The 45,750-nt window shown below is 69.4% G+C and carries 37 protein-coding genes; 17 read left to right on the forward strand and 20 right to left on the reverse strand.

Annotation, left to right across the window (positions count from 1 at the left end):
• Positions 1 to 152: 152 nt before the first annotated feature.
• Positions 153 to 710, reverse strand: coding sequence for a hypothetical protein (locus tag ACBJ59_RS60910; protein WP_375119056.1), 558 nt, complete (start codon positions 708 to 710; stop codon positions 153 to 155).
• A gap of 746 nt (positions 711 to 1,456) precedes the next feature.
• Between ACBJ59_RS60910 and ACBJ59_RS60915 the strand changes: the two genes are divergently transcribed.
• Positions 1,457 to 1,717 carry a hypothetical protein gene (locus tag ACBJ59_RS60915; RefSeq protein ID WP_375119057.1) on the forward strand — a complete coding sequence of 87 codons (261 nt, stop codon included), beginning with the start codon at positions 1,457 to 1,459 and terminating at the stop codon, positions 1,715 to 1,717.
• A 139-nt stretch (positions 1,718 to 1,856) separates the two neighbouring features.
• Positions 1,857 to 3,101: a PP2C family protein-serine/threonine phosphatase gene (locus ACBJ59_RS60920; protein ID WP_375119058.1), complete on the forward strand. Its 1,245-nt coding sequence runs from the start codon at positions 1,857 to 1,859 to the stop codon at positions 3,099 to 3,101.
• Between the two features lie 617 nt (positions 3,102 to 3,718).
• On the opposite strand, the gene ACBJ59_RS60925 is transcribed toward ACBJ59_RS60920, so the two are convergent.
• Together ACBJ59_RS60925 and ACBJ59_RS60930 are read right to left on the reverse strand one after the other, a co-directional pair.
• Entirely contained in the window at positions 3,719 to 4,936 is a 1,218-nt protein-coding gene (locus ACBJ59_RS60925) for a cytochrome d ubiquinol oxidase subunit II (RefSeq protein ID WP_375119059.1), read from the reverse strand.
• On the reverse strand, positions 4,929 to 6,284 hold the full coding sequence (locus ACBJ59_RS60930; protein WP_375119060.1) for a cytochrome ubiquinol oxidase subunit I: 1,356 nt from the start codon (positions 6,282 to 6,284) through the stop codon (positions 4,929 to 4,931). Before ACBJ59_RS60930 ends, ACBJ59_RS60925 begins: the two co-directional genes overlap by 8 nt.
• Before the next feature lie 768 nt (positions 6,285 to 7,052).
• Between ACBJ59_RS60930 and ACBJ59_RS60935 the strand changes: the two genes are divergently transcribed.
• Positions 7,053 to 8,618, forward strand: coding sequence for a carbohydrate-binding protein (locus tag ACBJ59_RS60935; RefSeq protein ID WP_375119061.1), 1,566 nt, complete (start codon positions 7,053 to 7,055; stop codon positions 8,616 to 8,618).
• 454 nt (positions 8,619 to 9,072) lie between these two features.
• On the opposite strand, the gene ACBJ59_RS60940 is transcribed toward ACBJ59_RS60935, so the two are convergent.
• Together ACBJ59_RS60940 and ACBJ59_RS60945 are read right to left on the reverse strand one after the other, a co-directional pair.
• Complete coding sequence (locus ACBJ59_RS60940; protein WP_375119062.1) at positions 9,073 to 9,594, reverse strand: GyrI-like domain-containing protein; 522 nt, start codon at positions 9,592 to 9,594, stop codon at positions 9,073 to 9,075.
• Positions 9,591 to 10,364 carry a MerR family transcriptional regulator gene (locus tag ACBJ59_RS60945; protein WP_375119063.1) on the reverse strand — a complete coding sequence of 258 codons (774 nt, stop codon included), beginning with the start codon at positions 10,362 to 10,364 and terminating at the stop codon, positions 9,591 to 9,593. Before ACBJ59_RS60945 ends, ACBJ59_RS60940 begins: the two co-directional genes overlap by 4 nt.
• Positions 10,365 to 10,386: 22 nt before the next feature.
• Between ACBJ59_RS60945 and ACBJ59_RS60950 the strand changes: the two genes are divergently transcribed.
• The gene (locus ACBJ59_RS60950; RefSeq protein WP_375119064.1) at positions 10,387 to 10,533 is read left to right on the forward strand and encodes a hypothetical protein; all 147 of its coding nucleotides are present in this window, start codon (positions 10,387 to 10,389) and stop codon (positions 10,531 to 10,533) included.
• A 111-nt stretch (positions 10,534 to 10,644) separates the two neighbouring features.
• Here the strand turns inward: ACBJ59_RS60950 and ACBJ59_RS60955 are convergent, their stop codons facing one another.
• The 7 genes from ACBJ59_RS60955 to ACBJ59_RS60985 all read right to left on the reverse strand — a co-directional run bounded on the left by ACBJ59_RS60955 (position 10,645) and on the right by ACBJ59_RS60985 (position 19,251).
• Positions 10,645 to 11,619 (reverse strand): helix-turn-helix domain-containing protein, encoded by a 975-nt coding sequence (locus ACBJ59_RS60955; RefSeq protein WP_375119065.1) that lies wholly within the window; start codon positions 11,617 to 11,619, stop codon positions 10,645 to 10,647.
• A 51-nt stretch (positions 11,620 to 11,670) separates the two neighbouring features.
• Positions 11,671 to 12,390: an SDR family NAD(P)-dependent oxidoreductase gene (locus ACBJ59_RS60960; RefSeq protein ID WP_375119066.1), complete on the reverse strand. Its 720-nt coding sequence runs from the start codon at positions 12,388 to 12,390 to the stop codon at positions 11,671 to 11,673.
• The gene (locus ACBJ59_RS60965) at positions 12,387 to 13,424 is read right to left on the reverse strand and encodes a 2,3-butanediol dehydrogenase (RefSeq protein ID WP_375119067.1); all 1,038 of its coding nucleotides are present in this window, start codon (positions 13,422 to 13,424) and stop codon (positions 12,387 to 12,389) included. Before ACBJ59_RS60965 ends, ACBJ59_RS60960 begins: the two co-directional genes overlap by 4 nt.
• Positions 13,421 to 14,668, reverse strand: coding sequence for an MFS transporter (locus tag ACBJ59_RS60970; RefSeq protein WP_375119068.1), 1,248 nt, complete (start codon positions 14,666 to 14,668; stop codon positions 13,421 to 13,423). Before ACBJ59_RS60970 ends, ACBJ59_RS60965 begins: the two co-directional genes overlap by 4 nt.
• Positions 14,669 to 14,700: 32 nt before the next feature.
• Entirely contained in the window at positions 14,701 to 15,234 is a 534-nt protein-coding gene (locus tag ACBJ59_RS60975) for a 2,4'-dihydroxyacetophenone dioxygenase family protein (RefSeq protein WP_375119069.1), read from the reverse strand.
• A gap of 1,126 nt (positions 15,235 to 16,360) precedes the next feature.
• On the reverse strand, positions 16,361 to 17,968 hold the full coding sequence (locus tag ACBJ59_RS60980) for an FAD-dependent monooxygenase (protein ID WP_375119070.1): 1,608 nt from the start codon (positions 17,966 to 17,968) through the stop codon (positions 16,361 to 16,363).
• A 17-nt stretch (positions 17,969 to 17,985) separates the two neighbouring features.
• Entirely contained in the window at positions 17,986 to 19,251 is a 1,266-nt protein-coding gene (locus tag ACBJ59_RS60985; protein WP_375119071.1) for an FAD-dependent oxidoreductase, read from the reverse strand.
• A gap of 100 nt (positions 19,252 to 19,351) precedes the next feature.
• On the opposite strand from ACBJ59_RS60985, the gene ACBJ59_RS60990 reads away from it, so the two are divergent.
• Entirely contained in the window at positions 19,352 to 19,978 is a 627-nt protein-coding gene (locus tag ACBJ59_RS60990) for a TetR/AcrR family transcriptional regulator (RefSeq protein ID WP_375119072.1), read from the forward strand.
• Between the two features lie 165 nt (positions 19,979 to 20,143).
• Positions 20,144 to 21,355, forward strand: a complete 1,212-nt coding sequence (locus ACBJ59_RS60995; RefSeq protein WP_375119073.1) for an MFS transporter — start codon at positions 20,144 to 20,146, stop codon at positions 21,353 to 21,355.
• A 144-nt stretch (positions 21,356 to 21,499) separates the two neighbouring features.
• On the opposite strand, the gene ACBJ59_RS61000 is transcribed toward ACBJ59_RS60995, so the two are convergent.
• Entirely contained in the window at positions 21,500 to 22,729 is a 1,230-nt protein-coding gene (locus tag ACBJ59_RS61000) for a sensor histidine kinase (RefSeq protein ID WP_375119074.1), read from the reverse strand.
• A gap of 628 nt (positions 22,730 to 23,357) precedes the next feature.
• Here ACBJ59_RS61000 and ACBJ59_RS61005 point away from each other — a divergent pair.
• From ACBJ59_RS61005 to ACBJ59_RS61015, 3 genes are all read left to right on the forward strand, one after another.
• On the forward strand, positions 23,358 to 23,744 hold the full coding sequence (locus ACBJ59_RS61005; RefSeq protein ID WP_375119075.1) for a PadR family transcriptional regulator: 387 nt from the start codon (positions 23,358 to 23,360) through the stop codon (positions 23,742 to 23,744).
• Positions 23,741 to 24,448 (forward strand): RDD family protein, encoded by a 708-nt coding sequence (locus ACBJ59_RS61010; RefSeq protein ID WP_375119076.1) that lies wholly within the window; start codon positions 23,741 to 23,743, stop codon positions 24,446 to 24,448. The genes ACBJ59_RS61005 and ACBJ59_RS61010 overlap by 4 nt, the downstream gene beginning before the upstream one ends.
• Positions 24,449 to 24,575: 127 nt before the next feature.
• Positions 24,576 to 25,517 (forward strand): hypothetical protein, encoded by a 942-nt coding sequence (locus tag ACBJ59_RS61015; RefSeq protein ID WP_375119077.1) that lies wholly within the window; start codon positions 24,576 to 24,578, stop codon positions 25,515 to 25,517.
• A gap of 61 nt (positions 25,518 to 25,578) precedes the next feature.
• On the opposite strand, the gene ACBJ59_RS61020 is transcribed toward ACBJ59_RS61015, so the two are convergent.
• From ACBJ59_RS61020 to ACBJ59_RS61035, 4 genes are all read right to left on the reverse strand, one after another.
• Positions 25,579 to 26,433, reverse strand: a complete 855-nt coding sequence (locus ACBJ59_RS61020) for a carbohydrate ABC transporter permease (RefSeq protein WP_375119078.1) — start codon at positions 26,431 to 26,433, stop codon at positions 25,579 to 25,581.
• A complete protein-coding gene (locus ACBJ59_RS61025) occupies positions 26,430 to 27,365 on the reverse strand; it encodes a carbohydrate ABC transporter permease (RefSeq protein ID WP_375119079.1) in 936 nt (311 codons plus the stop codon). The genes ACBJ59_RS61020 and ACBJ59_RS61025 overlap by 4 nt, the downstream gene beginning before the upstream one ends.
• Entirely contained in the window at positions 27,362 to 28,660 is a 1,299-nt protein-coding gene (locus tag ACBJ59_RS61030) for an ABC transporter substrate-binding protein (RefSeq protein WP_375119080.1), read from the reverse strand. The genes ACBJ59_RS61025 and ACBJ59_RS61030 overlap by 4 nt, the downstream gene beginning before the upstream one ends.
• Before the next feature lie 105 nt (positions 28,661 to 28,765).
• Positions 28,766 to 30,952, reverse strand: coding sequence for a hypothetical protein (locus tag ACBJ59_RS61035; RefSeq protein WP_375119081.1), 2,187 nt, complete (start codon positions 30,950 to 30,952; stop codon positions 28,766 to 28,768).
• A gap of 394 nt (positions 30,953 to 31,346) precedes the next feature.
• Here ACBJ59_RS61035 and ACBJ59_RS61040 point away from each other — a divergent pair, with 394 nt between their 5' ends.
• The 3 genes from ACBJ59_RS61040 (at position 31,347) to ACBJ59_RS61050 (ending at position 35,453) form a co-directional block, all read left to right on the forward strand.
• Positions 31,347 to 32,333 (forward strand): LacI family DNA-binding transcriptional regulator, encoded by a 987-nt coding sequence (locus tag ACBJ59_RS61040; protein WP_375119082.1) that lies wholly within the window; start codon positions 31,347 to 31,349, stop codon positions 32,331 to 32,333.
• Positions 32,334 to 32,396: 63 nt separating this feature from the next.
• Positions 32,397 to 34,817 (forward strand): glycoside hydrolase family 2 TIM barrel-domain containing protein, encoded by a 2,421-nt coding sequence (locus ACBJ59_RS61045; RefSeq protein ID WP_375119083.1) that lies wholly within the window; start codon positions 32,397 to 32,399, stop codon positions 34,815 to 34,817.
• 168 nt (positions 34,818 to 34,985) lie between these two features.
• Entirely contained in the window at positions 34,986 to 35,453 is a 468-nt protein-coding gene (locus tag ACBJ59_RS61050; RefSeq protein ID WP_375119084.1) for a hypothetical protein, read from the forward strand.
• On the opposite strand, the gene ACBJ59_RS61055 is transcribed toward ACBJ59_RS61050, so the two are convergent.
• On the reverse strand, positions 35,433 to 36,407 hold the full coding sequence (locus ACBJ59_RS61055) for a DUF5937 family protein (RefSeq protein WP_375119085.1): 975 nt from the start codon (positions 36,405 to 36,407) through the stop codon (positions 35,433 to 35,435). The two genes, ACBJ59_RS61050 and ACBJ59_RS61055, sit on opposite strands and share 21 nt — an antisense overlap.
• A gap of 68 nt (positions 36,408 to 36,475) precedes the next feature.
• On the opposite strand from ACBJ59_RS61055, the gene ACBJ59_RS61060 reads away from it, so the two are divergent.
• From ACBJ59_RS61060 to ACBJ59_RS61075, 4 genes are all read left to right on the forward strand, one after another.
• Complete coding sequence (locus tag ACBJ59_RS61060) at positions 36,476 to 37,309, forward strand: alpha/beta fold hydrolase (RefSeq protein ID WP_375119086.1); 834 nt, start codon at positions 36,476 to 36,478, stop codon at positions 37,307 to 37,309.
• 664 nt (positions 37,310 to 37,973) lie between these two features.
• A complete protein-coding gene (locus ACBJ59_RS61065; protein ID WP_375119087.1) occupies positions 37,974 to 39,248 on the forward strand; it encodes a dienelactone hydrolase family protein in 1,275 nt (424 codons plus the stop codon).
• A gap of 139 nt (positions 39,249 to 39,387) precedes the next feature.
• Positions 39,388 to 40,707 (forward strand): hypothetical protein, encoded by a 1,320-nt coding sequence (locus ACBJ59_RS61070; protein WP_375119088.1) that lies wholly within the window; start codon positions 39,388 to 39,390, stop codon positions 40,705 to 40,707.
• 334 nt (positions 40,708 to 41,041) lie between these two features.
• Positions 41,042 to 42,445, forward strand: a complete 1,404-nt coding sequence (locus tag ACBJ59_RS61075) for a sensor histidine kinase (protein WP_375119089.1) — start codon at positions 41,042 to 41,044, stop codon at positions 42,443 to 42,445.
• A gap of 204 nt (positions 42,446 to 42,649) precedes the next feature.
• Here the strand turns inward: ACBJ59_RS61075 and ACBJ59_RS61080 are convergent, their stop codons facing one another.
• A complete protein-coding gene (locus tag ACBJ59_RS61080) occupies positions 42,650 to 43,195 on the reverse strand; it encodes a DDE-type integrase/transposase/recombinase (protein WP_375119090.1) in 546 nt (181 codons plus the stop codon).
• Between the two features lie 206 nt (positions 43,196 to 43,401).
• Positions 43,402 to 43,836 carry a cupin domain-containing protein gene (locus ACBJ59_RS61085; protein WP_375119091.1) on the reverse strand — a complete coding sequence of 145 codons (435 nt, stop codon included), beginning with the start codon at positions 43,834 to 43,836 and terminating at the stop codon, positions 43,402 to 43,404.
• 547 nt (positions 43,837 to 44,383) lie between these two features.
• Here ACBJ59_RS61085 and ACBJ59_RS61090 point away from each other — a divergent pair.
• Positions 44,384 to 44,506: a hypothetical protein gene (locus ACBJ59_RS61090; RefSeq protein ID WP_375119092.1), complete on the forward strand. Its 123-nt coding sequence runs from the start codon at positions 44,384 to 44,386 to the stop codon at positions 44,504 to 44,506.
• Positions 44,507 to 45,750: the final 1,244 nt, after the last annotated feature.

The following is a 45,750-nucleotide window of genomic DNA, read 5'->3' on the forward strand; positions in this document are numbered from 1 at the left end:
TCTGATCAACAAGCTGAAGGCCTGGCGAGGCATCGCCACCCGCTACGACAAGACCCCTGAGAGCTACATCGCCGGCCTCCACCTTCGTGGCGCGATGATTTGGATCAAAGACCTCACACGACCCACCTTTTGATCACAACCCAATACACGCCCTAGTAGCGGTGTGGTCCCACGTGCCCCTCGAACAGCAGACACGGCGCCGGCTCATCCCCGTAGGGGGAGCGCGGATCGGGGTTGGGGTCGGCGCGCTCGGCCGGGCACGGCGGCAGCGTGACGAGTTCGCGGGCACGGATGTTCCAGCGGATCCAGATGAACCGGTCGGGGTCGGGCAGCAGCTGGACGTGAGCTGCGTGGGCGCCCGCGTGGCCGGGCTGCAGCTCACACCCGTAGACGGCCTTGCGCTCGTGCCGGCCGCCGTCGGCCAGCGGTGCCCACTCGGCGTCGGTGAGCACGTTGTAGTGCGGGCAGTCCTGTTCACCCGTGTGCCGTTGCAGGCCGGTGGCCAGCGCGGCGGCCAGCCCCGCTGCGGTGAAAACCTGATGGACGGCCTCGTGGACCAGCTCGACGTCGTCGTTGCTCAGCTCCGCCGCACCGAGTTGGTCGGCCAGCAGCCGCACGTGGGTGGCGAAGTGCCGGCATGCGTCGACCAGCGCGTTCACCGGGGCCACTGCGTTGTGCGGCGGGTCGGCCGGCGCGTCTTCGTGCGTCACAACGGACACGCTACGCCGCCCTCCGGTCATGCGCACGGCGGTGGGCGATGCTCCCAGAGCGTGTCGAGGCAGCACAGCGCGGGGTCGCCGATGGCAGGCAACGGGTGAGGACTGTAACCAACCTTCCGGAGCCGGGTTTCCGGGTTGGTGGGGACAGGTGGCCAGCGCTCTGGTCGGGGCGCATTCGGGGCTGCTCCGCCTCTGACGCCCGCGCTACCGCTACCGTCATCTTCCGGTGGGTTGCGTGATGACCAGGGGCATCGTCAGGCAGTCGAGCTGGGGCTTGGCGCTGTGCCCATTCTCGTCCCCGCCGATGGCGGCGGTCGCAGCGCTTGGGCGGGCGGCCGCCCCGTCGATCAGCCCCCCGCCAGCCGCCGGGATGCCGCTGAAGGGTCTGTGGTGGTGAGCGCCCACTACCGTTGCGATGGCCCCGTGACGCACGCCAGCGCTCGCGCACCGGACAGCTGGTGGTGATGTCCAACTCGCCGTGCAGGTGGACACGGTGGACACGGTGGACACGGTGGACACGGCCGAGCGGGTGCTCGTCAGGAGAGGTCAGGCCGTCGGACGAACTTCCGGCGCTCACCGCATGGGTCCTTGGATACCACCCCGCCGCTACGCTCTGCCCACCGAAGCCGACCAGGCCGCCGCTGCCGCAGCACCGGAGGCGGATGTGGAGGGCACTTGCCTACGGCGTTCGATCCTGGGCAGGTGACCCTTACGGATTCTGGCGAAAGGAGCCGGCCGTGCCTGAGAACGTCGCACTGAACATTCGATTCCGCCTGGTGGGCGGTGAAGACATCTCCGTGATGAGCGGGGATTTCGACGGGGAGCCGGAGGCGGTGGCGGCGATCGCTCATGCTGTGGACGAGCGGCGCAGCCTGGTGTTGATGCGGGCGAGATATGACCGTGAGGCCGACGTGAACGGCGTGGTCATCAACCTCGCCAACGTGGTGTCGGTGCGTGTGTCCAAGACAGACAGCGCCGAGGCGGGCCAGTACCTGTAGCGGGCGAGCCGCCCCGACATGCCCTGACATCGGCCGCCCGGACGGCGTCCTCAGGCAGCTGCACAAAAAGGAGGCTGGTGTTGGGTCAAGGCCGGATAGCGGCAGAGAGAGAAGCCGGTACGGGGGAACTGAATCAATCGTGACGGGACGTGTGCCGGAGAGCCACAACCTTGCGGTGGACCGGTCGGAAGGCTTCGGCGAGCGGCTGTTGGGGCAGTTGCTGGACCGGGCCCACACCATGCCGCCACAGCTCATCGCTCCGCTGGTGGCGGAGGAGGTGCGCAGGATCGGTGGCCGAGATGTGTCGATCCTGCTGCAGGACTATGACCAGGAGATGTTGGTGCCGCTGCCGGGGCGAGGGCTCACTGGCGGCGATCCGTTGCCCATTGACGGGTCATGGGCTGGTGAGGCCTTTGTCAGCGAGACGAGGGTGGAACATCCGGTGGACGACGGCATCCGGATGTTCCTGCCACTGCTCGACGGCAGTGACGAGGTCGGCGTGATGGCACTGACCCTCAGCAGGGTCGACGACAACGACCGCCGGTTGCTGCGACGGCTGGCCGGTCTGGTCGCCGATATGCTCGTCACCAAGAACAGCTATACAGACCAGTTCTTCCTGGCACGGCGTCGCAAGCCGATGAGCGTGTCGGCGGAGATTCAGTGGTCGCTGTTGCCCCCGTTGTCGATGGCCATCCCACAGGTCGCGGTTGCCGGAATCATGGAGCCCGCCTACGACGTCGCCGGGGACAGCTTGGACTACGCCCTCAACGAGGAAATCCTGCACATCGCCGTCATCGACGCGATGGGCCATGGCCTGAACGCTGCCGTACTGGCGACCGTGGCCATTGGCGCCTACCGGCACGCCCGGCGCGCCAACGTGGGGCTTGCCGAATTGTATGAATTCATGGACACCGCCATCAACGAACAGTTCGGCCCCGACCAGTTCGTCACGGCACAGATGGTGCGTCTGGACATCGGGTCGGGTCACTTGGAATGGGTCAACGCAGGGCACCCGGCGCCGTTGCTGATCCGCGGCAACCGGGTCATCGAGGCGTTGGAGGGCGCCGGCACCCTCCCGGTCGGCTTCGGCGGTGCCGCCCCGCAGATCAACACACGGCAGCTCGTGCGCCATGATCGAGTGCTGTTCTACACCGATGGTCTCGTCGAAGAGCACGAGACCGGCGGCGAGCAGTTCGGCGAAGAACGTCTGATCAACTCCATCGAGCACGTCGGGCCTATGACGAGAAGCGTGCAGGAGATGGTACGAAGCCTCTCTCACACACTGATGCGCCAGAGGAAGGGGACGACAAGTGATGACGCCAGCCTCTTCCTGGTCGAATGGTACGGCGGAACCGCCGACCATCTCGCGGAAGTCGACCTGTGACCGTTCCGAACGCGTTCCCGACCCGGTAGTGCCGGGCGGTCGGGAGGAGGCGATTCCCCCGGTTCCCGCAGATCCGTACGTGAAGTGGGCCTCTATCCAGCTGAGCTGCGTCGTCGAAAGGTTCGCATGGTCGCCGAGGTGCGGCCGGATTACCGACCGAGCTGAAGCGGCTGCGCCGGGAGAACGCCGAGCTCCGGCGTGCCAACGAGATCCTGAAGGCCGCGTCGGCTTCGTGCGCCCTGGACGCTGACGGTGGGTCGGTGTAAGTGCCGATCCGCTGGTTGGCGGTGCTGTGCCAGAGATGGAGGTGGGCCTCCGTGCCGCCGGAGGCTGCAAACCATCGCAAGCTGCGTCGGTCAAGAGCCGGGGCGATGAGCGTTGCGAAAAAGGATCCTGGCCAGCCGCGGATCGGCGGTCTTGCCCGCCATCGGCTCCAGGTGGAGCCACTTGGTGACCGGGTCGCCGAGGTTGAGCAGGCCCTCCTGGGCCAGTGGCAGGATCGCCGTCGCGGTGATGTGCTTGCCAGGCTCGCCAGGCGGAACTCGGAGGTCGCGTGACGGCGGGGCGCCCAGAACTATTGGTCTGGATCGGGCCGAGGGGGGATGTCGCACCGGCAGTCAGGTCTCGTGGTCCCCTTCTGCTGTCACGAGGGCGAAGGTCGCTATCGCGCAGGCGAACAGGCAGATGACGCCGAGGCCGAGGAGCCAGCCGGGATCGGCGAGGACGGTCAGGCCGGCGCCGATGAGCAGTGTGGCGCCGGCGAGGCCTTCGAGCAGGCGGCGTTGTTCTCGGCGGGCGATGGACGGTGGGGATGGGATGCCGACGTCGGTGGCGGCGCTGGGGTCCAGGTTTCCTCGGAGGAAGAGCCGAAACAGCAGAATGAGTGAGGGCAGCAGCACGATCGCTCCGCCCGCGACGGTGACGATGACAGCGAGCAGCGTCGATCGGCCGGCGGCGGCCTGCTCGATGGTGAGCCCGGGCAGAAAGTGCGGCCGCTGGGCCAGGGCCCAGCCGGCGACGATCGCCGCGACGGCGACCGCCGCGGAGGCGCGGGCCGGGCCGAAGCGGGAGCGCCAGACGAGCAGCAGGGTCGCAACGCCGGCCGTGCCGGAGATGCCGACCATCACCGCGCCGCCGTCGCTGGTCAAGCCGGCGAACAGGGGCGGGGCGTCGTAGCGGACGACGATGAGGCCGACCAGCGCGAGCGCTCCCGCGCATCCGCCCGACGCGAGGGCGCGGGCGCGAAAGTCGCGCTCCAGGCTCCTGGAACCGAATCGGCGCGCGTCGGCGGCAAGGTAGACGGCGGCAAGATATCCACCGGCGGCGACCGCGAGCCCGCCGATGAGCACCGAGGTGGGGTTCAGCCAGCTGGTGACGAGGTCACCGGCGGCGTTGCCCACCGGGACGCGCCCGGAGGCGATCCCGCCCGCGACCGTGCCCAGCGCGAACGGCGTGAAAACGGAGGACAGGGCGAACAGGTACTCGATCGGCCGCTCCCCGCGAGCACCGTCGAGCTGGCCGCGCAGCGCGTAGGAGGCGCCTCGGAGGATGATCCCGACCGCGGCGACGAACAGCGGCACCGCCAGGGTGGACGTGATCGAACCGAAGGCCACGGGGTATGCCGTCCAGCAGACGACCAGTACGAAGATCAGCCACACGTGATTGGCTTCCCATACCGGTCCCATCGCGTGGCGCGCATGGTGCCGGATGGCCTCATGGCCGGCTTCTCCGCGGCCGGCCAGCAGCGTCCACAGCCCCGCACCGAAGTCCGCGCCGGCCAGCACGGTGTAGGCGGCCAGACCGGCGAGGATGAACACCATCGGGATCTCAGTCATTGCGGTCCACCTCGATCGGCACGCGGCTGAAGCGGTGCAGCAGCCACGCGACGCCGCCGGCGAGTCCCAGGTAGACCACGATCAGGGTGCCGTAGCCGAGGGGTATCCCGGATGCGCCGGTGACCGCCTGGCCGGTTCGCATGATCCCGTACACGATCCAGGGCTGGCGCCCCACCTCGGTGGTGATCCAGCCGCAGATGAGCGCGACGACCGAGAGGGGTCCGGCCAGGACGACCGCGCGGAAGAACCAGCGCGATCGGGGCAGCCGTTTGTGCCGCAACCGGACATAGAGGTAGATGAGGCTGAGCAGCGCGAGCAGCATCCCGATGCCGATCATGCTCTGGAAGGCCAGGCGTACGACGTTGACCGGCGGCTGATCCTCCACCGGCACCGTGTTGAGGCCCAGAACCGTCGCGTTCGGATCGTGGAAGGCCAGCAGCGACAGCAGGTGCGGGATCTCGATGCCGTAAACCACCTCGTGGCCGTCGTACCAGCCCAGGAGATGCTCGGGCGCGCCACGGGTGGTCCGAGCCAGCCCTTCCATCGCGGCCAGTTTCACCGGCTGGTGTTGGGCGACTTCGCGCGCGGCCCAGTCACCGATGAGCACCTGCAGCGGCGCGGCGACCGCCGCGGCCGACAACGCGACCGTCAGGGCCGTGCGGCGGTAACGGTCCCGGCGGCCGCGCAGGAAGCCCCACGCATACGGCGCGGCGACCAGGAAGCCCGCGACGATGTAACCGGCGACATACATGTGCACGAATTCATGCCAGAAATAGCCGTTCCCGAACAACGCCGACCACGGCTGCGCCTCGGCGACGCGGCCATCCTGCATTCTGAACCCACCGGGATGGTTCATCCAGCCATTGACGGAGATCACGAACAGTGAGCCCATGACGCCCGCGATCGCCACGGGAATGCCCGCCAGGAAGTGCAGCCGTGGCCGCAACCGGTCCCACCCGTAAACGTAGATCGCAATGAAGATCGCCTCGATGAAGAACGAGAAGCCCTCCAACGTGAACCCCAGCCCGAATACGCTGCCGAAACCGGCCATGAAGCCCGGCCACAACAGCCCCAGTTCGAAGCTGAGAATCGTCCCGGTCACCACGCCGATGGCGAACAGCGCCAGCATCACCTTCGACCAGCGCCTGGCGAGCGTACGAAAGAGCGTGTCGCCGGTCCGCAAGTAACGCCACTCACAGAACAGGACCATCGCCGGGAAGGCGATCCCGAAGCACACCAGCGGGATGTGCACGGCCAGCGACAGCGCCTGCATCTGCCGCGCCTGAAACAGGTAATCCTGATCGATCGACGCGAACGCGCCGCCAAGGGCCGAGATCGCCACGCTCACGTTGTCTCTCACCTCGCTACCTCACCGAACCGGTGGCCCGCACGACACCCACTCAGTACGGCGGATGACGCGGGCGACCGGCGGCCACGTCATCCACCGGACTGAGCGGAATCGAGGAATAACCATTGGCCGTATTCGCCACGCCCCGGACGGCCGGGCCCGGGTCACTTGGCCGGCCCGAAGACCTCCGACATGGTGGAGGTATCTGAGATCGACACTATAAGGAGGCCTTCGTGCCCGACCGTAAGGCTCGCCGGACCGCCCACGGTAGACGTCCGCTTCTCGGCCACCTCACGGCCAGTGCGATCGTCGTGCCGCGCACAGGTGGAGTGGAGCAGGGCGGTTTACGGCGCATCGCCTGAGCTGCCGATGACGTAGCTGCCCAGGTCACAGCTTGTTCGCCGGGTACCGGCACATCAGCGGGTCGTGAGCGTGCGGCAACCTCGTCGATGCCCGCTGGCGGGCTCGGTGCACCCGCCGGCCTGCCCCACCACCGCCCGGATGGCGATGAGACCGCGGCGGATCCGATGAGACTCGCCACATGCGCCATGAAACTTTCATGGCGAATCCGGCAGCACGGCTGCACAGCATGATGGTGACGCTCTCGCCCCATTCCGTCCCCCCTGACCTCGGCGGACGCGCCGTCTGGCGGTGGGGCTGCCGTGCAGCGGGGGGTTTCGATTGCATGCCCGGCCTTTCCCTGCTCGGTGGTGCGTGCTTAGATTCGCTCGTCCTCGGAAAGCGCTTACCAGCCTATGGAGACCAAGGATGCGCCTGAAAGCCGTCACCACCTGCGCCGGCCTGCTGGCCGGCGTGCTCGTTGGACTGTCACCATCGGCCGCGCACGCCGCACCCACGCGGTACGAGGCCGAAACTTCTCCGGCGGTCTGCACCGGCACGATCGACTCCAACCACGCCGGGTTCTCCGGCAGCGGGTTCTGCAACGGCACCAACGCCGCAGGCGCCCACGCCCAGTTCACGGTGAACGCCTCGGCCGCGGGTACGGCGACGCTGGCAGTGCGGTTCGCCAGCGGCACCAGCAGCAGCCGTCCCGCCGGCCTGACCGTCAACGGTACGACCGTGCAGTCAGTGTCGTTCGAAGGCACAGGTGCATGGAACACCTGGGTCACCAAGACCATGACCGTGTCGGTGAACTCGGGCAGCAACACCATCCGGTTCAACCCCACCAGCAGCGCCGGCCTGCCGAATATCGACTACATCGACGTGGAGGCGGGCGGCACGACGCAGCCGCCGGGCGACACGCTGTACGTGGCTCCCGGCGGCAGGGACAGCGCGGCTGGGACGCAGGCGGACCCGACCACGCTCACCTCGGCGATCACCCGTATCGCCGCCGGCGGGACGATCTACATGCGCGGCGGGCGGTACGACTTCGCGCAGACGGTCACCATCGCGGCGGGCAACAACGGCACCTCCGGCGCCCGTAAGAAGCTGTCGGCCTACCCGGGTGAGACGCCGGTGCTGAACTTCTCGGCCCAGAGCGAGGATCCGGCGAACCGCGGGCTGGCCGTGGGCGGGTCGTTCTGGCACATCTACGGCATCGTCGTCGAGCGTGCCGGCGACAACGGGATCCTCCTCGCCGGTAACAACAACATCATCGAACGCACCGTAACGCGCTTCAACCGCGACACGGGCCTGCAGCTCTCGCGGCTGGAAGCCGGGGCGCCACGGGAGCAGTGGCCGTCCAACAACCTCGTCCTGAGCGCGGTGTCGCACGACAACGCCGACTCCGACGGCGAGGACGCCGACGGCTTCGCCCCCAAACTCACCGTGGGTCCCGGTAACGTCTTCCGCTACACCGTCTCGCACAACAACATCGACGACGGCTACGACCTGTTCACCAAGAGCGACACCGGCCCCATCGGCGCGGTGACCATCGAGGACTCCCTCGCCTACGACAACGGCACCCTCAGCAACGGCGGCCAGGCCGGCAACGGCGACCGCAACGGCTACAAGCTCGGCGGCGAGGACATCGGCGTCAACCACGTCATCCAGCGCAGCATCGCCTACGGCAACGGCAAACACGGCTTCACCTACAACCGCAACCTCGGCACGATGACGGTGTCGAACAACGTCAGCATCGGCAACGAGGAACGCAACTTCAACTTCGACGGCGGCTCCTCGGTGTTCCGCAACAACACCTCCTGCGACAGCGGGTCGAACGACAGGATCATCGGCAACGCCGACAGCTCCAACCAGTTCTGGTCCGGCTCGAACGGCTCCCGCTGCTCCTCCTACACCGGCGCCCTGGCCTGGTCCTTCGCCGCGGACGGCCGACTGATCGTGACCTTCGGCGGCACACCGGTCACGCCGTAACAGCCACCGCCGCCCGACCACCGCAGCACGCCAACAGTCGGAGCCTTCCACCAGCGCGACGGCCGCCACCACCACGGCGGCCGTCGCGCCAACCCGGCGCCCGAAGCTCTGACCCCGCTGACGAGGCAGAGGAGAGGTGGCGGTGTGGAGGCCAAGGAACGCCAACGCCTGAGGATCGCACGCGCTGTGCTTCGCCTGGTCAGGGCCCGACACTACCGCGCAGCTCTCCCTGCCTCAGGCTGACGGCATCTCCGACATCGCACTGCAGCGGTTGCGCCGGCCTGTGCACTCTCCCTGCTGCCCTGGGCCACGCCGACACCGGTTGTGCCAACGATCGGTTGTCGCGACTCGCGGGATAGGACACGTGTTCCCGCCGGTGGTCATCCACTGGTGATGAACAGGAGCAGGCCGGGGCGTTTCGCCCAGCCCTGCCCCCATGGGACCGACGGGTCAATCATCCGGCGGCGCGCGCCACCGGCTGTCTGAGCATCGTCTTGGGCTCAGGATCGGTGAAATCGGTCAGGTAGATCTCGTGGTGCAGCCCGTTGCGCACCAGACCGTGCTCGGCCATGAAGGCCTCCATCACGTCGAGCGACACCTTCTCCTCGCTGTAGGGCCCCTCGTGGAGCAACTCCACGCACTCGCCCTCGGTGAAGATGACCACCTGGACGCGGTCGACGGACGCGCCGGACGCGCGCGCCTGCTCACGCGCCGCCTCGACCACCCCCGGCGCGGGTACGTCAGGCAGCGGTAGCAGCAGGTGCCACCGCCACTGATCGCGCGGCACCTCCAGCGGCGGCCGAGAGGTGTCCTCCACCCACCAACGGCCCTCCAGCGGGCCGGCCGGGCCGCCCATGACGGACGCCACGGCGTACAAGGCGCCGATGGCCGAGACGTGCTCGGTGCCGCCGGGCTCGCCCATGCCGGTGACGTTGAGGCAGGTGACGGGGTCGCAGTGGACCAATTGCGGTGTCATAGCTCCTCCAAAGGAATCATCAAATGGGTGATCAGCCGATCGGGCGGGGTGGTTGCCGGGTCGGACACGTACACCTCGCGGATCGGACCGTGGACGGGATGGCGACGCTCAGCGCACCAGGACAGCAGCGCATGCGCGGTCAGCCCGATCTGGCCGTACGGGCCGACGTGCGTGGCGCTGGCGAACCGGCCGCCTGGCAGCACGTCGAGTTCGGCCCCCGCTACCGGCTCCTCGCTGACCAGAGCGACGGTGACGGTGACGGGCTCGCCGAGGTCGAGCGGGAACAGGCCGATGAGCTCGGCAGCGGCGGCCGACGATGCAGCCCGCAGCCTGGCGATGGCAGCCGAGGTGGCCCGGCCGACGTCTGACGGGTCCGCCGCCGTCGCTGTGGCCACCGCCACGTGCCGCACTGGTTCCGTGACCACCGTAACGGGCGTGGACGGCAGGCCCTCCGTCATGACGCGCTCGAGTGCGGCCAGCGTCGATCGGCGCCTGGCCAGCTCGGCTTCCAGCCACTCGTGCACTTGCTCCAGCACACCGGGCCTGTCGGAAAGCACCTGCGCGATGACGGCGAGCGGGACGTCGAGCGAGCGCAGCAGCCCGATCGACAGCGCCTCGCGCGCCTGCTCGTGCCGGTAGTAGCGATATCCGGTGTGCTCGTCCACGTACGCGGGCGCCAGCAGGCCGAGCTCGGCGTAGTGCCGCAGCTGTTTGATGCTCAGCCGACCGAGCCGGGCGAACTGCCCGATCGGCATCAGCTCCTCGTCCATGCCCTCATCATGGGGTCTCCCCATGTGGGAGAGTCCAGCTGGAGATCTTCCACACCCTGCGGACGACGGGGGAGGGGCCGAATGCGGGCACCACCTGATCACCGGCATCACCGGCGTCTCGCTCGCCGTCTTCCTGGCCGGCGCCGGCCGCACCGATTGCCTGACCTGAGAGGGGCGGGCGGGGCGTTCGGATTCGCGACCGGATGCCGGAAACGCCCCAGGCTCATGTGGGTGAACCTTGCCCGCGCAGCTCGCGCTGGGTGAGGCGTGTCTCTTCCGTTTACGCGATCGGCTTCGTCGTCTCCCCGCGGGCCTCGCTCGGGGTGAGGCCGAACCTGGCGCGGAAGAGGCGGGCGAAGTGGGCCTGGCTGGAGAACCCCCACCGGTGCGCGACGTCGGCGATCGTGGTCTGCCGCGCCCCGGGCCCGGTGAGCTCCTGATGCGCCCGGACCAGGCGCCGCTCCATGATGTACCGCGCCGGCGACCTGCCGGCCGACTCGAAGATCCGCGCCAGATGCCGTACGGAGATGCCCATGACCCCGGCCACCTGAGAGGCTCCGAGACAGGGGTCGTGCAGGTGGCGCTCGATGTAGTCCTCGGCCACGATGAGCTGCGACCGGTAGGCGTCGGGCCCCGTCCGCCCGCCCGTACGCTCCTCGGCGAGCTGCCCGAGCAGGTCGAGCACGGCACGCTCGGCGTCACCGGGATCGTGCCTGTCACGCAAGGCGGCCAGCCCGCCGAGCAGGGAGCTCAGCGCCGCCACGAGCGCGCCCTCCCGCGCCGTGCCTCGCCCGAACAGCATCGGCCCGGGCAACCCGCCTCCCACGCACGCCTGCGCGAACAGGTCACGTGGCACGTCCACCAGGATCTGCCGCATGGAGGAGGAGAACCCGAACAGATACGGCCTGCGCGTGTCGTAGACGACCAGCTCGCCGGCTGTGGCCGCGAGGCAGCCGTTCTCGTGCAGGAACACCGCCTCGCCCTTGACCAGCAGGGTCGCGAACACCGAGTCCTTGGGCGTCGACCTGACCGTCTGCGGGCTGCGCTCGATGGCGTGGGCGTTGCCGGCGATCTCGGCCAGGCGCAGCCCGCCCAGCTCGATGTTGGTCTGACTCGCCAGCAGACCATGCTCGGAGTAGGAGGTGCAGGACAGGCCCACCAGCGCCCTGCGGTTGTAGTCCTCCCAGTAATGGATGCGCTCGGCAGGTTCGACGTGCTCGGTGGTGGCTCGGGAGATCACGGAGAGGGCGGACATGCGACCTCCTGATGTGCGTGCATGTCAGGGGAACTCAGCTTAGGTGACAGGTCACACCGCCAGGTAGCCTCCGTCCACGGGGACGACCGCGCCGGTGACGTACGAGGCCGCCGCCGAGCACAGGAACGCCACCACCGAGGCGACCTCGTGAGGCTGCCCGAGGCGCCCGGCCGGGATGCGGGCCAGGACCTGGGCCGTGGCCCGGGGGTCGTCGAGCACGCCCCGGGCCAGCGGAGTGAGCACGAAGCCGGGCGCGACGGCGTTGACCCTGATGCCGTCGGCGGCGTACTCGGCCGCCAGCGACTTGGTGAGCTGGGAGACGCCGCCCTTGCTGGCGCTGTAGGCGGGCCGGTCCCGGCTGCCGGAGAAGGCGAACATGGACGAGACGTTCACGATGGCGCCGCCGTTCTCGGCCAGGGACGGGCGGGCGGCCTGGCAGGCGACCATGACGGCGGTGAGGTTGATCTCGATGACCCGCTGCCAGCGGGCCAGGTCGTACTCCTCGCGGTCGTGGCTGACGCCCGCACAGTTCACCAGGACATCCAGCGGCTCGCCCGCGGACAGCAGGCCGGTCAGCCCGGCGCGGTCCAGCACGTCGTGTTCCACCACGCGGACGCGCGGGTGGCCGGGCAGGTCGGCGGGGTCGGCGGGCGGCAGGCCGAGCGCGGTCACGTCGGCGCCCAACTCGGCGAGGAGCACGGCCGTGGCCGCGCCGATCCCCGAGGTGCCCCCGGTCACGAACGCCCGCCGCCCCGCGAACTCCCCGCTCACCGGCGCTGCTCCCCAGGTCGTACCAGCACTTTGACCTGCTCCCGTCCGCGCAACAGCGCCTCGAATCCGTCACGTACGACGTGCTCCAGCGGGATGGTGGAGGTGACGATCCCGGCCAGGTCCACGCCCTCCTCCGCCACCATGCGGATCAGCTCCGGATAGACGTCGCGGTATCCCACGCTGGTCATGATCGTCTGTTCGTTGTTCACCAGGGCGAAGGCGTCCACGCTGACCGTGCCGGTGAGACCGAGGAACATCACCCGCCCGCCCCGCCTGGTGGCGGCCAGGCAGGCACGCAGGGTGTCGTCCGAGCCGACCACCTCGAACGCGACGTCCGCCCCCTCGCCGCCGGCCAGATCGGCGAGGTCCGCGCCGGTCTCGGTGGCTCCCAGGCGCCGGGCCATCTCGCGGCGAGCCGCAGAGCGGTCGGCGGCGACGATGCGCCCGGCGCCGTACCGTGCGGCGAACTGGGTCACGAGCAGCCCGATCGGGCCCAGGCCGAGGACGGCGACGCTCTCGCCGGGGCGGATCCCGGCCCGCCGCACCGCGTGCAGGGCGACGGCGGCCGGCTCGAACACCGCCGCCTGCTCCAGGGAGACCGGCTCGGGCAGCCGGTGCAGCATGTACGCGGGCACGGTGGCGTGCTCGGCCAGCCCGCCGTGTCCCATGAGCCCGGCGAACCCGAAGTGCCGGCAGATGTTGTACTCCCCGGCCAGGCACCGCGAGCAGCGACCGCACCGGTAGTGCGGCTCCACCGCCACCCGGTCCCCTGGGATGAGACCGGTGACACCGCTGCCGATTTCGGTCACGGTGCCGCAGAACTCGTGCCCCAGGATGATCGGCGCGGCCACGCCGGATTCCGGGTGCGCCTCGCCCACGGGGACGGCGTGCGGCCCGTCGGCGTATTCATGCAGGTCGCTGCCGCAGATTCCGCAGTAGGCCACCTCGATCGTCGCCTCGCCCGGCCCAGGAGGCGTCACGGGCACGTCCTCGACGCGGACGTCCTTGGCCCCGTACCAGATCGCCGCTCTCATGCGGCCGCCCGGCGGCGCAGCACGGCGGGAGCCGTCTCCTTCAGCGCGAAGCACAGAGCCACCACCACCAGCGCGCCACCCGCGGCGATGAACATCGCGGACTGCAGCCCCCACTGGTCGGCCGCCCAGCCCGCGACCATCGGCCCGAGAAAGCCGCCGGCCAGCTCGCCCACACCCATGATCACGCCGAGCGCCGTGGCCAGCGCTCCGCGCGGCACCGTCTCGGCCGGGATCGTGGCCATGAACAGCGTGAAGCAGCCGAGCCCGGTGTAGGTGACCACCATGATCGCGCCGAGCAGCACGGGACTCTCGACGTAGACCACGGCGAGCGGGCAGCACACCGCCAGCGCCGTGAACCCGATCAGAGCCGCTTTGCGTCCGATCCGGTCGGAGATGGCCGGAGTCACGAATCCCCACAACACCCACGCCACTCCCAAACAGGTCATGACGCCGCTCATCGTGCCGGGACTGAAGCCCTTGACCTCGGTGAGGTAGGTCGGAGTGAAGGTGATGATGGTGACGAACCAGGTGAGGTAGCAGCAGGCGATGAGCATGCAGACGACGATGTTGCGCAGCTTGAGCACCTCGCCCAGCGGCACCCTGACCGCCGCCGCGTGGGGCGCGTCGGCCTGCGTTCGCGGAGACCGCTCGCGCACGAACTTCCAGATGAGCGCGGCCATGACCAGCCCAGGGATGATCGTGACGTAGAACGCGACGCGCCAGTCGTAGGTCTCCGCGATCCACACCACGACCAGCGGCGCCAGGATGCCGCCGAGCAGTCCCGCCGACGAGCCCTGCAGCAGGCCCATGTTGAGGCCCCGGCGGCTCTCCCTGGACGCCTCCACCATCAGCGACTGCGCCATCGGCAGCACCGCGCCCTCGGCCGTGCCCATCAGCGCCCGCGCCACGAGCAGCCCGGCGAATCCGCCCATGAGCCCGGACGAGGCGGAGAACAGCGAGAACAGCACCACGGCCACGATCAGAATCGGCTTGCGCCGGCCGAGCGCGTCGGACAGGCGGCCGGCGAACATGCCGGCCAGTGCCCAGGTGAGCGCGAGCACGCCGGACAGGGTGCCGAGTTCGGCGTTGGACAGGCCGAAGTCCTTGTCCATGTACGGCGCCAGGAACGACAGCGCCTGGCGGTCGAAGAAGACGAAACCGAAGGACAGGAAGAGGATGACGAGCAGGCGGATCTCGTACCGGTCGGCCGCGCGGGCGTCCGGCGCCGCGGTGGTGTCAGTCATGACGTTCTCACTTCGAGGGGGTGCGCCGGGGTTCAGCGGAACAGGGAGTTGACGTAGTCGGCGCCGATCCCGACCTTCTCGTAGTGCTCGCGGCACATCTTGATGTAGTCGTGCACGTCGAAGAAGCCGTCGGGGTCGCCGTGCTCGTCCAGCCAGATGAGCGGGCCCTTGACGATGAAGAACGTCTTCATCGGCTCGTCGCTGTCGTAGGCGACCAGCGTGTGACCCTCGCCCGGGGCCTCGTAGACGAAGTCGCCCGCGGTCGCCGTCCAGGGCCGCTCCAGGTAGCCCCACTTGCCGGAGATCGTGTACGCGAACACCTCGTGCGGGTGGTAGTGCCGGTTGACCAGCCCCGCCTCCTTGGCCCGCAGGATGTCGGCCCAGCTGTTGTCCTTGACGTTGATCCACAACGGCCGGGAGCCGACGGTCTCGGTGAACGGCACGTAGTAGCGGTCGTCGTCCGTGGCGACATTGGACAGGTAGACCTCGGGGAGGGCGTCGGGGCGGAAGGAGTTCTCGATCGGCTTGAGGTCCTTCCAGAACTCTCCGGTAGGCATGTCGGGCATGTGAACGGCCCCTTTCGTCGCTTGTTTCCCGGAAGTGAATCCTGGAGGGGCCGGTGCCGTCTTTCCCGTGGAAGACCTGGCCGCTTGCATATTCCGGACATCCACCGGCGGCCGGCACAACCAGGCTCGGCCCCGCCCGGCACGGTCCCGAGCCGCAGACCAAGAGCCGCCACCAGCACCTGGGCAGCCTCGGCCGCAGGAGCCATCCACCCTCCACGGGATCGACGATCACCGTGGTTCCGTCGGGCAGAGCCGAATCCTCGGCGGAGGCGTCGAGTCTCGCCTTGGCGGGACCGCTCCGGGGCGGCCGAACCTGGCACCGGCGCGAGCGACAGCCGCCGCAGCCGATCGGCGAGGATCTCGTCGTCCCGGGTGTCTCCCGGGTGGTCCACGCTGGGCAGCAGGCACTCCCAACTGGCGTCGAGCACGTCCTGGGCCTGCCCCTGGGCGACCACGAGATCGTGCGACGGGACCACCACGCACTGCTGGCCGAAGGCACCGTGACCGTGGTAACCGTGACGCGACATCCAGAACTGGTAGCCGTAGCCGCAGCTGAAGTCGACGTCGTCCGACCCGTCCTCGAACGGCAGGCTGTCGATGTGCCGTCTGGTCGCGAGCTCCACCCGTTCGCGCGGGACGAGCCGCCGGTCGCCCCAAAGGCCTCCGCGCAGCAGCAGTTCACCGAAAGCGGCGACAGCCTCGGTCGTGAGGTGCAGCCCGTGGAATCCGAAGGCGGCACCGCCCAGAGGCGTGCCAGTCGAGGTCTTCGCCTCCTCGATCACCACGCTGGTGACCGGCAGTCGGCAGATCACGGTGAGGGGCTGGGTGTGGAGCCCGGCGAACCGGTCTTCGATGACGATGGCGTCGTCATGTATGAGGGGCGGCTGAGTGCCCAGCGGTCGTCCTCGTCGGTCGGCCGGGCAGGGCTCAGCTTCTGGCGGGACGGGATCGGCTCCCGCGTTCAGTCGTCCCCCGGGCCCTGCCGGTCAGATCGCGATCTGCTGGTCGTGGTCGCGCAGCATGCGCAGGGGCAGAGCCATGGACGCCGGCGCCGCCGATGGTCTTGCCGCGGGCGCGGGCGGATTCGTGGCCCTCCAGGGTGCGGTCGCGGATGTACGGCCGACGCTCAGAGGCAGTCCAGGTAGGCGGCGAAGCGGCGGGTCTCGTCGGGGGACCCGGCGTACGCGATGTGGCCGTCGGGCCGGATCAGGAACAGGCGAGGCCGGCGGGCGCCGTAGAGCGCGTGCAGCGCCGTCTCCGCCGCGGGCACGGCGTGGACGCGTACGTCGATCGGGTGGCGGCGGAGCATGTCCTCGACCCGCTTCCAGTGTGCGGCCGCCGGGCCGGGTTGGGGACCCTCGAACAGCAGCACGTGGTGCCGGGTGCCGCCGATGACGTCGAACAGGCTGCCGCCCGTGGAGCCGACGCGGCCGTACGGCGCCCGGTCGCCGGGCCGCGGCCCCCTGCCCGAGGTTCCGGCGACGGCAGGGCTGCCCCGGTAGCCGATCCAGGTCTGCGAGAACAGCCGGAAGACGGCGGACCGGGCCGCGGGCAGCCGCGTCAGCGGTCCGATGAGACGACCGGCGAGGTGGGACCTGATCCAGCGGGCGGCCGGGTGCCGCAGGGTCTCGAGCGCGAAGCCGCGGTCGGAGCCGCGCAGCACCGCCACCGCGACCGGACGGCGCTCGGCCTCGTAGGAGTCGAGCAGCCGCTCGTGCGCCTGCCCGCGCGCCACCAGCGCGAGCTTCCAGCCGAGGTTGAACGCGTCGCCGACGGCCAGGTTCATGCCCTGCCCGCCGGCCGGGCTGTGGATGTGCGCGGCGTCGCCGACGAGGAAGGCGTCGCCGGCCCGGAACCGTCCGGCGATCCTGCTGTGCACCCGGAACAGAGCGGTCCACGGGGCGGCGGTGATCCGGGCGTCAAGGCGGAAATAGGTGTCGAACCAGTCCTGGATCTGGGAGAGGGGCACGTCGCCGTAGGGCTCGTGGGAGACCTCGCCCCGGGCTCCGGGTGCGCGGCGGGCCGGCGGGGCGAGGCCGGGCGGGACGGCCCCGAAGAGCCGGTACCGGCCGCCGGCCAGGCGGAACAGGCCGACGAAGCCGTCGCGGGTCAGATCGAGGCGCAGCGTGCCCGCAGCCGGGCCGGAGCCGGCGGGGAAGGCGAGGTCCACGTCGGCGAGCAGGCCGGTCTGGTCGTAGGTCCGGCCGGCGAAGGCGAGGCCGAGGGCGTGCCTGACCATGCTGCGGGCGCCGTCCGCGCCCACCACCCACCGGGCCTCGATGGTGGCGTGCTCCCCGGTCGCCCTGCGCACCGTCGCCCGCGCACCGTCCGGGCCTTCGGCCAGAGCGACGAGCTCGGTGTTCCAGGCGACGTCGTGGCCGCGTTCGGACAGCCACTCGAGCAGGAGCCGTTCGGTGCGGTCCTGTTCCAGGCCCAGCGCGTACGGGAACGGCGTGCGGGCCCACGGCCCGGCGAACGGGAAGCCGCCTGCCCGGCGTCCCCGTTCGAAGATCTCGACTCCGGTCATCGGCACCCCCTGCGCCACCGCCCGATCGGCGAGGCCCAGCCGGTCGAGCAGCTCAAGCGTGCGCACGTGCAGGATGGCCGCGCGGGAGTGGGTGTCCGGCCCCTTTTTGGCGTCCACGATCGTGACGTCCACGTCGTGGTCGGCGAGCACCGCGGCCAGCACCAGCCCGGCCGGCCCCGCGCCGACGACGAGCACCTGGGTGCGCATGGTAGCGCCACCGCCCCTCATCGGCCCTGTCCCTCGACACTCTGACCGTGCGGCGGCATGGGCGGGACGCGTACGTGCTCGGGCCGGACGCCCACGCCGAGCAGGCGGCTCATCAGCGCCCGCACGAACGGTAGCCGGGCGATCGCGCTGAAGTCGGGCGGCTCGGCCTGTGCGCGGAGCGCGCGATCGATGCCGAACCGCTGGGCGCCACGCTGCAGCGCCTGGGTCGCCACGGTGGGCGCCCACCTGCGCCGCTGCAGGGCGGCGGTCGCTCGGTCGGGGACCGGCTCACCCTTCGCCTGTGCCCGTCGCAGGTGCCCGGTCAGGAGGTTGGCAGCGGCGACGGCGTCCTGCACCGCGAGGTTGATGCCCACCCCCGCGATCGGCGACATGGCGTGGGCGGCGTCGCCGATCAGCAGCAGCCCCGGCGCGTGCCAGCGGCGCAGCCGGTCGAGCCGGACCTCCAGGAACCGGGTGTCGTCGAAGCCGGTCACCTCGCCGACCCGGTCGGCGAGAAAGCCGACCAGGCTCGCGACATCGTCGCGCAGTGCCTGGATCCCGGCTCTTCGCAGGTCGTCGTGGCCGCCCTTGCGGATCATGTAGGCGATGTTCCAGTACGAGCCCCGGTTGATCACCGCGACGGACTTTCCCGCGGCCATGCGCAGGTGGTAGCCCTCGTCCGGATCGGTGGCGCGGCGGGAGACCCGGAACTGCAGCACGTCCATCGGCGCGCCGAATTCGCGCGGACGCAGGCCGGACGCCCGGCGCACCGCGGAGTGCCGGCCGTCGGCGGCCACCGTCAGGTGGGCCCGCACCTCGTGCTCGCCGTCCGGGCCGCGGAAGCGCACGCCGGTGACGCGCCCGTCCTGCCGCACGACGTCGTATGCCTCGGCCCGCATGAGCAGGCGGAAGTGGGGATGGCGGGCTGCCTCGGAGGTCAGCAGGTGGAGCAGGTCCCACTGCGGAACGAACGCGATGTAGGGATATCGCAGGCCAAGGGTTGAGAAGTCCGCCACGTCCAGCCGGCGGCCGTCGCGGACGAACCCGACTGTCGACACCTTGTGGTGCGGCAACGCCAGGAACCGGTCGATCAGCCCCAGCTCGTCCAGAACGTCGAGGGTGGACGGGTGGACGGTGTCGCCGCGGAAGTCGCGCAGGAAGTCGGCGTGCTTCTCCAGCACCACCACCTCGACCCCCGCCCGGGCCAGCAACAGCCCCAGGACGGCGCCGGCCGGGCCACATCCGGCCACGCACACGGTTGCCGTCGTCGTCGGTTCAGTCACTCCGCATCACCCCTTCGCCTTAGTAGACGTCAGCGTTCCTTATGTTGGGAGCAGAGTAGCCATCGCAAGATTGGAGACGCAAGCGTCTACTATTGCGGCCATGGCCGACAGCGGAACCCAGGAGCAGACAGCGACACAGAGCCGCCGCCGCGGCGCCGTGCTGGAACGGGCGATCTACCGGGCGACCCTGGGCGAGCTCGCCACCCTCGGCTACAACGGCCTGACGATGGAGGGCGTGGCGCGACGCGCGCAGACCGGCAAGGCCGCCCTCTACCGGCGCTGGCCGTCCAAGAAGGACCTCGTCCTCGACGCCCTGCTCCACGCACTGCCCGAACCCCGCGAGATCACCGCGTCCGACTCCGCCCGGGACAACCTGATCGCCGCGCTCACGATCATGTCCGACGCTCTGGCCGGCGAGATGACTCGTCCCGGCCTCGACGTCATGCTGGAATTGCTCCGCGAGCCGGAGCTCAGGCAGGCGTTCGGCGCCAGGGTCGTCGAACCGCGGCTGCGCCTCGTCGAGGCCATCCTGCACCGAGCCGCCGCGCGCGGCGAGATCAAGGCCGGCGCGGAGCTCCCGCTGATCGCCCGGACCGGCCCCGCCCTGGTCATCCAGACGTTCCTGCTCACCGGCGAGCCACCCGCGGCCGCGGAGCTGTCCCGGATCGTGGACGCCGTCCTCATGCCCCTGCTCACCGAGCCCGGCCGACCGGAGGGTCGGACGTGAGTGCGTACGGCTTGACGAACCGGTGCGTGAGCCGTCCGCCACGACGCACCCGGCCTGGGCCGGCGCGTTCCCGGAACGCTTGACCACCCCAGATGGCCGCCGAGGCCGTCGTAGGCTCCAGGAGGGCATGCGTAGACGAGTGGGGCAGCGGGTAGCGCGATGCGGATGGGGTCAACTCCTGCATCCGGACCGCGGCGCCGGCTCATCGCTCTCCTGATCGCCGTCATGCTGCTCGGCATCACCGAGTCCATGATCGGGCCGTACCTCGTGCTGTTCGGCGCCGACCGCCTGCAGCTGTCTGTGCTCGAGATCGGCGTCTTCATCTCCCTGACAGCGGTCAGCGGCATGGCTGCCAGCGTCTGGCTCGGCCGTCGCTACGATCGCCGCCCCGGCCGGTGGCCGGCGGTGCTGGCCGCCTCCCTGGCGGGGACGGGGTATCTGCTGCTCGTGGTGACCACGTCGTATCCGCTGGTGCTCCTCATCGGCGTGCTGTTGCTCGGCGCGGGCACTGCGGTGTTCCCGCAGCTCTTCGCGCTTGCCAGGAGCCACACGGACGGGACGACGGCCAGGCCGGGCGGCGGCACGCCCATCCTGCGCTCGGCGTGGTCGCTGGCCTGGGCGATCGGCCCCCTGGCGGGCGGTGCGCTCGTGGCCGGGGCCGGCTACTCCTGGCTGCTCGGGGTCACGGCCTGCGGGTTCTGCCTCGTGGTCGTGGCCGTGCTCGGGCTCGACGCCCACCCGCCGCAGGCGTCCCCACCTGTCGAGGCGGCCACGGACCGGCCGCTCACCTCGCGGACCGTGGCCCTGTCGATCGCCGGCTTCGCCCTGTTCCACGTCGCGATGTTCTCGGGCGCGGTGGCATTACCGCTGTACGTCACGCAGGTGCTGCACGGCTCGGCCGGTGCGGTGGGACTGATGTTCAGCGTCTGCGCGGCGGCGGAGATCCCCGCGGCGCTCGCCCTGCTGCTGTTGCCCCCTCGCTGGAGCAGGGGCCGCGTGATCCTGATCGGCATGGGGCTCATGGTTGTCTATTTCGCGCTCGTGGCGGCGTTCACCGGCATCGTGGCGCTGGTGCTCATTCACATCGCCCGAGGCGTCGCCATCGCCGTCGTGGGCGCGCTGGGCATCAGCCACATGCAGGACCTGCTGCCGGCCGCCCCCGGCCGGGCCACCACCTTGTTCGCCAATACCGCGACGGCCGGCTCCCTCGTGTCCGGCATCGCCGCCGGCGGCATCTCCCATGCCCTCGGCTACCGAGCAGCCCTGCTCGTCTGCGCCGTGCTCAGCGGGGTGGCATGGCTGCTGTTCCTTCTCGCACGGCTCCGGGCAACGGTCGAGACGGAGGGCTTCGTCGCCGAGCCTGCGCCACCACGCTGAGCGAACCTGGAACAGGGATCTGTTGAGGGCCTGCTCCCTCGTGGGGCGGGGAGCGTGGTGGAGGTCATGGAGGGCCGAAGGGATGCGCCCGCGTTGCGGTGGAGGTTCGGGCCGCTCGACAACCCCAGATGACGATGGCGGCGATCAGTTCACCAAGGGCATGCGCAGCACCAGGCACGTTCCCTGGCCGGGGTCTTCGATGGTCAGGGTGCCTCGGTGGGTGTGGGCGATCTCGCGGCAGATGGCCAGGCCCAGGCCGGTGCCCTTCTGGTCGCGCTCGCGTGACTCCGGGAGCCGGGCGAAGCGTTCGAAGACGATCTCGCGGTGTTCGGGAGCGATGCCGGCGCCGTCGTCGAAGACCGCCAGGACCGCGGTGTCGTCCTCGGCCCTGACCGCGACGGTGACGGCGGTGGCGGCGTGGCGCTGGGCGTTGTCCAGCAGGTTGGCCAGCAGCCTGGACAGCAGCAGCCGGTCGGAGGAGACGACCACGTCCGGCGCCAGGCCGGTGCGGATCGGGACGCGGCCCGGTGCGCGGCGCCGAAGCTCGGTGCGGACGAGTTCGGCCAGGTCGGTGCGCTGGTGCTGGGCCGTCCGGTCGGCGTCCAGGCGGGCCAGGGTGAGGATGTCCTCGGCGATCGCCTGCTGGCGTTCCACGTCGCTGAGCAGGTCTTTGGCCATGCGCGGCCAGTCGACCGCGTCCGGGTCCATCAGCGCTTCCTCCAGTCGCAGGATGGCGCCGGTGATCGGGGTGCGCAGGTCGTGCGAGGCCTCGGCGGTGAAGCGCCGCTCGCGTTTCACGGCTCCCTCCAGCAGTTCCAGGGTGTGGTTCACGATGGTGGCCAGGTAGCGGATCTCGTCGTGATGCGCCGGGACGGGCACGCGGTGCCCGAGGTCGGTCACGGTGATCTCGGCGAGCTCGGCGGTCATGTCCTCCACCGGACGCAAGGTACGGCCGACGAGGTGATACGTCCCCAGCGCCACAATGGCCAGCCAGAGCGCCGAGCCGGCCAGGAGCCGGGCCGCCAGCTCCTGGCTCACGTACCACGGAGGAACCGGCAGCGCGCTGTAGACGATCAGGTCGCCACCGAGGGCGGGAACCCACATCGCCGCGATCATCATGCACTGGCCGGGAAACCCGGGCACGTCACACAGCCGCCGATCCATGGCCGAGTGGCGCCGCGACGGCACGAACGTGGCCATCCGCGGCCGGCCCTGGAACCGGCCGCTCGCCGACACCACCCGCCCGGCACGATCCACGAACTGCATCGCGGCCACTTCCCAGACGTGCAGGACCGGCGGCGGAGCGTGGTGCGCGAACCGATGCAACATCTCCAGGTCCGCGCTGTAGAGGTGCCTGAGCCGATGGTCCGTCACACGATCGTGTCGGTGATCCAGTATCAGCCATGCCGTGAGCACACACAGCACCGCCGCCACCATGGTGGCCAGCATCGTCACCCGCGCCCGGATGGACCACGTGGACCACCCCACACGCCTGAGACGCGCACCTACCCGCGATCCGAAGTGCACGACCCGCCGGATCAGATCCCGCACGGCGTGCTGCTGCTCCTGACCATTGGGCACCTCTTGCACAGCAGCCACCCCCGTCCCGGTGGTCCCGGGCCGCTCCATTCCCCATGCAGCTTCCCCTGACCAGCGGAAACAAGCCTGTAGCCTGTGGCGTAGCCGCCGACGAAGATCTCAGAGAAGATCACGAGCTGTGCCCCCTGGGCGGACGCCCGGCCCAGGAGTTCGCGGCAGCGGCGCGACGGCCGGGGGATGTCCCGGGCTCGCAGCACACCGTCGCCGGCCGCGCAAAGAATGGCGAACGCGCCGAAGTCTTGTTCCGGCCCCCTTCTGCGCGCCGACGTTTTGCACGGAAACGGGCAACTGCCGAGCGAGCCGCTTGCCTTGCACGTGTAAGCCCATCTGGACGGGCGGGGAACGATCACTCGGCGCAACCCGATACCTTGCCATGCAAGGTATCGGGTCGTACCGTGGTCTCATGTCTGAGGGCGCCGAGGCGCCGCCGGGATCGGCGGCCATCGCTCGTCTGCATCGCGAGCTCGCCCGCGGCACGACCGAGTTGGCCGTGCTGTCCGTCCTTGGCGTTCGCCGTCGATACGGCTACGAGCTGCTGAAAGTGCTGCGGGAAACGGGCGAGGGAGTCCTGGAGGTCAAGGAGGGCACGCTTTATCCGCTGCTGCACCGGCTGGAGGATTCCGGCCACATTCTGGCGACCTGGGAAGCGGAGGGGCGGGCCAGGCCGCGCAAGTACTACGTCATCACCCCGGAGGGTCGCACGTACCTCGCCATGCTGCGCGCCCAGTGGAGCAGCCTGGTCGACGGGATGCGACAGCTCCTCGACACACTTGGCGAGGTGCAGGAATGAGCGACCAGCACGAGATCATCGACGACTACACGGAGCGGGTCGGGCGCCATCTGATGGGTCCGGCCAGGGACAAGGCGAAGGCGGAGCTCGGCGCGCACCTGTCCGACGCGGCCGAGGCGGGAGAGCTGGACCATGCCCTGAGCCGGCTCGGCCCCCCGAGACAGGCGGCGGCCACCTTCTCCGACTTACGATCCGCACCGCCCGCTCCCATCGGCGCGCGGCTGGCCGCGGTCGTGATCGACAACATACCGCTCGTCGGCGTCACGCTGGCGCTGCTGACGACGGGGATCTCCCGGATCGCCGAACTGGGGAACGGCTTCGCGCTGGCGTTCCCGCCCTTCGTGTACGCCAAGATCGGTGACGGTTGCGTGAGCGTCGGGCCGCCCGTGCTCTGCGACGTCGGCGTCTACGACTACGCCGGGCTCCTCTACACGCTGGGCGTGCCGCTCGCCCTGCTCTGGTCGATCGTCGGCCTGGGGGTGGTGGAGGCCTGGACCGGCGCGACCCCGGGCAAGCGCCTGCTGAAACTGTGCGTCGTGACCGAGGCCGGGCTGCGCATCCACCCGGCCAGCGGCATCGTACGGCGGCTCAGCGTGGTGCTGGGACCGGCCGCCTGGCTGGACTGGCTGCCCTTCGTGTGGGGGGACCGGCGCCGGGTGCTCGACCTCCTGACCGGGACCAAGGTCGTGCGGGCGGCGCGATGAAGCTCGCCGTCCCCTACGGCGCGCGGCGGTCGGCTGGTTCCTCCGCGTCCGTCGGCAACCCGCCCCAGATGACCATCGCTCGGGGAGCTGTGTGGAACGTCCGGTCCGGCCCGTTCGTCGTCATTGCGTGACCCTCTCCCCGGAGCTTGACGAGCGGCTGCGCGAGGCGGCCGCCAGGATGCACCGCGCCGAGCACGTCCGGCGCCTGCGTGAGGCCACCGCGCAACAGATCGAGGACGTCCGCGGCACCCTGGCGGATCTGGAGTTCGAGCTGGCCAAGGAGGAGCGTGACGTCGCCCGGCTGGAAGGCGGGCTGTCCGCCGTCCTGGCCCGCATGCTGGGCAACCGCGAGGAGCGGCTGGAGCGCGAGCGCGCCGAGGCGGTGGTGGCCAGGGGACGCGTGGACGGTCACCGCGCCCGACTGGCGCAGCTCGAAGCCGATGCGGCGGCGGCCGCCGCCGAGCTGGCCGTGCTCGACCCCGCGTCCCGGGAGTATGCCCAGTTGCTGGCCGAGAAGGAGCAGCAGCTCATCCGGAGCGGCGATCCGCGGGCGCGTGAGCTGGCCGACCTCGGCGCCGCGATCGACCGGTCGAGCGCCGAGCTGCGCGAATGTGCGGAGGCCCGCCAGGCGGGGCAGGGCGCGCACGAGGCGCTCGGCGTCGTGCTGCGCTTCCTCGGCTCCGCCAGGAACGCCTCCACCTTCGACGTGTTCGGCGGCGGCCTGCTCGCCGACGCCTTCGAGCACGACAAGCTGACCAGCGCCGACAAGGCCGCCTGGCATGCCCAGCGGGCTCTGGACGTCTTCGCCCGCGAGCTGGCCGACACCGGGATCGCGGCCCGGCCGGTGATGCCCAAGGTGGACACGCGGTGGTTCGTGGACGCCTTCTTCGACAACATCATCAGCGATGTGCTCAAGCACCAGCGCATCGAGAAGACCAGGGCCGAGGTGACGAAGCTGGCGCAGTGGGTGCGCGGCACCGAGGCGTACCTGAAGGCGCGCCACGCCCAGTTGCTGGCCGAGCGCTCCCAACTGCTGACCAGGCGCAAGGAGCTTCTGCACCCCGCATAGCCACTCCTCGAGGACCTCTGCAACGGGAATGTCCCCGGGCCGCCGACGCCGGCGGCCCGGCCTACTTGATCGCGCCCGCGCCGATGCCCTTCACGATGTGCCGCTGCGCCATCAGGTAGAAGATCACGACTGGCACGATCGAGATGGTGGTGGCGGCGAGGAGGATCTGCTGCTGTGGCGTCTCGGCGGAGGTGAAGGCGGTCAGGCCGCGCTGGATCGGCATGAGGGAGTTGTCCTCGAACAGGACGAGCGCCATGAGGTACTCGTTCCAGGCGCCCAGCCCCTGGATGACCGCCACGGCGGCGAGGCCGGGCCGGGCCAGCGGGAGGATCACGTTCCAGAAGACGCGCAGCGGGCCGGCGCCGTCCAGCGCGGCCGCCTCCTCCAGGGCGCGGGGCTGGCTGACGAAGAAGCTGCGCATGATGAGCGTGGACATCGGGATGCCCGAGGTGATGAGGATCAGCACGTAGCCGACGGGGTTGTTCGTCAGGTTCAGCGAGATGAGCAGCTTGTACTGGGCGAGGAACATGGCGGGTGCGGGGATGATCATGACGGCGAGGATGACGAACGTGAACACGCCCTTGCCCGCGAAGTCGAGCCGCGCGAGCGCGTACCCGGCGAGGCTGGACACCAGCAGGATGCCGATGACGGCGGATCCCGTGTAGAGCACGCTGTTGCGCAGGTAGACGCCGAGCTCTCCTTGGACCCATGCGGTCACGTAGTTGTGCCACTGCGGGTCGGCGGGCAGGAAGCTCTTGTTCGACAGCAGCTCCGTGAGGCTCTGCAGGGATCCGGACACCATCCACAGCAGCGGGAACAGCGCGATCAGCGCGGCGACGCCCAGCAGCCCGTACAGTCCGACCTTGTGGAGGGGCATCCTGCGTCGTGCCGGAGCGGTGGACATCTGGCTGCTCATACGCGGGACCTCCGCCTGGTGATCGCGAGCTGGACCACGGACAGCAGCACGAGTGCGCCGCCGAAGACGACCGACATGGCCGCGGCACTGCCGTAACGCCAGTTGACGAACGCCTCGTTGTAGATCGCGAGGGTCGGCACCATCGTGTGGTGACCGGGTCCGCCGTTGGTCAGCACCTGCACGGTCCCGAAGATCTGGAGCGCGGCGAGCAGCGTGAGCAGACTGACGATCGACGTGACCGGGGCCAGTTGCGGCCAGGTGACGTACCGGAACTTCGACCAGCGGTTCGCGCCGTCGAGCTCGGCGGCCTCGTACAGCTCCTTCGGCACGTCCTGCAACCCCGCGAGGAAGAGCAGGAAGCCGAACCCCCAGTGGAACCAGACGAACACCGCCGCCACGGCGGGCAGCGCGACGGCCGGGTCGCCCAGCCAGTTCTGCTGGAGCGCGCCCAGACCGGCCAGGCCGAGCAGCCGGTTGAGGATGCCGGATCCGGGGGCCAGGATGAAGGAGAACAGCAGGCCGACGACGACCACCGACAGCACGCCCGGCAGGTAGAAGACGGTGCGGAAGAAGGTCTTGCCCCGGGTGACGCTGTTGACGGCCAGCGCCATGCCCAGGGCGACTCCGTTGCCGACGACGAAACCGACGACGCCGAAGAACAGGACGTTGCGCATGGACGCCCAGAAGATCGGGTCGGAGGCGACGAAGTCGTAGTTGTCCAGCCCTACCCATGGGGTGTCGGGGCTGACGCCGTCCCACGACTGGAAGCTCAGCAGGATGGCTTGCGCGAACGGCGTGATCGTGAAGACCCCGACGAGCGCGACGGCCGGTGCCAGGAACAGCCAGCCGATCAGGTTGCGCCGGAGAGCGCGCCTCCCGCGCGGCGCCCGAGATGGACGCCGTGCGGGAATCGCGAGGTGCTGCGTCGTCATGACGTACGGTCCTGCGCCGCCTGGATGGTGGTGAGTGCTTCGTCCACCGTCGTCTCGCCCAGCACCAGGCGCTGGGACTCCGCTCTGATCGCGGTGATCACGTCCGGCGTGAAGGTCGTCGACATGACCTGCATGGTCTTCACCCCGGCGGCGAAGCCCGCGAGCTGGCCGGGGATGTCCGTGCCGGCGAGGAGCTCCGGGTTGCTGGGCAGGATGCGGGCGGTCTTGGCGAACACCGCCTGCTGGGCGGGCTCGGTCAGCCACTTCACGAACGCGAGCGCCTCCTTGGGATGCTTGCCCCTCGGGTTGATCACCGCGCCCTTCCCGGGGATTCCCGGCGAGCGGGGGTCGTGGACGCTTCCGGGAGCCTTGGGGAGCCCGGTGGAGAAGTAGTCGTCGAATTCCGGGTTCGTCCTGAGGCCGACCGCGATGCCGGGGGCGGCGTCGAAGATGGCGCCCATCGACTTGGTGAAGAAGGACGACTCCACGTTCGGGTGGTCGTCCTGGCCGCCGGGGATGGAGTCGTCGGCGAGGACGCCGGCCTTCTTCAGGTCGAGCAGGAATTGCAAGGCGTTGCGCCAGCCGTCCTGTTTCCAGCTCGCCTTCCCGTTGAGGGTCGCTTCGATCTCGGCGTCCGTCAGCCAGTTCGAGGCGAGGCCCTGGATGATGTTCGGCGTCTGAGAGGCCGCGATGGAGAATTTCGCCTTCTTCGCGGCGAGCGCGTCGATGAACTCGGTCGTCGTCGCCGGCGGCTTCTCCGCCGACATTCCGGTCAGCGCCGGGTTGATGAGGAAGCCGTACGTCTGCGTCTCCCAGTGCACCGAGTAGATGCCGGGCTTGACCCCGAGGTTGTTGCCCTCCCGGAACGTCGACATCCTGAGCACGGCGGGGCTGAAGTTCTTGCTCCAGCCGGCGTTCAGCTCGGCGGAAAGGTCCATCGCCCAGCCGGCCTTGTAGAACGGCGCCATCTGGGACGCGTCGAAGGACGAATAGATGTCGGGCATGGATCTGGACTGCGCCTTCGCCTGCAGCTTGGGCAGATAGTCGACCGGTCCGGGAGTGTCAATGGTGATCTTGACGCCGGTCTTCTCGGTGTACTGCTGCGCGAGCTGGGTGAGCGCGGCCTCCTGCCCGCGCGACTGGTTCAGGAAGGTCAGTCCGGCGTCCCCGGTGCTGGTGGATTCGCCGGATGACGAACAGCCTGCCAGGGCAAGCGCCCCGACGATCGCCAATGATCCCGCGGTCGCGATGATGGTGCGGCGGCGGGCGCCGCGTGCTGTGAATGTCGTACCCATGGTCCTCGCCTCTGGAAGCCTTGGATGGGAAGGCGGCCACTCTTGATGCCCGCCCCGGCATTTCCGGTGGACGCCGTGCAATGCCGATGAAGTGGTTCTGGCCTGTCAGTCGGCTGCCGGCCGACCGTTCTCCTTCCGTGTCCGTGAAGATCCGCACAGGACGCCGGGGCGGGGGAGCGCCCCCAGCCCTTCTGACGTGAGGATCCAGCCGTCGGGAAGCTCCGCCCCCTGGTTCACCGCTGTGGCGAGGTGCGCCATCGCGGCCAGCAGCCCTCCGTTCGCCGGTAGATAGATCGCGAGGAATCCCGGCAGTTGCGGATTGTGTCCGTTGGGGAGGAACACGTTCTTCGGCGACGGGAGCAGGAGGGCGTCGATCGCCCGGCCGACATCGCCGAGGCGGGCCGCGGTCATCGCCATGACCGGGTAGTCCCAGCCCCAGCTGGACTGCAGGTCCCAGCGCTCCCATACGGCATCGAGAGTCGCGGACATCGTGGCCGGTTCCACGAGGTCGGTGTCCGGCAGCCACCCCAGCGCCATGAGCATGGACGGGTGATCCTTCCGGATGAGCCACGGCGGCGTCGCGAGGGCGGCGTACGTACCGTCGGGGAGCAGGGCGGGCCGGCGCATGTTCCGCGCCACCCGCTCCCACTCCTCGCTCGGCTCGAGACCGAGCTCGGTTCTCCACTCGTTCGCCACGCCGAGCGCCCACCACCAGTACGCCAGCTCGAAGGTCGGATCGGCGTTCGTCGCCCGGTCTAGGAGGTAGCTCTCCTGCGCGGGGATGAGCGGCGGCGGCAGCACGAAGGCCCCGTCGCGTTCCTCGGCGAAGTCGGCCATGAAGTCGGCGGTCGCCTCGACGAGCGGGTAGTGCTCACGCAGGAACGACTTCTCGCGCCCCTCGCCGCGCAGCAACTCCAGCAGGTGGATCACATGCGGCTGCTGCCACAGCAGGAAGACGCCGATGTTGCTCGGCGACTCGCGCGCGGACGGGTCGGTCTGCTTCGGCCAGCGGGCCCCGCGATACCCCTGCCGGCGAGCGGTCGCCTTCGCCGCCTCGAGGGCGCCGTGATACCAGTGCAGGCTGCGCTCCAGCAGGTGCCCCCGGCCCCACATCGGGAAATGCGCCGCGTGCCACCAGTGCATCTCGAGGTGGAACTTGCCCGACCAGGTGTTGTACGTCAGACCGGACTCCGCGGGAGGCGTGCTCCCGGCGCTGTTGACGGCTGTGAGGTACTGCGAGAGAACGACGCGGCGTTCCAGCTCTGCGGCGCGTGTGTCCGTACTGCCGGCGAGGCTGATCGCGGCACCGGTGCTCCAGTGCTCCGCCCACCACGTTCGCGCGGACGCGCTGACGGCGGGGAAGTCGTCCCTGTCCGGCTGCCGGTCCTGATCGGGCGTCAGCGTCACCACGACCTCGAGAACGGTGGCGCCCGTGTGCGCGACGACCGAGTCGGCCCCTTCACGCAGGCTGCCGGTGGTGCGGACGCCCACGCCGTAGGTCAGCGCCTCCACCGTGCGCCGCGCGTGCCAGTGGCGCTCCGTCCACTGGTGCCAGACCGTCTCCTGCGCGAGCGGCAGTTCGAAGGCGGCCAGGTCGTCCGGCTGATCGTCGAACACCCAGGCGACGCCCCAGCCCCGCGGCAGCAGGCCGGACTCGACGCGCACGGCGAAGCGATGATCCCGCGGGTCGGCGACGGTGGTGACGTGGACGCGCTCGCCGTCGAGGACGTACGCGGCGTGGATCGTTCCCGTCCACAGGTCGAGCTCGGTGCGGACGTTCGTCAACGCGGCCGGGTCGTCGAGCCCCGTCCCGTCGGGGCGGACCAGCGCCAGGCGGCCGAGGTGAGCGCGGCGGGGATTGAAGTGGTACCACGCGCCCGCGACGAACTCCTCGGCGATCGGGTCGCCGGCCCGTTGCAGGCCCATGCGGTCGAGGTAGGGCACCGGGCCGCGGGACGTCTCGTACAGGGTGGCCGCGTCCTCCAGCCGGAGCTCCCGGCCGGGGCGCGTCTCGTACCAGCCCCAGGTCGACTGGGTGCGCAGGGGGATCTGGAAGTCGTCGGCGTCGAAGACGCGCGGGCGCTGCTCGGGCAGGCCGGACAGCCCGTCGTGAGCGACGCGGTGCGGGTCGGGGACCAGCTCGTGGAAGGACGGGAACGTCTGCAGCCCGGAGATGTCGACCGTGAGCGCGATGTCACCGTTGCCGACCGTGAGGACGTCAGCGGGGTGCGCGGACGTCAGCACGGGGTTGTGCCGTCGCACGAGCCGGCGCCGGTCGATTGCTTCGGACATCCTCGCCCTTCCTGGATTCCTGAGTTTCACGCCAGCTCCCGTCGCCTCGGACGGTGCGGTGCGGTCGCCGCACCCCGGAGAAAGCCGTCGGGGAAGGTGCGCATTCGTCTCTCGATCATGTTCCGGGGCGACCTGGGTCGCCTGCGAGGCCGGGACGGGCCCCGAGTGCGAGTTAACGTAGCCGTTACGTCGCGCATGGGTCAAGGAAAAACGTGTACCGGTCTACGACATCTCTGCTAGCCATTCGCGTACGATCCCCGTCGTTCGCTAAGGTTCATAAACCGGTCTACATACGCGATGATCTCGACGTCGTAGGATCGGCAGGACTTGGCTGGAGGATAAGGGGATGCCCATGGTCGCGCCGGAGCGACGACGCAGAGTGACCATTTCCGACGTGGCGAAACACGCCGGGGTCTCCAAGGCGGCGGTCTCCAAGGTCATCCGGAACGACTACGGGGTCAGCGACGCCATGCGCGACCGCGTCGGGCGGGCCATCGACGAGCTCGGCTACCGCCCCCAGGCCGCCGCGCGGGCGCTGCGCGGGCGGGCGTTCACCATCGGCGTGCTCATGCGGCACATCGGGATCCCGTTCTACGCCGAGATCATGACCGGCCTGGTCGATCAGCTCGCCGAGTCCGACTACCAAGCGATCATGATCCAGGGAGGCACCCTCGACAAGACCGAGAAACGTGCCCTGGACGCCTTGATAGACCGGCAGGTGGACGGCATCCTCATGATCGCTCCACTCGTCGGCCGCACCCGGCTCGAGCAGGTGGCACGCGAGTTCCCCACCGTGGTGCTGGGCCGCCACGACAGTTCACCGGCCTACGACCTGATCGTCGACGACGACAGGGTCGGCTCCGAGCTCGTCATGGAGCACCTGATCGCGCTCGGCCACCGTCGCATCGGGCACATCACCTTCCAACAGGAGCACGAACGGGCGGCCGACCAGATGCCGCGCATCAGAGCCGAGACCTACGAGCGGGTGATGCGGGACCACGGGCTCGCCGACGAGATCGCCGTCGCCGTCACCTCATACTCGGAGGAAGGCGGCTATGACGGCGCACGCGAGCTGCTGAGCCGCGATCCGCGCCCCACCGCGATCTTCGCCGGTTCCGACGAGGCGGCGCTCGGCGTGCTGGCCGCGCTGCACGAGGCGGGCCTGTCCGTCCCGGACGACGTCTCCGTGGCCGGCTACGACAACACCAGGCTGGCCGCCCATCCCAACATCGCGCTGACCACCGTCAACCAGGACGGAGTCGTCATGGGCCGGATGGCCGGGCGGCTCCTGCTCGAGCGCATCGAAGGCCGCACATCGCCGGTGCACTTCTCGGTCATTCCGAGCCTGGTCGTCCGGCGCTCCACCGCCTCTCCCCGCTGACGTCCCGCCTGCTCCCCGCTTCGGCGGTCCCACCTGCCTGGCTCCAACCAGCCGAGGAGTGCCGTGATCGGCACATCGTTCAACGACAACTGGCAGTTCCGCCCGAAGGTCAATCCGTTCGCCGAACTGGCCGGCACCGCGGTCCCGTTCGAGCCGGTGATCGTGCCCCACGACGCGATGCTCACCCGCGACCGCGACGCCACCACGGACGGCGCCGCGACCGCCTACTTCCCCGGCGGGACCTACGAGTACCGCAAGACGTTCCCGGTGCCCGGGGAGCACCGAGGTAAGCGGATCATGCTGGAGTTCGAGGGCGTCTACCGGGACGCCACCGTGTTCGTCAACGGCAACTACGCCGGGCAACGCCCGTACGGGTACTCGCGGTTCCTCATCGACGCCGACCGGTTCCTGCGATTCGGCGAGAACAACGAGGTCCGCGTGGAATGCCGGACCCACCAGGACTCGCGCTGGTACTCCGGCGCGGGCATCTACCGCGACACCTGGCTGCTCATCGGCGAGGTCGTCCGCATCAGCCCGGACGGCGTCCGCGTCACCACCCCGGACATCGACACCGGACGCGCGGTCGTGGAGGTCGCCACCACGATCGCGAACGACTCCAACGACCTGCGCACCGTCCGGCTGGTCACCGAGATCCGCGATGCCGCGGGAACCGTCGTCGCGTCCGACACCGCGCCGATCACGGTACAACCTCACGAGCCGGCCGTCGCCCGCCGGCGCCTCTACGTCCGCGACCCCTCGCTGTGGAGCCCGGACTCGCCCGCCCTGTACACGTGCGCGGTGTCCATCGCGGACATCGACGCCGTGGAGGTCGCCTTCGGCATCCGCTCCTTGCGCCTGGACCCCGAGCACGGGCTGCGGATCAACGGCGAGACGGTCAAACTGCGCGGCGCCTGCGTGCACCACGACAACGGACCGCTGGGCGCCGCGACGTTCGCCCAGGCCGAGGAACGCCGCGTGCGGCTGCTCAGGAACGCCGGATTCAACGCCATCCGCATGTCGCACCATCCCATGAGCACCGCGATGCTCGACGCCTGCGACCGCCTCGGCATGCTGGTGGTCGATGAGGCTTTCGACATGTGGACCTGGAGCAAGAGCCCCTTCGACTACAGCCTCGACTTCCCCGAATGGTGGGAACGCGACCTCGAGGCGATGGTGGCCAAGGACTTCAACCATCCCAGCGTCATCCTGTACTCCCTCGGCAACGAGATTCCCGAGACCGGCGCGGCCACCGGGGCCATATGGGGCCGCAGGCTCGCCGAGAAGGTCCGTGCGCTGGACGACACCCGCTTCCTCACCAACGGGATCAACAACCTCCTGGCCCTGCTGCCCGACCTGCGAGCCCAGGAAGGCGACGACACGGGTATCAACACCCTGATGGCCGACAGCGGCTTCGACGTGAACGCCGTCGCCGCCTCCGACCTGGTGACCACCCGCACCGCCGAGTCCTACAGCCTGCTCGACGTGGCCGGGATGAACTACTCCGAGATCCGCTACGAGACCGACCGCACACTGTTCCCGAACCGGATCATCCTGGGCACCGAGACCTTCCCGACCCGCATCGACGACAACTGGCGACTGGTCGAACAGCACAGCCACGTCATCGGCGATTTCACCTGGACCGGCTGGGACTACCTGGGCGAGGTCGGTATCGGCCGGCCACAGTACGTCACACCGGATACCCCGCGCCCCACGTTCACCGCGCCGTATCCGTACCTGCTGGCCGGCTGCGGGGACATCGACATCACCGGCCACCGGCTTCCCGTCTCCTACTACCGGGAGATCGTCTTCGGCCTGCGCGACCGGCCCTACCTCGCTGTCCAGCGGCCACAACACCATGGCAAGACCGTCATCAGCAGCCGATGGGCCTGGAGCGACAGCATCGCCGGGTGGACCTGGCCCGGCCACGAAAGTGCCCCGATCATCGTCGAGGTGTACAGCGACGCGGACGAGGTCGAACTCTTCGTCAACGGTCGCTCCCTGGGACGCGGACCGGTCGGCGAGCACCACAGGTTCCGCGCCGAGTTCGAGACCACCTACGAACCAGGCGAACTGCTCGCGATCGCCTACCGCGACGGCGTCGAATCCGGCCGCGACGTCCTGCGCACCGCGACCGGCCCCATCGTGCTGCACGCCGAAGCCGAACGACCGATCATCACGGCCGGCGTCGGCGACCTGGCCTACATCGCCTTCACCCTGGTCGACCCGGCCGGGACACCGCACCCCGCAGCCGACCGGCCCGTACGGGTGAACGTCACCGGCGACGGAACGCTGATCGGCTTCGGCAGCGCCGACCCGGCGAACAAGGAACGATTCGACTCGACAGAGCACCACACCTACCAGGGCCGCGCCCTCGCCGTGGTGCAGCCGACCGCGCCCGGCACCATCCGCCTGACCGCCGTCGCCCCGGACTGCGCCCCGGTCGAAGTGCTGATCACGGTCGAGAAGCCGGACCGGTCACGGTAGAGCAGTTCTGCGCCGCCGTCGCCCCACCAGGGCGCCCTCACCCAGTTCCGCCGTATTCCGGTGGCACCCGCCCCCGGGGACGTCGCTCGGCCACCTCCGGAAACCGGGTTCTTCCCGCCCGCGGGCACGTCCTACTGTGGGGGAAGACGATCACGGGGAGGCCCCGACGTGGATGCGAGCGGCGCGGGCGGCTTCGCGGAGCGGCCGCTCGGGTACGTCTTCCGCCCCCATCGGCGGGGGGAGGCGGACCACGAGGCGATGGCCGCGGTGCGGCTGGGGTGCGCAGTGCGGGATGGGATGGACCCCGGGTCGGTCGTGGCGGGGTTACCCACGGCGGCCGAGTTCGCGCAGTTCTGCCGGACGCTCGACGACCCCGCCGAGGACCAGCTCCTGGTGGAGCGGGACGGCCGCGTCGTCGGTCACGCGTCGGTCAGGTGGCTCGGCCATGCTCGGCTGGGCCGGGACCGCGTCCGCCGGCTCGTCCGCCGGCTCGTCCGCCGGCACGGCACCGCCCGGTCGGCCGTGTTCGGTGCCAACGCCATGGAAGGTGAGCAGGCTGACCGTGCGCACACCCGAGTGAAGGGCGACCTGGCCGCGGAGAACCCGGCCGCTGCGTCAGTGACCTTTCGGGCCTGAGACGCCCAACAGGTGGGTTGCTCGTTCCGTGCGCAGGTGGAGTGCCGTGCGGCCCTTGCGTTGTGTCAGCACCAGGCCCGCCCCGCGCAGCGCGCCCAGGTGTTGCGAGACCGCGCTCGGGGTGATGCCCAGCCGGGTGGACAGGGCCGCTGTCGTCAGGGGTTCGGCCAAGGCGGCGAGGATCTGCGTTCTGGTGTGGCCGAGCACCGGGGCCAGGCCGGTCAGCTCCGGCGGGGGCGGCTCCCAGAGCAGGCCGACGCCCGTCGCCGGATAGCGGATCGACGCGGCGGTGACCGGGGACTTGTCCACACCCACGTTCGGCCAGTTGAAGACGCTGGGCAGCAGGACCAGGCCATGCCCGCCGGCGTCCACCGTGTAGACGGAGTGCGGGGTGCGCCGGCCGTGCACCACCAGCTGGCCGCCGTCCCAGGCGATATCCCGGTGCAACTCGGCGAACAGCGCCTGCACCCCGCCGTCCACCAGGGTCAGCGCACGTCGACCGATGTCGGCCTCCAGCACCGCGCACATCCGGCCCCAGTGCGGAGCGATCAGCAGCTCGTAGCAGCGATGCAGCGCCTCCGCCAGCCGCGGCAGGACCGCCGCCGGCTCGGGGACCTCCTCGACCGGCATGCCCAGGACCGCGCCGTACTCCTGCCGGAAGAAGTCCCCTTCCGTGGCGAGCAGCAGGTCCAGCTCCGCCGCCATTGACGGCAGCCGCGTCCTGGGCACCGGGAACAGGAACGACGGCAGCGGCCCGGCGATCAGCGCTCGCAGCAGCGGCAGCTCGCGCTCGCCCGCCGGCAACGGGCGCGCCTGGCGCACCCACGGCTGGTGGACCGCATGCCCGCCCATGCCCAGCAGGATCCGCAGCGCCAGCACCGTCTCGCCCAGCGGTGAGACGGCGAACCGCACCTTCGCAACCGACGCCGCGGTGAACCTGATCTCGACCGCCATCCGCCCTCATCATGTAGCTGTGGCTAAACGATAGCCGAGGAGCGCCGCTTTCCCGCAGGCTGGCGGGCATGCCATTCTTCACCGCTTACGACGGCACCCAGCTCGCCTACCACGCATTCGGCGATGGTCTCCCTGTGGTCTGTCTGCCCGGCGGGCCGATGCAGGCTTCCGCCTACCTCGGCGACCTCGGAGGCCTGTCCGCGCACCGACAGTTGATCATGCTGGACCTGCGGGGCACCGGCCAGTCCGCCGTGCCGAAGGACACCGGCTCGTACCGCTGCGACCGTCTTGTCGATGACGTCGAAGCCCTGCGCGAGCACCTTGCACTCGACCGGATGGACCTTCTCGCCCATTCGGGGGGTACGAATCTGGCCATGCTGTATGCGGCCCGCCATCCGGAACGCGTCAGCAAGCTCGTGCTGATCGGTCCGAGCGCCATGGCCGTCGGCATCACGGTCACCGCGGACGTCCGGCGGGAGACCGCGCTGCTGCGCAAGGACGAGCCGTGGTTCCCGGCGGCGTTCGCGGCCCTGGAGGAGATCATGGCCGGCACCGGCGACGCCTTCGAGGCCATCGCGCCGTTCTGGTACGGCCGTTGGGACGAGACGGCCCGCGCCCACAAGGCCGCCGAGAACGGGCAGAAGAACAGCGAGGCCGCAGCCACCTTCGGCGCCGAAGGCGCCTTCGACTCCGACGCCACCCGCGCCGCGCTCATCCGCTTCACCTCGCCAGTGCTGCTGGTCGCCGGTGAGGTCGACCTGAACTCCCCTCCTCCCGCGATGACCGAACTCGCCAGGCTGTTCCCCAACGCCGAACTCATCGTTCAGGCCCGAGCCGGGCACTTTCCGTGGCTCGACGACGCCGACCGGTTCGTGGCCACCACCGCGGCGTTCCTGCGGTAAGCGATTCCTCTGAGGAGGTTCCGGGCTGCGGACGGTTGTGTGGTTCGGCCCGTCATATCGCGCCCGGTTACCCCGGCCGGCACGAGCCCGGGTCGCCGCGGTCCACGCGCCCGATGCGAAGCTCATCGGCCGAGAAGGAGTGACGCGGCCCCGCCGCCGCGGCGCTGCGTTTGGCCTTCAAGCCGCCCGCTTGAAGGCCGACAATCGCCGGCATCGCACCACTTGTTCTCCTGAACGGACGGATTCGCGTACCGGAAGACATCGAATCGCATGCCCCGCACTGGAGGGACACCGAGTTGTGACCAGCCCAACCCGCGACCTGCGCTGAGCACGCCTCGGCCGCGAACCGCCCCGGTCCGCCACCGAGCTGTCCACGCCGGCGATTCCTGTGGCGGTGATCAAGCCTTGACACCGGCCGGACTGGCCGTAATAGTACGGCTAACCCGATTTAGCGTCAGCGTAACCATGCCGGCCTCGAGGAGACGCGACCAAACAGGCGCCTGGCGAAGGCGGCCAGCACGTCCCAGTCGCCAAGGCGACACATCACCGTGCCCGGACTCTCCCATCGACCCACGGGGCGGCGCCTACCCGGGGACGTGACCCACCCAGGCGCGACGACCCGCCGGCCGGAACCGAGACCCACTCGCAGTGGAGGGCACCCCCCATGACCATCCGCCGATTACTCATCACCATCACGGTGGCTGGACTCTTGGCAACGACGGCGACCCCGGCGTCAGCATCCGGCGGCCCAACGGGCATACGAAGCGTCACGGCGATCACGAAGGTCTACACCTTCGGACAGAAGGTCGCCGCCGTGGCCCTCCGATACGACGATGTCGTCAACCCGAAGACGCTGGACCGCGGCACGTTCACGGTCTCGGACAGCATCTACAACTTCCGCTTCGATCCGCTTGAGGACCTGCCGAAACGCGCGGACCGCACGGTGACGCGGGTCTACACGAACGACGAGCCCGCGCTCGACCCGCACGGCCGATCGGACCGCGGCCGGTACGTCATCGTCGAGCTCGACCCGAGCGATCCCGGCGGCAACACGGTCATCAGATCCACCTGCTCCGGCGCCCTGTGCTCAGAGCGCATCAACCCGGATCTGCCCACCGAGGTCATCCAGCACGAAAACGTCTACGCCCGGTCAGGGCGGGGCAAACTGCTCGCGGCGGGCGGGTCCACTCGCCATCCGCTGACGACCAGGCCGGTCAACATCCTCGCTGACGAGTTCCAGTACAAGAGGTTCGAGCATCCGGGGATGACGGTGCCCTACGCCTTCCGCCTGCCCGAGCATTACCAGCCGTGGCACACGTACCCCCTGGTGGTCGTCCTGCCCGGCTGGGGATCCGGTTACGACGGACAGAACGAGGGCGTACAGGTCGGAGTCGACGTCACCGCGGTCGCCTGGGCGCAACCGGCATGGACCGGCAGCCGCGAAGAGGTCATCATCCTGGCACCGCAAACCGAGCGCATCGGCACACCGGCCGAGGTGGACGCCCTGGTCGCCCTGCTCAACTCCTTCACCGGCACCTACAACGTCGACCGCGAGCGCATCTACGCGTCCGGATTCTCGTGGGGCACCACCCTCGCCTACCGGACGATGGCTGAGCATCCCGGCCTGTTCGCGGCAGCACTGATCAACGCCGGCTTCACCGTCAGCGACGACCAGGCGGCCCGCATCGCCGCCACCCGCACGCCTGTCTGGATCACCCACGGCACCGGCGACCCGGTCCTGCCAGTGACCAACGGCCGCACCTCCGGCCAACGGCTGCGCGACGCCTACGTCGCCGCCGGAGTCGACCCCGCCGAGGTGGCCGGCCTGGTGCACTACACCGAGTTCCCGAACGAGGCGTATTCCCAGCCGGACTACCATGCGGTCGTCGGCCCGACCTACGAAACCCGGCCCATCCTCCACTGGCTACTTGGGCAATAGCATCCCGGCCGGTCCAGCGGGCGTGGTCGCGATTGGCTCCGACCGTCCCCTACACCGCGGCCATCATCACATGCCCTTGCTAAATCGAATTAGCGCCGTTGGACACGCGTACAGCCCACGGCCGGAAAGGAAGCACCAGATGCGTATAGGCAGATGGGCCGGAGTGGTGGCCTCGACTCTGGCATTGGCCGCCTCGAACCTGTTGCCCGCTGGGCCCGCCGAAGCGAACAGCGGCCAGAATGCCGGGATCCGCAGCATCACCCCGATCACCACGGTCTACACCTACGGGCAGAAAGTGTCCGCGGTAGCGGTCGAGTACGGCGAGAACGTCAACCCGAAGGAACTGGACACCTCCACCTTCTCGGTACGGGACACGCTCTACAACTTCCGCTTCAATCCCATCGAGGACCTGCCCAAGCTGACCGACCGCAAGGTCACCCGCACCTACACCAACGACGCCGCCACCACCCGGGCCGATCACCGTTCGGTGCCGGGCCGGTACGTCATCGTCGAACTCGACCCCGAGCAGAACGCCGGCTGGACGGTGATCACCTCCAAGTGCCCGACCTTCCTCTGCACGGTGAAGGTGAACCCGGATCTGCCCACGCAGGTGGTCCAGCGCAAGAACGTCTACGGACAGCCCCGGCTCGGCATCGGCAGGGGCCCGCTGTTGGCCAAGGGGTCCCCGAACACCTCCAGAAAGGTCACCGAGAAGGCGGTCAACCTCCTGGTCGATGAGTTCCGCTACGGCTCGTACCTGTCCAACGGGATGGTGCTGCCCTACCACTATCACTTGCCGAAGAACTACGACCCGGCCAAGACGTACCCGCTGATGGTCGTGCTGCCCGGGCACGGCATGGGCTGGGACGGAGACAACCTGACGGTCCAACTGGCCGCAGACATTCCCGCCACGGCCTGGCTGCGGCAAAAATGGACCGGGACCACGCAGGACGTCATCGTGCTCGCCCCGCAACACCAGCGCGTGGGCGGCGCGGCCGAGGCCGACCTCCTGGTCAAGCTGCTCGACCAGTTCCTGAAGGACTTCGCCGTGGACAGGCGGCGGGTCTACGCCACCACCGTCTCCTACGGTTCCCAACTGTTGTGGAACGCCTTCGCCAAGCGTTCCGACCTGTTCGCCGGTGGGCTGGTGACCGGCGGCTTCGCGGTCAACGCCGAACAGGCGGCGGCCATCGCCGCCGCGGAGATCCCGCTCTGGGTCACCCACGGCGTACACGACCACCTGCTGAACATCAACCTCGCCCGCACCACACGGACGCTGCTGCGGGACGCCTACATCGCACGAGGCAAGACCCCCGAGCAGATCGAGAACCTTGTGCACTACACCGAGTACGAGGACGCGGCGTTCTCGCTCCCGGACTACCACGCGGCCTACGGACCCACCTACGAGGACACCTCCATCCTCACGTGGCTACTGAGCCAGTCCAAACCGCAAACCTGACCAGCCCGCGGCTCTCGCCGCCACCATGGCATCCGCCCGGCTCGCCGGCGCGGTGGCCCGGCACGTTGCTGCGGGCACCTCGCCGGCGGCCTACCTCACCACCTACCAGGCCAACACGGCGGCGTACTCCACGAATGCCGACATGCCACTGCATCTGTATGGGTCGCACCGCCCGCGCCGGCAACACCCCCCGTGTGCCATTTCGGGCTTGTAGATATGATCAATAGTGTCCCGATCGGGGTCACTTGTCGTTTCCGTTCATCCCCCGGGCCCGGATCAGAATCTCCCCCGCACATCACAAGAGCACGGTGCGAACCAGCCGAGGGGGCAGAGGATGACCGTAAACAGCAACATCTCGATCACCGGGCGCATCACCCTATTCACCGGCGTGGTGTCGGCATTGTTGTGCTCGCTGCTGGCCGTCGTCCTGATGGTCGCCATCCATCGCTACGCCACCAGCGCGCTCAGCTCGGAGATCCGTGCGTCCGGCGGCCGCGTCGCCATCACCGTGGAAGACCTGGGCAGGGTGAGCGGCCCCCTTGCGGAGCACCCGGGCCGCAACATCCAGGTCGTCGACCACCGGGGGCGTGTCGTTGATTCGACCCCGGCGCTGCGGGGCAAGCCGCCGATGGCGACGTTCATCCCGGACGGCCTGAACACCAGGGAAGGTGTGGTGTGCGGCGGCGTCTTCGGGCCTGGCCGGTGCGACATCGTGATCGCCCAGTCGGCCCACCGGCCGGAGGGGAACTGGACGGTCTATGCCTCCTCGCCGGTGATCCCCGTGTGGGTCGAGCCCTGGCTGGCTTCGCTGGTGATCGGCTCCGCGGTCGTGCTCGCGGTCGCCATCACGGGCCTCGGCAACCGGATCGTCACCGCGTCGCTACGTCCGGTGAGTGCCATCCGCGACGAGCTGGACGAGATCAACGCCAGCCGCCCCTCCCGCCGGGTACCGACGCCGCCCAACCACGACGAGATCAGCGGCCTGGCCGACAGCATCAACCACACCCTGGCCCGCCTCGACACCGCGATGACCCAGCAGCGCCAGTTCGCCTCCGACGCCTCACACGACCTGAGAACTCCCATCGCCGCGATGCGCGCTGAAGTGGAGGACGCCCTCCTGGCGCCCGAGGCGACCACGCTGACCAGATTGTGCAACACCCTTCTGGGTAGTCTGAAACGCCTGGAGTCGATCGTCTTCGATTTGCTGACGCTCACCAAACTCGACGCGGGCGCGCCCACCACGCCCACCGCGTTCGACCTGGCCGAACTGGTGGACGAGGCGTGTCAGATGCACATCCATCTTGAGACGACCAAGCGTCTCCTATGCCACGTGGAGCCCGGTGTGCAGGTACGTGCTGACCGGCAGCACCTTGGCCGCCTGCTCACCAATCTTCTCGACAACGCCGACAGGCACGCGGAGAGCACGATCACGGTCAAGGTGCAGCATGAGGACGATGAGCGTTACCCGGGCGGCGTCGCGGTGCTGGAGGTGCTGGATGACGGGCCGGGCATCGATCCGGACAAGCGTGAGCTGGTGTTCCGGCGCTTCACCCGGCTGGACTCCGCCCGCAACAAGGACACCGGCGGCAGTGGGCTTGGCCTGCCGATCGCCCGGCAGATCGCCGAGGCGGCCGGAGGCACTCTGCGGATCGAGGACAGCGACCGGGGCGCCCGCTTCGTGCTCCGGCTCCCACGCGACTCCCAGGATGCCCCCGAATCCCCGCCCGCTGCCGGATGACCCGACACAAAGCAGCAAGCTCGCAGTGTGCTGTTGTCGGCGTACTGACGGGTGTGCGCACCGCACTCGTCTCGGTCGCGGTGGACGACTTCGCGCTACGCAAACGCGCCGGCTACGCCACGATCATCGTGGACCTGGAGGCGCGCCGTCGGTCGACGTACTGCACGGGCGGGAGGACGAGCCGGTGGCCGCGTGGCCGGCCGCTCACCCGCAGATCGAGATGGCATGCCGAAACCGAGCCCGCGCCTCCGCGGAGGCCGTCCGGATCGGCGCACCACGGGCGCTGGTGCCGACCGCTCCGCGTGAGCGGGTGACGCCGAGCCGGCGACAGGCCCGCGCGAACTCTCGCGAGCAGCACTGAGGCCCCGTTGTCGCGGTGAAACACCGCGCCGTCCAGGCGGCCGCCCCGGGTGTGCGCCGCAGCTTGGAGCGCGTCGATGACGAGAGCTCGGTGCGCATGTGGCCGGCGATGGACCAGCCCGCCAGCCGGCGCGAGTACAGATCCACGACCGTGGCCAGGTACAGGAACCGGCCGCCGCCGACGGGCAGGTAGGTGAGGTCACTGACGTAGCGGGTGTTCGGCCGCTCGGCGGTGAAGTCGCGCTGGATCAGGTCCGGCGCCGGGGCCGCGTCCGGCTCGCCGATGGTGGTGCGGACCTTCTGACACAAGCACAGCCCGGCGATGCCGTGCTCGCGCATCACCCGCTTGTGGTTGGCCTTCATCCCGGCCGCGCGCAGCTCGGCCGTCATCCGGGGGCGAGCCTAGGTGCCGTCACGCGCGGCGTGGATCCGTCGCATCCGCTCGGCCGGCTGCGCGTCGGCCTCGCGGCGGGCCAGCCGCGCTGCGGCGCCCTTGCGTCACCCCGTGTCTCTTCTCTGCCAGTTGACGCTCCTGGCATGATCGTTCTCATCGAGAATGGTGTCCGCCGGCTCCTCAACCCGGAACGGCTGAGTGGTCAGGGGCGAGGTGCCCGTCGGTCTCGGCGCTCTTCGAGTTCTTCCGCGCTGACCGGGATGAGCATCGGCTGCCCGACCACACCGAACATCGTGACGACGAATTCGGTTTCGGCGTCCGGGAGGTTGTTGGCGTCCTGGTAGTGGATGGGGTCGCCGCCCGGCTCCCAGAACGACTCTCCGGCCTTGACGACCCGTTCTGGTTCCCCTTCCAGCTCGAAGAGCAGCTCACCTCTGATCATGTACCCGAACACGGGACCGGAGTGGCGATGCGGCGGGTTGCCCTCACTACCCGGCGGCAGAATGACCCGGACCGTCATCGCCTCGGCGTTGTCGGGTATCGGCGGCGGCGAGGGCACCGACGAGATGAGATCGATCTTCGGCGGTGGCGTGGTCGCGTTGGGGTTCTCGAGGTGGTGCAGATGTTCGTTGCTCATGGGTTCCTACCTTCTCCGTGGTCCTTGTTGTTGCCGGCAAAGACAAGACGGTTTGGCGATATGGGCGGCTGAAGATGAGGTCGTCGTCTCGTCTCCCGGGTTGGAGATGAGGATGACCAGTAGTCTCGCCGGTTCCGTCCGGCTGATGTTCTCCGGGAGCACATGGCGGCTGCCCGGCGGCTCGACGAAGCCCTCTCCTTGGCGGTGCGCACTGAGCCGGCTGCGGATAGCGCCGTCGAGCACGTAGACGTAAAGGGAAGGCTTCGTCGTGGCGATGTGGCAACGCGCGTGCACCGGGCGGGAAGTCTGCGATCGCCGAGGTGAATGTGTTGCCCTTGAGATTGGGAAGAGACTGCTCCGGCAGAGGCATCAGCGTCTCGGTCGGTGGCTGCGCAACCGTGGCGGCAACCGGCACCTTGTCAACACCACGCACCTTGCTGGTCGCCTGCTCTGCCGTGGGAGCGCATGCCGCCGTGGCCATGCCGACAGCCGGAATCCCGCTGGCGGAACGCACTCGCATCTTGACGACTCTCCTATCCTTCCGCACTTGCAGGCCGACGGGGCGCCCGCGATGCATCCCGGTTTCCGCCTCAAGTGCGCGCTGCTCGCCTCGCCGCAGCCCGAGGCGCAGCTCTCTCCGCGCGGCGTCGGTCAGGCGGAGCAGCGTTGATTGATACGCTGCCCACGCAGCTGGAGTACCTACCGGGGAGCGAAGTCAAGCCTCGGCAGGGCCCGGTAGCGGACGATCTCCGCGCACGCGGCAGCACCGTGAGGAGGTCAGTGCTCCTGCTCTTCCTGGGCGCGGCGCGAGTGGCATGGCAGGCAGAACGCGCGGCGCTGATCCGGGAGATACGGATCTTCGCCAGTTCGACCAGGAGCGGGTCGAGACCTGCCGCCGTGACGCTCTCCGCCTCCGATGGCATCGCGATGAGAAGTCCTGTGGGTGGTCGGTGCTGCTTGCCGGTGTTGATGCGTTACTGCTCAGCCGAGCCGCCGGCCAGGTCCGCGCGGCGGTGGTGACGGGTGTGCCGCCGGGCGTATCGGCTGGTCCTCAAGGCAGACCCCAGACCGGCGGCTCACCGTCCTCGTAGACGGCCGGACACAACACGAGAGGCCTAGCACCGCATTTCTGCTGGTGACGGTCCTCTTATGGCTCGTATGGCACGTGCAAAGGTTCGAGCTTGCGTAGGCAGGGTTGATCATGGGCTGACCAGCCCACAACCGCTTTCTCCTTGTTCATCGCCTTGGAGATCATCCCGTACATATCCCGCCGAAAGATCATCTGCCTTGGGCATGGAGTCACGGGTAGAGCCCATGGGCGAGATCAATTCCCGTCTGCCAGTTCGGGTGCGTAGTATTGAGGCAAGGGTTCCGGTCCGCTGTAGCGCCGACACGGACATCGATCCTCAGTCCACTCATAGGGCGTCCCAGACTTGCGCCAGGCGACCGGTCTTGTGACCACGGCATGGCACTCGCCCGTCTTGGCGTCGTGGAAGGCGACGTTGTGTTTGCACCCACAGCGAGGGCGTCTTCGATGGCCAGAGCGCATCAGCCGAGAGAGCCTGCCGACCGCGATGCCCGTGGCGAAGATGGCCGCCCCAGCCAGCAAGGAGAAGGGGTCCATCAGGCGCACCTGTCTAGGTTGGAATCCGGTGCTGCCATTCTGCGCTGTTTTCAAGCGATCTGAAAAGAAGCGACCCTGATCGCTCTACGGCCGATGGTCTGAGAGGGCGTTACGCGAGGTGATGCTGCTTCGTTGCTTGCGCTGGATGGTGCAGGCTGGTGAAGCCCGAGTTTCGCAGTTCGCGGGCACATAAGCCTTGATCGTTGAGCGAAAGTGCTGGTCGGCATGGTTGTGGATAACTTCCGGAGTCCCAAAGTGTGGGCACACGACCATTCGTGATTATGCTGCGG

Origin of the sequence: Nonomuraea sp. MTCD27, from assembly GCF_041950495.1 — a bacterium.
Classification (GTDB): domain Bacteria; phylum Actinomycetota; class Actinomycetes; order Streptosporangiales; family Streptosporangiaceae; genus Nonomuraea.

Bases quoted from the DNA above. Each gene is read 5' to 3' on its own strand.
- ACBJ59_RS60925 (WP_375119059.1), bottom strand. From the start codon at position 4,936: ATGACTGAGATCCCGATGGTGTTCATCCTCGCCGGTCTGGCCGCCTAC.
- ACBJ59_RS60935 (WP_375119061.1), top strand. From the start codon at position 7,053: ATGCGCCTGAAAGCCGTCACCACCTGCGCCGGCCTGCTGGCCGGCGTG.
- ACBJ59_RS60940 (WP_375119062.1), bottom strand. From the start codon at position 9,594: ATGACACCGCAATTGGTCCACTGCGACCCCGTCACCTGCCTCAACGTC.
- ACBJ59_RS60945 (WP_375119063.1), bottom strand. From the start codon at position 10,364: ATGGACGAGGAGCTGATGCCGATCGGGCAGTTCGCCCGGCTCGGTCGG.
- ACBJ59_RS60950 (WP_375119064.1), top strand. From the start codon at position 10,387: ATGTGGGAGAGTCCAGCTGGAGATCTTCCACACCCTGCGGACGACGGG.
- ACBJ59_RS60955 (WP_375119065.1), bottom strand. From the start codon at position 11,619: ATGTCCGCCCTCTCCGTGATCTCCCGAGCCACCACCGAGCACGTCGAA.
- ACBJ59_RS60965 (WP_375119067.1), bottom strand. From the start codon at position 13,424: ATGAGAGCGGCGATCTGGTACGGGGCCAAGGACGTCCGCGTCGAGGAC.
- ACBJ59_RS60970 (WP_375119068.1), bottom strand. From the start codon at position 14,668: ATGACTGACACCACCGCGGCGCCGGACGCCCGCGCGGCCGACCGGTAC.
- ACBJ59_RS60975 (WP_375119069.1), bottom strand. From the start codon at position 15,234: ATGCCCGACATGCCTACCGGAGAGTTCTGGAAGGACCTCAAGCCGATC.
- ACBJ59_RS60980 (WP_375119070.1), bottom strand. From the start codon at position 17,968: ATGCGCACCCAGGTGCTCGTCGTCGGCGCGGGGCCGGCCGGGCTGGTG.
- ACBJ59_RS60990 (WP_375119072.1), top strand. From the start codon at position 19,352: ATGGCCGACAGCGGAACCCAGGAGCAGACAGCGACACAGAGCCGCCGC.
- ACBJ59_RS60995 (WP_375119073.1), top strand. From the start codon at position 20,144: ATGGGGTCAACTCCTGCATCCGGACCGCGGCGCCGGCTCATCGCTCTC.
- ACBJ59_RS61005 (WP_375119075.1), top strand. From the start codon at position 23,358: ATGTCTGAGGGCGCCGAGGCGCCGCCGGGATCGGCGGCCATCGCTCGT.
- ACBJ59_RS61010 (WP_375119076.1), top strand. From the start codon at position 23,741: ATGAGCGACCAGCACGAGATCATCGACGACTACACGGAGCGGGTCGGG.
- ACBJ59_RS61020 (WP_375119078.1), bottom strand. From the start codon at position 26,433: ATGAGCAGCCAGATGTCCACCGCTCCGGCACGACGCAGGATGCCCCTC.
- ACBJ59_RS61025 (WP_375119079.1), bottom strand. From the start codon at position 27,365: ATGACGACGCAGCACCTCGCGATTCCCGCACGGCGTCCATCTCGGGCG.
- ACBJ59_RS61030 (WP_375119080.1), bottom strand. From the start codon at position 28,660: ATGGGTACGACATTCACAGCACGCGGCGCCCGCCGCCGCACCATCATC.
- ACBJ59_RS61035 (WP_375119081.1), bottom strand. From the start codon at position 30,952: ATGTCCGAAGCAATCGACCGGCGCCGGCTCGTGCGACGGCACAACCCC.
- ACBJ59_RS61055 (WP_375119085.1), bottom strand. From the start codon at position 36,407: ATGGCGGTCGAGATCAGGTTCACCGCGGCGTCGGTTGCGAAGGTGCGG.
- ACBJ59_RS61060 (WP_375119086.1), top strand. From the start codon at position 36,476: ATGCCATTCTTCACCGCTTACGACGGCACCCAGCTCGCCTACCACGCA.
- ACBJ59_RS61065 (WP_375119087.1), top strand. From the start codon at position 37,974: ATGACCATCCGCCGATTACTCATCACCATCACGGTGGCTGGACTCTTG.
- ACBJ59_RS61070 (WP_375119088.1), top strand. From the start codon at position 39,388: ATGCGTATAGGCAGATGGGCCGGAGTGGTGGCCTCGACTCTGGCATTG.
- ACBJ59_RS61075 (WP_375119089.1), top strand. From the start codon at position 41,042: ATGACCGTAAACAGCAACATCTCGATCACCGGGCGCATCACCCTATTC.
- ACBJ59_RS61080 (WP_375119090.1), bottom strand. From the start codon at position 43,195: ATGACGGCCGAGCTGCGCGCGGCCGGGATGAAGGCCAACCACAAGCGG.
- ACBJ59_RS61085 (WP_375119091.1), bottom strand. From the start codon at position 43,836: ATGAGCAACGAACATCTGCACCACCTCGAGAACCCCAACGCGACCACG.